This window comes from Ectothiorhodospira sp. PHS-1 (genome assembly GCF_000225005.1).
Taxonomy (GTDB): Bacteria; Pseudomonadota; Gammaproteobacteria; order Ectothiorhodospirales; family Ectothiorhodospiraceae; genus Ectothiorhodospira.
Map to the genome: position 1 here is coordinate 1 of NZ_AGBG01000016.1, position 57671 is coordinate 57671.

50 protein-coding genes (1 of these 50 running past the window's edge) are annotated in these 57671 nt (G+C 64.8%); 36 read left to right on the plus strand and 14 right to left on the minus strand.

The window, feature by feature from the left end; translation table 11 throughout:
• The 4 genes from ECTPHS_RS08165 to ECTPHS_RS08180 all read left to right on the plus strand — a co-directional run.
• A partial coding sequence (locus tag ECTPHS_RS08165) for a MucB/RseB C-terminal domain-containing protein (protein ID WP_008932251.1) occupies positions 1–383 on the plus strand: 383 nt, incomplete at its 5' end.
• Entirely contained in the window at positions 380–856 is a 477-nt protein-coding gene (locus ECTPHS_RS08170) for a SoxR reducing system RseC family protein (RefSeq protein WP_008932252.1), read from the plus strand. The genes ECTPHS_RS08165 and ECTPHS_RS08170, both read left to right, overlap by 4 nt.
• Before the next feature lie 60 nt (positions 857–916).
• On the plus strand, positions 917–2368 hold the full coding sequence (locus ECTPHS_RS08175) for a DegQ family serine endoprotease (protein ID WP_040405567.1): 1452 nt from the start codon (positions 917–919) through the stop codon (positions 2366–2368).
• Positions 2365–2607 carry a glutaredoxin family protein gene (locus ECTPHS_RS08180; RefSeq protein ID WP_008932254.1) on the plus strand — a complete coding sequence of 81 codons (243 nt, stop codon included), beginning with the start codon at positions 2365–2367 and terminating at the stop codon, positions 2605–2607. The genes ECTPHS_RS08175 and ECTPHS_RS08180 overlap by 4 nt, the downstream gene beginning before the upstream one ends.
• Before the next feature lie 4 nt (positions 2608–2611).
• Here ECTPHS_RS08180 and ECTPHS_RS08185 read toward each other — a convergent pair whose 3' ends face one another.
• Positions 2612–3118: a hypothetical protein gene (locus tag ECTPHS_RS08185; RefSeq protein WP_008932255.1), complete on the minus strand. Its 507-nt coding sequence runs from the start codon at positions 3116–3118 to the stop codon at positions 2612–2614.
• 196 nt (positions 3119–3314) lie between these two features.
• Between ECTPHS_RS08185 and lepA the strand changes: the two genes are divergently transcribed.
• The 8 genes from lepA (at position 3315) to acpS (ending at position 9917) form a co-directional block, all read left to right on the plus strand.
• Positions 3315–5138 carry a translation elongation factor 4 gene (lepA, locus tag ECTPHS_RS08190; RefSeq protein WP_008932256.1) on the plus strand — a complete coding sequence of 608 codons (1824 nt, stop codon included), beginning with the start codon at positions 3315–3317 and terminating at the stop codon, positions 5136–5138.
• A gap of 52 nt (positions 5139–5190) precedes the next feature.
• Positions 5191–5988 carry a signal peptidase I gene (lepB, locus tag ECTPHS_RS08195; protein WP_008932257.1) on the plus strand — a complete coding sequence of 266 codons (798 nt, stop codon included), beginning with the start codon at positions 5191–5193 and terminating at the stop codon, positions 5986–5988.
• A 124-nt stretch (positions 5989–6112) separates the two neighbouring features.
• Positions 6113–6484 (plus strand): DUF4845 domain-containing protein, encoded by a 372-nt coding sequence (locus tag ECTPHS_RS08200; RefSeq protein WP_008932258.1) that lies wholly within the window; start codon positions 6113–6115, stop codon positions 6482–6484.
• A 3-nt stretch (positions 6485–6487) separates the two neighbouring features.
• Positions 6488–7177 (plus strand): ribonuclease III, encoded by a 690-nt coding sequence (rnc, locus tag ECTPHS_RS08205; protein WP_008932259.1) that lies wholly within the window; start codon positions 6488–6490, stop codon positions 7175–7177.
• Between the two features lie 13 nt (positions 7178–7190).
• Positions 7191–8099: a GTPase Era gene (gene era, locus ECTPHS_RS08210; RefSeq protein WP_040405569.1), complete on the plus strand. Its 909-nt coding sequence runs from the start codon at positions 7191–7193 to the stop codon at positions 8097–8099.
• Positions 8096–8800, plus strand: coding sequence for a DNA repair protein RecO (gene recO, locus ECTPHS_RS08215; protein WP_008932261.1), 705 nt, complete (start codon positions 8096–8098; stop codon positions 8798–8800). Before era ends, recO begins: the two co-directional genes overlap by 4 nt.
• Positions 8797–9546: a pyridoxine 5'-phosphate synthase gene (gene pdxJ, locus ECTPHS_RS08220; protein WP_008932262.1), complete on the plus strand. Its 750-nt coding sequence runs from the start codon at positions 8797–8799 to the stop codon at positions 9544–9546. Before recO ends, pdxJ begins: the two co-directional genes overlap by 4 nt.
• The gene (gene acpS, locus ECTPHS_RS08225) at positions 9537–9917 is read left to right on the plus strand and encodes a holo-ACP synthase (protein WP_008932263.1); all 381 of its coding nucleotides are present in this window, start codon (positions 9537–9539) and stop codon (positions 9915–9917) included. The genes pdxJ and acpS overlap by 10 nt, the downstream gene beginning before the upstream one ends.
• Here acpS and ECTPHS_RS08230 read toward each other — a convergent pair.
• Together ECTPHS_RS08230 and ECTPHS_RS08235 are read right to left on the minus strand one after the other, a co-directional pair.
• Complete coding sequence (locus ECTPHS_RS08230; protein WP_083838810.1) at positions 9904–12654, minus strand: ATP-binding protein; 2751 nt, start codon at positions 12652–12654, stop codon at positions 9904–9906. The two genes, acpS and ECTPHS_RS08230, sit on opposite strands and share 14 nt — an antisense overlap.
• On the minus strand, positions 12651–13553 hold the full coding sequence (locus tag ECTPHS_RS08235) for an ABC transporter substrate-binding protein (RefSeq protein ID WP_141565306.1): 903 nt from the start codon (positions 13551–13553) through the stop codon (positions 12651–12653). The genes ECTPHS_RS08230 and ECTPHS_RS08235 overlap by 4 nt, the downstream gene beginning before the upstream one ends.
• A 120-nt stretch (positions 13554–13673) precedes the next feature.
• On the opposite strand from ECTPHS_RS08235, the gene cysM reads away from it, so the two are divergent.
• The 4 genes from cysM to ECTPHS_RS14785 are packed head-to-tail and all read left to right on the plus strand — an operon-like array spanning position 13674 to position 16889.
• Positions 13674–14564 carry a cysteine synthase CysM gene (gene cysM / locus ECTPHS_RS08240; protein WP_008932266.1) on the plus strand — a complete coding sequence of 297 codons (891 nt, stop codon included), beginning with the start codon at positions 13674–13676 and terminating at the stop codon, positions 14562–14564.
• Entirely contained in the window at positions 14561–15367 is an 807-nt protein-coding gene (locus tag ECTPHS_RS08245) for a 3'-5' exonuclease (RefSeq protein WP_246828344.1), read from the plus strand. Before cysM ends, ECTPHS_RS08245 begins: the two co-directional genes overlap by 4 nt.
• 17 nt (positions 15368–15384) lie before the next feature.
• The gene (gene rlmD / locus ECTPHS_RS08250; RefSeq protein ID WP_008932268.1) at positions 15385–16719 is read left to right on the plus strand and encodes a 23S rRNA (uracil(1939)-C(5))-methyltransferase RlmD; all 1335 of its coding nucleotides are present in this window, start codon (positions 15385–15387) and stop codon (positions 16717–16719) included.
• A gap of 20 nt (positions 16720–16739) precedes the next feature.
• On the plus strand, positions 16740–16889 hold the full coding sequence (locus ECTPHS_RS14785; RefSeq protein ID WP_008932269.1) for a hypothetical protein: 150 nt from the start codon (positions 16740–16742) through the stop codon (positions 16887–16889).
• A 7-nt stretch (positions 16890–16896) separates the two neighbouring features.
• On the opposite strand, the gene dapD is transcribed toward ECTPHS_RS14785, so the two are convergent.
• The 4 genes from dapD to map all read right to left on the minus strand — a co-directional run bounded on the left by dapD (position 16897) and on the right by map (position 22534).
• The gene (dapD, locus tag ECTPHS_RS08255; protein ID WP_008932270.1) at positions 16897–17718 is read right to left on the minus strand and encodes a 2,3,4,5-tetrahydropyridine-2,6-dicarboxylate N-succinyltransferase; all 822 of its coding nucleotides are present in this window, start codon (positions 17716–17718) and stop codon (positions 16897–16899) included.
• A 59-nt stretch (positions 17719–17777) separates the two neighbouring features.
• Complete coding sequence (dapC, locus tag ECTPHS_RS08260) at positions 17778–18974, minus strand: succinyldiaminopimelate transaminase (protein ID WP_008932271.1); 1197 nt, start codon at positions 18972–18974, stop codon at positions 17778–17780.
• Between the two features lie 79 nt (positions 18975–19053).
• Positions 19054–21750 carry a [protein-PII] uridylyltransferase gene (glnD, locus tag ECTPHS_RS08265; protein ID WP_008932272.1) on the minus strand — a complete coding sequence of 899 codons (2697 nt, stop codon included), beginning with the start codon at positions 21748–21750 and terminating at the stop codon, positions 19054–19056.
• A 10-nt stretch (positions 21751–21760) separates the two neighbouring features.
• Entirely contained in the window at positions 21761–22534 is a 774-nt protein-coding gene (map, locus tag ECTPHS_RS08270) for a type I methionyl aminopeptidase (protein ID WP_008932273.1), read from the minus strand.
• Positions 22535–22785: 251 nt separating this feature from the next.
• On the opposite strand from map, the gene rpsB reads away from it, so the two are divergent.
• From rpsB to lpxA, 13 genes are all read left to right on the plus strand, one after another.
• Positions 22786–23547, plus strand: coding sequence for a 30S ribosomal protein S2 (rpsB, locus tag ECTPHS_RS08275; protein WP_008932274.1), 762 nt, complete (start codon positions 22786–22788; stop codon positions 23545–23547).
• A 69-nt stretch (positions 23548–23616) separates the two neighbouring features.
• Positions 23617–24492, plus strand: coding sequence for a translation elongation factor Ts (gene tsf, locus ECTPHS_RS08280; protein WP_008932275.1), 876 nt, complete (start codon positions 23617–23619; stop codon positions 24490–24492).
• 120 nt (positions 24493–24612) lie between these two features.
• The gene (pyrH, locus tag ECTPHS_RS08285) at positions 24613–25341 is read left to right on the plus strand and encodes a UMP kinase (RefSeq protein ID WP_008932276.1); all 729 of its coding nucleotides are present in this window, start codon (positions 24613–24615) and stop codon (positions 25339–25341) included.
• A gap of 5 nt (positions 25342–25346) precedes the next feature.
• A complete protein-coding gene (gene frr / locus ECTPHS_RS08290) occupies positions 25347–25904 on the plus strand; it encodes a ribosome recycling factor (protein ID WP_008932277.1) in 558 nt (185 codons plus the stop codon).
• A gap of 22 nt (positions 25905–25926) precedes the next feature.
• Positions 25927–26679 (plus strand): isoprenyl transferase, encoded by a 753-nt coding sequence (locus tag ECTPHS_RS08295; protein WP_040405557.1) that lies wholly within the window; start codon positions 25927–25929, stop codon positions 26677–26679.
• A complete protein-coding gene (locus tag ECTPHS_RS08300; RefSeq protein WP_008932279.1) occupies positions 26672–27496 on the plus strand; it encodes a phosphatidate cytidylyltransferase in 825 nt (274 codons plus the stop codon). Before ECTPHS_RS08295 ends, ECTPHS_RS08300 begins: the two co-directional genes overlap by 8 nt.
• Positions 27497–27576: 80 nt before the next feature.
• Positions 27577–28791 carry a 1-deoxy-D-xylulose-5-phosphate reductoisomerase gene (gene ispC / locus ECTPHS_RS08305; RefSeq protein ID WP_008932280.1) on the plus strand — a complete coding sequence of 405 codons (1215 nt, stop codon included), beginning with the start codon at positions 27577–27579 and terminating at the stop codon, positions 28789–28791.
• Positions 28788–30149, plus strand: a complete 1362-nt coding sequence (gene rseP / locus ECTPHS_RS08310; RefSeq protein WP_008932281.1) for an RIP metalloprotease RseP — start codon at positions 28788–28790, stop codon at positions 30147–30149. The genes ispC and rseP overlap by 4 nt, the downstream gene beginning before the upstream one ends.
• 6 nt (positions 30150–30155) lie before the next feature.
• The gene (bamA, locus tag ECTPHS_RS08315) at positions 30156–32453 is read left to right on the plus strand and encodes an outer membrane protein assembly factor BamA (RefSeq protein ID WP_008932282.1); all 2298 of its coding nucleotides are present in this window, start codon (positions 30156–30158) and stop codon (positions 32451–32453) included.
• A gap of 80 nt (positions 32454–32533) precedes the next feature.
• Positions 32534–33067 carry an OmpH family outer membrane protein gene (locus ECTPHS_RS08320; protein ID WP_008932283.1) on the plus strand — a complete coding sequence of 178 codons (534 nt, stop codon included), beginning with the start codon at positions 32534–32536 and terminating at the stop codon, positions 33065–33067.
• A gap of 15 nt (positions 33068–33082) precedes the next feature.
• Complete coding sequence (lpxD, locus tag ECTPHS_RS08325; protein WP_008932284.1) at positions 33083–34141, plus strand: UDP-3-O-(3-hydroxymyristoyl)glucosamine N-acyltransferase; 1059 nt, start codon at positions 33083–33085, stop codon at positions 34139–34141.
• A gap of 96 nt (positions 34142–34237) precedes the next feature.
• Complete coding sequence (fabZ, locus tag ECTPHS_RS08330) at positions 34238–34684, plus strand: 3-hydroxyacyl-ACP dehydratase FabZ (RefSeq protein ID WP_371200091.1); 447 nt, start codon at positions 34238–34240, stop codon at positions 34682–34684.
• Positions 34681–35472 (plus strand): acyl-ACP--UDP-N-acetylglucosamine O-acyltransferase, encoded by a 792-nt coding sequence (gene lpxA / locus ECTPHS_RS08335; protein WP_008932286.1) that lies wholly within the window; start codon positions 34681–34683, stop codon positions 35470–35472. The genes fabZ and lpxA overlap by 4 nt, the downstream gene beginning before the upstream one ends.
• Before the next feature lie 12 nt (positions 35473–35484).
• Here the strand turns inward: lpxA and ECTPHS_RS14790 are convergent, their stop codons facing one another.
• The 7 genes from ECTPHS_RS14790 to ECTPHS_RS08365 all read right to left on the minus strand — a co-directional run bounded on the left by ECTPHS_RS14790 (position 35485) and on the right by ECTPHS_RS08365 (position 42024).
• Entirely contained in the window at positions 35485–35661 is a 177-nt protein-coding gene (locus ECTPHS_RS14790) for a hypothetical protein (protein ID WP_008932287.1), read from the minus strand.
• Positions 35662–35671: 10 nt separating this feature from the next.
• The gene (locus ECTPHS_RS14005; RefSeq protein ID WP_008932288.1) at positions 35672–36538 is read right to left on the minus strand and encodes a PH domain-containing protein; all 867 of its coding nucleotides are present in this window, start codon (positions 36536–36538) and stop codon (positions 35672–35674) included.
• 89 nt (positions 36539–36627) lie between these two features.
• Complete coding sequence (locus ECTPHS_RS08345) at positions 36628–36897, minus strand: hypothetical protein (protein WP_008932289.1); 270 nt, start codon at positions 36895–36897, stop codon at positions 36628–36630.
• A complete protein-coding gene (locus ECTPHS_RS08350) occupies positions 36872–38734 on the minus strand; it encodes a Na/Pi cotransporter family protein (RefSeq protein ID WP_008932290.1) in 1863 nt (620 codons plus the stop codon). Before ECTPHS_RS08350 ends, ECTPHS_RS08345 begins: the two co-directional genes overlap by 26 nt.
• Entirely contained in the window at positions 38731–39918 is a 1188-nt protein-coding gene (gene lpxB / locus ECTPHS_RS08355; RefSeq protein ID WP_256364682.1) for a lipid-A-disaccharide synthase, read from the minus strand. Before lpxB ends, ECTPHS_RS08350 begins: the two co-directional genes overlap by 4 nt.
• A complete protein-coding gene (locus ECTPHS_RS08360) occupies positions 39911–41005 on the minus strand; it encodes a DegT/DnrJ/EryC1/StrS aminotransferase family protein (protein ID WP_040405561.1) in 1095 nt (364 codons plus the stop codon). Before ECTPHS_RS08360 ends, lpxB begins: the two co-directional genes overlap by 8 nt.
• 56 nt (positions 41006–41061) lie before the next feature.
• Entirely contained in the window at positions 41062–42024 is a 963-nt protein-coding gene (locus ECTPHS_RS08365; protein WP_008932293.1) for a Gfo/Idh/MocA family protein, read from the minus strand.
• A gap of 115 nt (positions 42025–42139) precedes the next feature.
• Here ECTPHS_RS08365 and rnhB point away from each other — a divergent pair, with 115 nt between their 5' ends.
• From rnhB to recD, 7 genes are all read left to right on the plus strand, one after another.
• On the plus strand, positions 42140–42745 hold the full coding sequence (rnhB, locus tag ECTPHS_RS08370) for a ribonuclease HII (RefSeq protein ID WP_008932294.1): 606 nt from the start codon (positions 42140–42142) through the stop codon (positions 42743–42745).
• Positions 42746–42849: 104 nt separating this feature from the next.
• Complete coding sequence (gene dnaE / locus ECTPHS_RS08375) at positions 42850–46365, plus strand: DNA polymerase III subunit alpha (RefSeq protein WP_008932295.1); 3516 nt, start codon at positions 42850–42852, stop codon at positions 46363–46365.
• Positions 46366–46453: 88 nt separating this feature from the next.
• Positions 46454–47410 carry an acetyl-CoA carboxylase carboxyl transferase subunit alpha gene (gene accA / locus ECTPHS_RS08380; RefSeq protein WP_008932296.1) on the plus strand — a complete coding sequence of 319 codons (957 nt, stop codon included), beginning with the start codon at positions 46454–46456 and terminating at the stop codon, positions 47408–47410.
• A 25-nt stretch (positions 47411–47435) separates the two neighbouring features.
• Positions 47436–48704 (plus strand): tRNA lysidine(34) synthetase TilS, encoded by a 1269-nt coding sequence (gene tilS / locus ECTPHS_RS08385; RefSeq protein WP_008932297.1) that lies wholly within the window; start codon positions 47436–47438, stop codon positions 48702–48704.
• A 52-nt stretch (positions 48705–48756) separates the two neighbouring features.
• Positions 48757–52227, plus strand: a complete 3471-nt coding sequence (gene recC, locus ECTPHS_RS08390) for an exodeoxyribonuclease V subunit gamma (RefSeq protein WP_040405585.1) — start codon at positions 48757–48759, stop codon at positions 52225–52227.
• A 10-nt stretch (positions 52228–52237) separates the two neighbouring features.
• Positions 52238–56005 carry an exodeoxyribonuclease V subunit beta gene (recB, locus tag ECTPHS_RS08395; RefSeq protein WP_008932299.1) on the plus strand — a complete coding sequence of 1256 codons (3768 nt, stop codon included), beginning with the start codon at positions 52238–52240 and terminating at the stop codon, positions 56003–56005.
• A protein-coding gene (gene recD, locus ECTPHS_RS08400; RefSeq protein WP_008932300.1) for an exodeoxyribonuclease V subunit alpha crosses the window boundary here: on the plus strand, positions 56005–57671 show its 5' portion. 451 nt of this gene lie beyond the right edge of the window; the window shows 1667 of its 2118 coding nt (coding positions 1–1667); its start codon is at positions 56005–56007; its stop codon lies beyond the right edge, outside the window. Before recB ends, recD begins: the two co-directional genes overlap by 1 nt.

The following is a 57671-nucleotide window of genomic DNA, read 5'->3' on the forward strand; positions in this document are numbered from 1 at the left end:
GGATGCAGGGAGAGGGTATGACGGCCCGTCCCATGGAGATTCCGCCCGCGCGTGCCCATTTCATGGAGCCGGATCTCCACTGGCGGGTGAGGGAGATGCCGCCGGGGTTCCGTGTTACCGGCGTCAGCAGACGGCTCATGGCCGCCAGTCCCCATCCGGTGCAGCACATGATCCTGAGCGACGGGCTGGCCACGGTGTCCGTCTTCGTCACGCGTATGGATCGTCCGGAAGACCGTATGCGTGGTCTGACCCGCTCCGGCGGCCTGCATGCGGTGGTCCTGCCCTGGGGAGACTATCAGGTGACGGTCCTTGGGGAGGTGCCCGAGGCAGCCGTCCGGCTCATCGCTGAATCGGTGTTTCATGAAGGGGAGGGTTCGCGGTGATTGAAGAAACTGCCCGCGTGATCGCGGTGGACGAGGCCGGCTTTGCCTGGGTGGAGACCGAGCGCAAGACCACCTGCGGCACCTGTTCCGTGCAGAAGGGGTGCGGCACCAGTGTGATTGCCAAGCTGTTCGGTCAGCGCCGTACCCAGGTGCGGGTCATTGATCCCGTCGGGGTCAGCCTGGGTGATGAGGTGATCATCGGTCTGGAGGAATCTGCCCTGGTGCGCGGTTCGCTGGCCGTCTACATCCTGCCCTTGCTCTGCATGCTGGTGTTTGCCGCCCTGGGGCAATGGCTCTGGACCGGTCACGGCGAGCTGCCGGTGGTGGCGGCCGGACTGACAGGCCTGCTGGCGGGATTGGGTATTGTCGGCGGGTTCACCCGCCGCATCCGCCGGGATCCCCGTTATCAGCCGGTGGTGGTCCGTCGCCTCGGACCACCGGCGATCCGGATTCATGGTGTGCTGGCTCCCTGAGCACATCTTCATTTACCGCGACCAGCCATGGAAGCGGCCCTTTACATTCGCGAGTCCGATATGAAGACAACAAGTCAACGTCTGCATGCCTTTCTGCTGATCCTGCTTGTGTCCCTGTGCCTGGTGGTCGCAAGTCCCGTTCACGCCCGGGGGCTGCCCGAGTTCGTGCCCCTGGTGGAAGCCAATAGCGCGGCGGTGGTCAATATCAGCACTTCCCGGGCCATGGAGCTGCCCAGCGGTCATCCCCCGTTGCAGCTGCCCGAAGGTCTGCCGGAGGACGGTCCTTTCGGTGACCTGCTGCGCCGCTTCTTCGGCGAGCGGGGCGGTAGCGCACCGCCACCGAGGAGGGGCTTTGACAGTACCTCTCTGGGGTCCGGGTTCATCATCTCTTCGGACGGCTACGTGGTCACCAACCATCATGTCATTCAGGGTGCGGACGAGATCGAGGTCCGGCTTAGCGATCGACGGACCTTCATTGCCGAATTGATCGGCTCCGACCCGCGTACCGATGTGGCAGTGCTGCGTATCGAGGCCCGGGATCTGCCGACCCTGACCCTGGGAGATTCCGAAAGTCTGCGGGTGGGTGAGTGGGTGCTGGCCATCGGCTCGCCCTTCGGTTTTGATCATTCGGTGACGGCGGGGATTGTCAGTGCCAAGGGACGCAACCTGCCCAGTGAAAGCTATGTGCCCTTCATCCAGACCGACGTGGCCATCAACCCGGGTAATTCCGGGGGGCCGCTGTTCAACATGAACGGCGAGGTGGTGGGAATCAATTCCCAGATCTACAGCCGTACCGGCGGGTTCATGGGGCTGTCCTTTGCCATACCCATCGAAGTGGCCATGGACGTGGTTGGCCAGCTGCGGGACAAGGGGTATGTGAGCCGTGGCTGGCTGGGGGTGATCATCCAGGAGGTGACACGGGAGCTGGCGGATTCCTTCTCCATGGAGCGCCCCACCGGGGCACTGGTGGCGCGGGTCCTGCCCGACAGCCCGGCGCAGGCCGCCGGACTGCGTACCGGCGACGTGATCCTCAGTTTCAACGGCACCGAGGTGCCTCGGTCCTCGGCGCTGCCCCCCATCGTTGGACGGGCACCCATCGACAGACCGGCCCGGGTGGAGATCCTGCGTGACGGCAAGCCCATGACCGTTGAGGTGGTGATCGGCGAACTGCCCTCAGAAGACGAGCTGGCTCAGTCTCGTGTCCAGGATCCGACTCCGGCTCAGCCCCGCTTCAAGCCCTTCGGCATGCATCTGGAAACCGTTCCCGATGAGTTGCGGGAGCGTCTGGAGCTGGCCGCCGGGGGAGTGCTGGTCACCGAGGTGGAGTCGGGTCCGGCCCAGCGTGCCGGCATTCGTCGGGGTGACGTGATCCTGATGATCAACAGCCATGACATCCTCAGCCTGGAACAGATGCAAGAGGTGGTGGAAGCATTGCCGCCGGGACGCTCCGCCCGGGTGCTGGTGCAGCGGGGGCAGGGGCCCATCTGGATGCCGCTGGATGTGCCGGAATGAAACCGGCGGTCACCCTCTATCATCGGGATGGCTGCCACCTGTGCGAGCGCATGCTCCATGAGCTGTGCTCGCTGCGGGATGAGTTGGGTTTCGAGATCCGGGAAGTGGATATCGACGAAGACCCCGCCCTAAGGCAGCGTTTCCATGCCAAGATCCCGGTTCTCGCCGTCGGCGAGGAGATCCTTTGCTGCCATTTTCTGGATGAGCGGGGTCTGCGGCTGGAGCTGGCCGGAGACTGATGGCTCAGTAAGGCCAGTAAACCAGCTTGTAGGTGCCGATGGCGCCCACCAGGGCCAGGGCGATGAAGCCCATCACCGCGATGCGCTCGGTCCGTTCCCGATTCAGGATGCGAAAGCCCGGCTCCAGTCGATAGCGCAGGACAAAGATCCCCACATAGCCCAGGATGCCCGCCGAGGGCACGAAGAAGATCCCCATCAGGACCGACCAGGCCACGAACGGGAAGGGATACTGGGCCAGGGTGAACAAAAAACTGATCACCAGGGCGATCAGGGCCGGGAGGATGGCGCCGAGCATCGGGTTTTTCCAGGCCGGGTCAGGGCGCATGGCCTGTGCTTCCGCCTCCAGTCGGGTCGCGAACATGGCGGCGGCCTCGTCCAGATAGGCCGCCCGGGCCGCGTCCGCGTCCTGATCCGCCATCAACAGGCAGCGTTGCCAGAGGATGTCGTCCCGGTCCTGTGCAAACGCCTGTTCCGCCAGTTCCCGGGCCCGGGGGAGATGCTGTGCTGTCATCGAGTTCTCCAGTGATTCCGTGAGTGCCGGGTTTACCGCATGTGGCGCCACAAGGCAATGGCTGCCGCGCCGGGATACGGCCGTTGCTGTTACTGCCTCGGTTGAGTCTGTACAATGCGCAGTCCAATCTTGATCAACCCGGTGGGTACATGGCCGGACCATGTGCGTCAGGGTCCCCCTATCCCGAGCAGGCCCCATGAGCAGTCAATCCAGCGATTCCAAGATCAGCAGAATCAGAAACTTCTCCATCATCGCCCACATCGACCACGGCAAGTCCACCCTGGCGGACCGTTTCATTCAGGTCTGCGGCGGACTGGAAGACCGTGAGATGTCCGAGCAGGTGCTGGACTCCATGGATCTGGAGAAGGAACGCGGCATTACTATCAAGGCCCACAGCGTGTCGCTGATGTATACCGCCCGGGATGGTCAGGAGTACCAGCTCAATTTCATCGATACCCCCGGACACGTGGACTTTTCCTATGAAGTCTCCCGGTCCCTCTCCGCCTGCGAGGGTGCCCTGCTGGTAGTGGACGCCTCCCAGGGCGTGGAGGCCCAGAGCGTGGCCAACTGCTATACGGCCATCGATCAGGGTCTGGAAGTGGTGCCGGTGCTCAACAAGATCGACCTGCCGGCGGCGGAACCGGAGCGGGTGGCCCACGAGATCGAGGAGATCATCGGCATCGAGGCCCGGGATGCCGTCCATGTCAGCGCCAAGACCGGTGTCGGCGTGCCCGACCTGCTGGAGGCACTGGTAGCCCGTATCCCGCCACCCCAGGGGGATCCGGATGCCCCCCTGCAGGCCCTGATCATCGACTCCTGGTTCGACAACTATCTGGGCGTGGTAGCCCTGGTGCGGGTGATGCAAGGGACCCTGCGGCCCAAGCAGAAGATCATTGCCATGTCCACCGGGCGCGCCCATCTGGTGGACCAGGTGGGGGTGTTCACTCCCAAGCCCACCCCTCGGGAGGAGTTGGGGGTGGGGCAGGTGGGCTTCGTTATCGCCACCATCAAGGACATCACCGGCGCCAAGGTGGGCGATACCCTCACCGGTGCCGACCGTCCCGCCGCCCAACCCCTGCCGGGCTTCAAGGAAGTCCAGCCGCGGGTGTTCGCCGGCATCTTCCCAGTCAGCGCCGATGACTACAACAGCCTGCGGGAGGCCCTGGACAAGCTCAAGCTCAACGACGCCTCCCTGCAGTACGAGCCGGAAACCTCCCAGGCCCTGGGGTTCGGATTCCGTTGCGGGTTCCTGGGCATGCTGCACATGGAGATCATCCAGGAGCGTTTGGAGCGGGAATACGACCTGGACCTGATCACCACCGCGCCCACCGTGATCTACCAGGTGGAAACCACCGCCGGCGAAGTGCTGTCCATCCACAATCCGGCGGAGTTGCCGCCGGTGAACACCATTGCCGAGATTCGCGAGCCCATCATCAACGCCAGCATCCTGGTGCCCCAGGACTACGTGGGCGCGGTGATCACCCTGTGCATCGAGAAGCGTGGGGTGCAGACCCGCATGCAGTACGTGGGCAACCAGATCTCCCTGGGTTACGACATGCCCATGTCCGAAGTGGTGCTGGATTTCTTCGATCGTCTGAAATCTGTAAGCCGTGGCTATGCTTCCTTCGATTATGTACTGACCCGTTTCCAGTTGGCCCCGCTGGTGAAGCTGGACGTGCTCATCAACGGTGATCGGGTGGATGCTCTCTCCCTGATTACCCACCGGGATCAGGCCCAGTACCGGGGGCGGGATCTGACCGAGCGCATGGCGCAGCTGATACCTCGACAGATGTTCGAGGTGGCCATCCAGGCCGCCATCGGTTCCAAGATCATCGCTCGCTCCTCGGTCAAGGCGTTGCGCAAGAACGTGACCGCCAAGTGCTACGGCGGGGATGCCAGCCGCAAGCGCAAGCTGCTGGAAAAGCAGAAGGCGGGCAAGAAGCGGATGAAGCAGATCGGGCGGGTGGAAGTGCCTCAGGAGGCCTTCCTGGCGGTGCTGCAGGTGGATCAGAAGAACTGACCGGTGGGATTTGGCTTGAACAAGGGATTCGGGTGCCGACAGGGGAGGACCCATGACGTTTGATCTGGAATTGATTCTGGTGCTGGGGACACTGGTGACCGGCCTGATCTGGCTGGCGGACGTGGTGTGGTGGCGCGGGCGCCGCAGGGCGCGGGCCGACGCGGTGGGCGAGGCCATGCGCCCGGCCGAGCCCTGGTATGTGGACTATGCGCGTTCCTTCTTCCCCGTGTTGCTGATCGTGCTGGTTCTGCGCGCCTTCGTGGCCGAGCCCTTCCGTATTCCTTCCGGTTCCATGATGCCCACCCTGCTGGTGGGGGACTTCATTCTGGTGAGCAAGTACAGCTACGGCATCCGGCTGCCGGTGGTGCGGACCCGCGTCATCGATCTGGGCCAGCCGGAACGGGGGGATGTGGCGGTGTTCCGCTATCCCGCGAATCCGCGGGAGGACTATATCAAGCGCATCGTGGGTCTGCCCGGCGACAGGGTGGCATTTTACGGCAAGCAGCTCTATATCAATGATGTACCGGTGGAGCAGGTCTTCGTCGACCGTTATGAGGGCAGTGGTTCCGGTGCGGTAATGACGGGAGCCCATTTGATGGAAGAGCGGATCAACGGCGTTTCCCATCAGGTACTGCTGTGGCCGGACCGGCCCTCGGTGGAGGGTGAGATCATCGTCCCCGCCGGACATTATTTCACCCTGGGCGATAACCGGGACAACAGCAACGACAGTCGGTTCTGGGGTTTCGTGCCCGAGGCAAACCTGGTGGGCAAGGCGCTGTTCATCTGGATGCACTGGGATCATGGCGCCAGGGAAATGGATTTCAGTCGCCTGGGTACCCGCATCCGCTAGTGGTGCTCAGAGTCATTCCCGCGCAAGCGGGAGTCCAGTCGTGGACTGGGAGTTCTAGACTCCCGCTTGTGCGCGAGCGACGGAACAATGGGTATTTTCAGGTAGCTTCAAGGGGGATCTACGCATGAAACGCATCAACAGGCAGTCGGGGATCGGCCTGATCGGTTTTCTGATCATCGTCGGTCTGCTGGTGGTGATCGGCACCGTGGGCCTGAGGCTCTTTCCGGTCTACACCCAGTACATGACGGTGATTTCGGTGATGAAGGATGTCTCCGCGGAATCCGGTGCCGCCGGCAAGAACGTCCGCCAGCTCTGGGGAGAAGTGGATCGGCGCTTCCAGATCAACGGCGTGACCCATGTCACCCGCGATGATGTGACCATCGTCGAGCAGGGCGGAGCGCGCAGCCTGCGGGTCAGCTATGAGGTGCGCACCCCCATGATTGCCAACGTGGATGCCGTGGTCAGTTTTGATCGCAGCTTCACCCTGTCGGAGTAAGGCATGGCGGCAAAGGGGCTGGAGGCATTGCTGCCGGCATCACTGCAGGGATCGGATCTGCTCCGGCAGGCCCTGACCCACCGCAGCGCCAGCCAGTGTCACAACGAACGGCTGGAGTATCTGGGAGACAGCGCCCTGAACTTCATCGTGGCGGCGCATCTGTTTGCATTGCGTCCGCAGGCCCCGGAAGGGGAACTGAGCCGTTTGCGTGCCTCGCTGGTCAACCAGGACAGTCTGGCCCAGATCGCCCGCGACCAGGGCATGGGCACTCTGCTCAGCCTGGGCGACGGGGAGCGAAAGAGTGGGGGGCACCGACGGGATTCCATTCTGGCGGATGCCCTGGAGGCGGTCATCGGCGCGGTCTACCTGGCCACGGACTTTGCTACCACCCGCGACTTCGTGTTGCGTCTGTACGGGCGGCGGTTTGCCGCCCTGCCCAGTGCGGAAGACCTCAAGGACCCCAAGACCCGGCTGCAGGAGTGGCTGCAGCGCAAGAACCTGGACATTCCCAGCTACCAGGTGCTGGAAGTGACCGGCAAGCCCCATGACCAGCATTTCAAGGCGGCCTGTCACATCAAGTCCCGCAACATCTCGGTGATCGGGGAGGGCAGCAGCCGTCGCCGGGCCGAGCAGGCCGCCGCGGTCAAGGCCCTTGCGGCCCTGACCCATACCGAGGAACAGCAGTTTGGTTGAAGAATCCGAATCCATGACAGCGGAAGAGATGTCCTCCCGCTGTGGTTATGTGGCCATTGTCGGTCGTCCCAATGTGGGCAAGTCCACCCTGCTCAACCATCTGGTGGGGGAGAAGATCGCGGCCGCCAGCCGCAAGCCCCAGACTACCCGACACCGCATTCGCGGCGTGGTCACGCGCGGCGCGGATCAGCTGGTGCTGGTGGATACCCCCGGGGTAGACCCGTCCACGCCCAAGCTGTTGGGCAAGGTCCTCAACCGTACCGCCCGCGCCACCCTGGATGATGTGGACGGGGTGGTGTTCGTGGTCGAGGCCGGTCGCTGGGAGGCGGGAGACGAGCAGCTGGCCGGCTGGCTGGCCGCCGGCAGCCGCCCAGTGGTGCTGGTGATCAACAAGGTGGACAAGCTCAAGGACAAGGACATCCTGTTGCCGTTTATTGATCAGGTGCGCGGCAAGCTGGATTTCCATGACGTGGTGCCCCTGTCCGCCCTGCGCGGGGTGAACGTGGCCCCCTTGGTGACCACCCTCATCGACCTTTTGCCGGCAGGGCCGCACCTGTTCCCCGATGACGAGATCACGGACCGCAGTCAGCGGTTCCGGGTCGCGGAAGTGATCCGGGAACAGTTGCTGGAACGCCTGGGGCAGGAAGTCCCCTATGCCACCTCAGTGGACGTGGAAACCTGGGAGGACACCGGCACCGCGATCCATATCGGGGCGGTGATCTGGGTGGAGCGGGACAGTCAGAAATCCATCGTCGTCGGCAAGGGCGGTCGCATGATCAAGGCGGTGGGCACCGGCGCCCGGCATGAACTGGAGGACCTGCTCCAGCGCAAGGTGATGCTCAAGCTCTGGGTGAAGCTGCGGGAAGGCTGGCAGGGCGATATCGACGGCATCCGCCGCATGGGGATCGACGTGGAGCCGTGACGACGGTCTCCGGCACTATCGCCTTCGTACTGCATGCCCGCCCGTACCGGGAGTCCAGTCTGTTGCTGGAATTGCTGACGGCCGCGGAGGGGCGCATGGGGGCCGTCCTGCGCGGTGTGCGGGATCGGGGCCGTCGGCCACCGCTGTTCGCGTCGCTGGAAGTGACCTGGCGCGGCCGAGGTGAGTTGCGCACCCTGACGGGCTGGGAAGAGCTGGGTGGTGTGTCCCTGGGCGGCAATCGGGCCGTCTGCGGTCTGTATATCAATGAACTGGCGGTGAGGTTGCTGCCTCGGCAAATTCCGCAACCGGAATTTCTTGCCGTCTATGCCGGGACCCTGTCCGCGCTGGGCGATCCCGGCCTGGCCCTGGAGCCGGCGCTGCGGCGCTATGAACTGGCCCTGCTCAACCTGTTGGGAGAGGGTCTGGAGTTCGTGGTGGTCAAGGATCTGGAACCACGGCGACTCTACCGGGTCGACCCCCTGTCGGGGGTTCGTGAGGCCGATCCCCACGACACGCCTTCATCTCCCCGGACCATCCAGGGGGAGGCCCTGGCTGCCCTGCTCACCGACCGTCTGGATAGGCCCGCCCATCGGATCCAGGCCAAGCGGCTGCTGCGCGGGTTGCTGGATCATCATCTGGATGGCAAACCCATTCTGTCACGTCAACTCTTCGCCCGCGGGCGACCGGATGTTTCATCATGAATTCAGTTCCCTCACCCCTGCGCCTGGGTGTCAACATCGATCACATCGCCACCATCCGCCAGCAGCGCCACACCGTCTATCCGGACCTGGCCCAGGCGGTGGGCCTGATCGAGGATGCCGGCGCCGATATCATCACCCTGCACCTGCGCGAGGACCGGCGCCATATCCAGGACGCGGATGTACGCGGTCTGCGCGGCGTGATCAGGACCGCCATGAATCTGGAGATGGCCGCCACCGAGGAGATGCATGCCATCGCCCTGGAGGTGCGTCCCCGGGCCTGTTGCCTGGTGCCCGAGCGCCGGCAGGAGCTGACCACGGAGGGCGGGCTGGACGTGCTGACCCACGAGGCGCGTCTGCGGGATTACTGCGCGGGTCTGGTCGAGGCGGGCATCGAGGTGTCGCTGTTCGTGGAGCCGGAGCCGGCCCATCTGGATGCGGCCGCGCGCATCGGCGCTCCGGTGGTGGAGTTGCATACCGGCGCCTATGCGTCGGCGACGGATCCGGCCGGCCGGGCAGCACTGCTTGCGCGGATCCGCCGGGCGGCCGCCCATGGGCAGTCGATCGGTCTGACGGTCAATGCCGGTCACGGTCTTGACTACGACAATGTGGGCGCCATCGCCGCCATCCCCCAGTTGCATGAACTCAATATCGGCCATGCCATCATCGCCCGGGCCCTGTTCTGCGGCATCCGCGAGGCGGTGGTGCAGATGCGGACGGCCATGGACGTGGGGCGTGCATGCGTTTGATCGGCATCGGTACCGACATCACCAGCATCGTGCGCATGACGGCGATGCTGGAGCGCCATGGTGATCGCCTGGCCCGGCGCATCCTGCACCCCGCTGAATATGCCGGTTTCCAGGCCGCCGCCCAGCCGGCCGCCTTCCTGGCGCGGCGTTTTGCCGCCAAGGAAGCCGCCTCGAAGGCTCTGGGGGTCGGAATCGGCGCCCACATGCGCTTCAAGGACGCCCGAGTGGATCATGATGAGCGCGGGCGTCCCTTGCTGGTGCTGTCCGGCCCCGCCGCGCTCACCGCGACGGGGCTGGGAGTGAGGGATATCCAGATCAGCCTGTCCGACGAGCGGGAGTACGCCCTGGCCTTCGTGGTCATGGCGGGCTGAGGATATCCGCCTCCATCGCGAGCAAATCTTCCACTTCCTTGAGCAGCGCCAGTCGCAGTCTGGGAATGGCGGTTTCCTGCCCATCACGCAGGGCGGTTTCCAGGGCGCTGGCCGCGGTTTCCAATCTGGGGGTGGCACAGTAGCGAGAAGCGCCCTTGAGTTGGTGGGCCAGCTTGAGCAGTACCTGTAGTTTCAGACTGCCGTCGCTGAGTTGTCCTCGTGCCCGTTTAAGATCCCTGACCAGCAGGGTGATCAGTTCATGGGCCAGTTCGGCTGAACCACCGGCCATGCGCAGGGCGCGCTCCGGATCATGGAGCTTTTCTTCGTTGTCATGGGGGGACGGCGTCTGGCGTTGTTGCAGATCACGGGGGAATCGGGTCAGGCACTTGATCACGTCGTCCAGGGTGGCCGGCTTGGTCAGGATGTGGTCAAAGCCGTCGGCCATGAGGCTTTTGTGCACGGACGGTCTGGCATCGGCGGTGACGGCGATGATTCTGGCGCCGGGATCTTCCCGGCGAATTTCCTTGAGGGCCGTGACCCCATCCATGACCGGCATGTGCATGTCCATCAGGACCAGGTCATGTCGGACGGTCTGATAGCGGTACACGGCATGTTCTCCGTTTTCTGCTTCTTCCACATAGGCACCGCATTTGCTTACGAACTCACATAGCAGTCGTCGATTGGTGGCATTGTCATCGGCCACCAGGACGCGAAGCCAGGAAAGATCCCGCTGCGACTGTCCGGTGGGTGTGGTTTCCGCCGTCTCCATCTCCGTCTCCATATCCGTCTCCGGGCCGGCTCGCAGGCGCCGCTTCAGGTGGTCGTGGAGCATGTCCAGACTGAGGTAAGGCGGAATCAGCAGAACCCCCTGGCGCCTGAGTTGCTGGAGTTGAGTCTCGGGAATGGTGACGAATGCTGTCATGATCACCCGCCGCGCCAGATGTTGGTGGCGCAGCAGGGTATCGATCAGTTCCGGATAGGGCTGGCGCAGCCAGATCAGGCCGACAGTGCCCCGCGTCCCTTCCAGCCCCTTGAGAAAGGCCGAGCCACGCATCACGCTCGTGGATGCCAATCTCAGACTGTTCATGCAGCTCTGGGCAATGAAGCGCACTTCGGCGTCATCGGTGAGCAGCACGATCCGTTCCGGTGCCTCGCCGTCCATGCCTTCGATCGCCTGGGCCGTCCCGGAGAGGATCGGGAGGTGCAGATGGAAGATGCAGCCTTCACCCGGTTCGCTTTCCACCACCAGTTCCCCCTTGAGCAGGCTCACCAGGCCGCGGGCAATGCTCAGCCCCAGGCCGGAGCCGACCTGAAGGGCATTCTCTTCCCGCCGGATCTGATAGAACGGCTCGAAGATCTGGTCCAGATACTCCTTTTCGATGCCCGGTCCGAAATCCTCCACCGACAGGGATAGGATGCCCGCTTCATCCGGATGGGGGCCGACCCGCAGGATGACGTGGCTGTTGCTGGTGAACTTGACGGCATTGGTCAGGACATTGGTCAGCAGTTGCTTGATGCGCAGCGGGTCGCTGTTGATCCAGCCGGGGGTGGCCGGGTGCATCAGGAGCGTGATGTCCACATTCTGTCGACCCGAACCCTTGCGACAGAGGCTGATGACTTCCTGCACCGTTTGCCTGAGGTCGAAACGGGTATGGTGGATGGCCACGGTACCCGCCTTGATGCGGGCGATGTCCAGCAGGTCATTGACCAGTTTCAGGCTGTCCCGACTGGCATCTTCGATGATATCGATCCAGTGACGTTCCTGTTCATCCAGATTGCCGTGCTGGCAGAGCAGTTCGGAATAGCCCTTGATGGCGCTCAGGGGGGTTCGCAGTTCGTGACTGATGCTGGCCAGGAATCGGGTCTTGCGCTGGTTGATGAGTTCGGCCTGTTCCCGGGCCTGAATGAGTGCCTGGTTCTGCTCGTCGATGAGGGTCAGCTTGTCCTGCAGACTGATGGTGGCGGCATTGATGCGTTCCGTCATCAAGCGATGGGAGCGTTCGATGCTTTCCGCCATGCTGTTGATGCCCCTTTGTAGCACGCCGATTTCGCCGCCCACCCGGGCGCGACTACGGGCCGCCAGGTCCCCCTGCTGAATCCGGGCCACGGTGGCGGCTACCTTTTCCAGCGGGCGGGACAGGGACAGGCTCCAGCGGGGAATGACGATCAATATGCCGATCACCACCAGCAGGATCAGGAAGATGCTCTGCAGCATCCACTGGAACTGCTGCAGACTGGTGGGCAGGCCGCTCAGGCGGATCTCCACGCTGCCGATCAGGCGAGGATCCTGAAACTGCGGGGAGGTCTCCTCCGGCAACGGCAGATCCTGCAGTTCCAGGGCGCTCAGCAGGATGTCTTGCCGGAAATCGTGGATGCTCTCGGGAAACAGCCGTGTCGCCATGTGATATTTCCAGGGTGAGATATCGGCGGTTGTGTTGGGAGCATGATATTCATAGATCCGGTTACCCTGGTGGTCCTGGATGAAGATGCCCATGACGTCGGGTTGTATCCGGGCCTTGGCAGTAATGGCGGTGAGGTAGGCCTGGTTGCCCGAAATGATACCGTATTCCGCCGCCGGTCCGAGGAATGCCACCAGGGTTTCGCCGCGTTCCTGAATCTGACCTTCCAGCTCCAGTACCTTGACGCTACCCCAGTAGGTGGTCAGCAGCACGGCCACCAGCAGGGTGGGCAACAATGACAGGGCCAGTACGCGGTGGCGGAGGCGCCATTGCATCATGGCGTCTCCACCGTGATGCGCAGGGAGCGGGCCACCTGATGATTGATGGAGACCTGATACCGTTCGGTGAGGCGCCGCAGTGTCTGCCAGTCTTCACCGTTCCAGGTCCGCAGCAGCGTCAGTGCCTCCTCGCCGAGCATTTCAGGATCGGCATAGATGGAGATCAGGGCGCCGGCGCGGTGCAGTGCCTCGGAATGACCGATCAGGGGGGTTCCCAGTCGGTAGGTCGTCATCATGATGCTGACGATGGTTCTGGAATTGTAGATCTCACGATCCGGCAGCGTGAGTATTGCATCGGATTGCCGGGCGGCCTGAACGAAAACTTCCAAAAGATCCTGATGGGGCGCCTTGGGGAACAGGCGCAGGTTCGACGGCTGTCCTTCGCTCGGCGAGCCGGAGCGGGTTTGGCTTGTCACCATGCCGAACCGTCGGAATGCCGGGACGTGCCGGCTGGCGATGCGCATTCGGTGTTCCAGGGGAATGTCCATGAACAGGGCCGCGAATCGCGTCGGATCACTGGCGGTACGGATCAGGCGTTCATGATTTTCCATCGGAATCACGATGCTCAGGACCCGCGCCTGCCGGGTGATGTCGATCACCGTCTGCAGGGCGGAGGTGCCCGAGGTAATGATCAGGCACTGTGCACAGTCAAAATGACGCATCCATGGTTCGGCGTCCGGTGAGGAGACCGCTATGAACAGGGGGGAGGGATGGGCCAGGCCGCGCCGCAGGGGTTCGTAAGCGCGCTGGTGGATGTCGCTTTCCTGACTGGCCACGAACAGAATGCGCGGGGGGGTTGCCTGGAAGATTTCCGTGGCCTGGGTGCGAGGTGCCCACGTCAGCGACCCGATCAGCAGGGCCATCATCAGCAATGCATGGAATGGTACAGTCCTTGTCATGGGTGCGGCGGAATCAAGGCGGGTGTGGTCGCCATCGGGGCCTGAGAATCACGTTGTCGTGTTTCTAACTGCGGGGACAGCGTGTTTATAATAGGGTCCGTCTCTTGAGGTTGTGTCTGCATGAATCATCCAACCCTGGAATCCTTTGTGGGCAATACGCCCCTGATCCGTCTGCAACGTCTGCCAGGGCAGACCTCCAATACCATTCTGGCCAAGCTGGAGGGGAATAACCCCGCCGGCTCCGTCAAGGATCGCCCGGCCCTGCACATGATACAACGTGCCGAGGCCCGAGGTGATATTCGTCCCGGCGATACCCTGATCGAGGCCACCAGTGGCAATACGGGCATTGCCCTGGCCATGGCGGCCGCCATCAAGGGTTATCCCATGATCCTCATCATGCCGGCCAACATGAGTGCGGAACGGCGGGCCGCCATGAAGGCCTTCGGCGCCCGGATCGTCCTGGTCAGCAAGGAGGAGGGCATGGAAGGCGCCCGCGACCTCGCCCAGCAGATGCAGGCCGAGGGCAAGGGGCGGGTGCTGGATCAGTTTGCCAATCCGGACAATCCCCTGGCCCACTATGAAACCACCGGACCCGAGATCTGGCGCGATACCGAGGGCGGCGTCACCCACTTCGTCAGCGCCATGGGTACCACCGGCACCATCATGGGGGTTTCCCGTTACCTCAAGGAGCAGAACCCCGGAGTGAATATCGTCGGCGTGCAGCCGGCGGAGGGGGCCGCCATTCCCGGTATCCGGCGCTGGCCCGAGGCGTATCTGCCCAGGATCTATGAGCCCGAGCGGGTGGATACGGTCATGGACGTGAGTCAGGGCGAGGCGGAAGATACCATGCGTCGCCTGGCCGCGGAGGAGGGCATCTTCGCGGGCGTCTCCTCCGGGGGTGCCGTGGCCGCCGCCCTGCGCCTGTCGGCCGAACTCGAGAACGCGGTGATCGTGGCCATCATCTGCGACCGGGGGGATCGCTACATCTCCACCGGGGTCTATCCCGCATGAGCGTGGCATTGTCAGAACCGGTGATGGTCTTCGATATCGAGACCATTCCCGATGTGGCGGGTGGTCGCCGGCTCCTGGGCCTGGACGGGCTGGGAGACGCGGAGGCCGCCAAGGCCATGTTCCAGCTCCGGCTCCAGAAGACCGGCAGTGAATTCCTCGCGCATCACCTGCATCGGGTGGTGGCCATCTCGGTGGTACTGGCTACCCGGGATCAGCTCCGGGTCTGGTCCCTGGGGGGACCGGAGTCCGACGAGGCCGAGCTGGTGCGGCGCTTTTTCGAGGGTATCGAGCGCTATGCACCCACCCTGGTGACCTGGAACGGCGGTGGCTTCGATCTGCCGGTGCTTCACTACCGCAGTCTGCTGCATGGGGTGTCGGCCCCGCGCTACTGGGATACCGGCGATGACGACCGCAATTTCCGCTACAACAACTATCTCTCCCGCTACCACTGGCGTCACCTGGACCTGATGGACGTGCTGGCGGGTTTTCAGATGCGCGCCAATGCCCCTCTGGACGAGGTGGCTTCCCTGCTGGGCTTTCCCGGCAAGATGGGCATGAGCGGCGCCGATGTCTGGGATGCCTGGCTGGCCGGTAACATCCAGGGCATCCGCCATTACTGCGAAACCGACGTCCTCAATACCTATCTGGTCTATCTGCGTTTCGAGCATCTGCGCGGTCGTCTGAGTCCTGAAGGACTGGCCCGCGAACAGACCCGCCTGGCCGAGATGCTGGCCGCCGCGTCCCAGCCTCATCTGCATGAATTTCTGGCAGCCTGGCAGGGTGCCTCCGCTTCCTCCACCTGAATCGATCGATCACATCCATGAGTTCCCGACGCCGATCCCGGCTGCCCCAGGAGGCAGTCCAGACCCGTATTGACGCCATCACCCACGAAGGACGGGGCGTTGCCCGCATCGAGGGCAAGACCGTCTTCATCGATGGCGCCCTGCCCGGGGAAACCGTCACCTTCCGCTATCACAAGCAGCATCGGCGCTATGACGAGGGTCGGGTGGAGACGGTGCTGGAGGCCTCGCCGGACCGGGTCGAGCCCCGTTGCCCCCATTTCGGCCTGTGCGGCGGCTGTGCCCTGCAGCACATGGACCCGGCGGCCCAGGTGCGGGCCAAGCAGCAGGTCCTGCTGGATGATCTGCGGCACATCGGTGACGTGGCCCCGGATGAGATCCTGGCACCCATCACTGGCCCGGTCTGGGGCTATCGCCGCAAGGCCCGGCTGGGGGTGAAGCATGTGCCCAAAAAGGGGGGCGTGCTGGTGGGATTCCGGGAAAAGGGCAGCCCCTACCTGGCGGCCCTGACCACCTGCGAGGTGCTGCATCCGGCGGTGGGGCAGCGGATCATGGTGCTGCGGGAGCTGATGGGCCGGCTACGTGCCCGGGACCGTATTCCCCAGATCGAGGTGGCAGTGGATGACGCCGACCAGGTGGCCCTGGTGTTTCGCAATCTGGACCCGCTCGATGCCGCGGATCAGGCAATCCTGACCGGTTTCGGGCAGGAAACCGGGTTGCAGATCTGGCTGCAGCCCGGTGGTCCAGAGACCATCATCCCCCTGTGGCCGACCTCCCCACCGGTGCTGACCTATGGTCATCCCGGGTACGGCACCCGGGTACCGTTCGCCCCGGTGGACTTTTTCCAGGTGAACACCCCCATCAATCGGGCCATGGTGCCGCGGGCCTTGTCCCTGCTGGAGGTGGCGCCGGAACACCGGGTACTGGATCTGTTCTGCGGTCTGGGCAATTTCACCCTGCCCCTGGCGGGGATGGCGCGGGAAGTCATCGGCGTGGAAGGGGATGCGGCCATGGTGGAACGGGCGCGCCGCAATGCGGTCGAAAACAGCATCGACAATACCCGCTACCATACCGCCGATCTGGCCGCCGATCCTGGCAACGCCCCCTGGCTGTCGGGTCCGGTGGACCGGGTGCTGCTGGATCCGCCCCGTTCCGGGGCCCGGGAGGTGCTGGCGTCGCTGGCCCGTCTGGGGGCCGAGCGCATGGTCTATGTGTCCTGCAATCCGGCCACTCTGGCGCGGGATGCGGGGGAACTGGTCCACCGGCACGGGTATCGTCTGGTCGCCGCCGGTGTCATGGACATGTTTCCCCATACGGCCCACGTGGAGTCCATGGCACTGTTCGTCCGGGCCTGAACCTGCGAGGCAGTGCCGTCATGATCGACACCACCACCCTGGTCCTGGGCAAGGGACTGCTGACCGCCGCCGTGCTGCTGGGCCTGTGCGGATGGCAGATCCTGTCGGTGCGCCGCGCCCTGGCGGCGCGGCGGCGGGCGCGGGAATCCCCGCCCCCGGACCGCACCTGAAGCGGGGTCAGAGATCCCGCAACAGTTCGTTGATACCCACCTTGGAACGGGTTTTTTCATCCACCCGCTTCACGATCACGGCGCAGTAGAGGCTGTACTTGCCGTCCTTGGACGGCAGGTTGCCGGATACCACCACCGAGCCGGCGGGGATGCGGCCGTAGGTCACTTCGTCCTTCTCCCGGTCATAGATGCGGGTGCTCTGACCGATGTAGACCCCCATGGAGATCACCGAGCCTTCCTCCACGATCACCCCTTCCACCACTTCGGAGCGGGCGCCGATGAAGCAGTTGTCCTCGATGATGGTGGGAGAGGCCTGCAGGGGTTCGAGCACGCCGCCGATGCCCACGCCCCCGGAGAGGTGCACGTTCTTGCCGATCTGGGCACAGGAACCCACGGTGGCCCAGGTGTCCACCATGGTGCCGGCATCCACATAGGCGCCGATGTTCACGTAGGAGGGCATCAGCACCACGCCGGGGGCGATGTAGGCGCCGCGCCGGGCGGTGGCGGGCGGCACGATGCGCACGCCGCTCTCGCGCAGTTCCCGGGAATTGCTGTCGGCCCACTTGGCGTCCACCTTGTCGTAATAGTGGGTGAAGCCGCCCTTCATGAGCTGGTTGTCGTTGATGCGGAACGACAGCAGCACGGCCTTCTTGAGCCACTCGTTCACCACCCACTGGCCATCACGCTTTTCCGCCACCCGGGCGGTGCCCCGGTCCAGCATGTCGATGGCTTCCATCACCGCATCCTTGAGGCGGGTGTCAGCATTGCGCGGGTTGATTTCGACGCGTCTTTCAAAGGCGTCTTCGATGAGGGTCTGGATATCGGTCATGGAAATACTCCGGTGATGATGAAGGTAACAAGGAGGAGGATAGCCGGGGATCGGCTGATTCAGTGATCCGTCAGGAACGCCCGGATGCGCTGGGCGGCTTCCACGCATTCCGCCAGGGAAGCCACCAGGGCCATGCGCACCCGGTTGCGGCCGGGGTTGCCGGCGGCGGTGTCCCGGGACAGGTAGCTGCCGGGCAGGACGGTGATGTTCCAGCGGGCAAAGAGTTCGCGGGCGAAGCGCTCGTCATCCATGGGGACTTCCGGCCACAGATAGAACCCCGCGTCGGGCCGCCTCACGGGCAGGACATCACTCAGGATTTCAAGGACAGCGTCGAACTTGCGGCCGTAGAGATCCCGGTTTTCCTCCACGTGGGTTTCGTCATTCCAGGCCGCGATGCTGGCCGCCTGTACCGGGGGCGCCATGCTGCAGCCGTGGTAGGTCCGGTATTGATGGAAGGCCGTCATGACCCGTGCATCGCCGGCCACGAAGCCGGAACGCAGGCCCGGCAGGTTGGAGCGCTTGGACAGGCTGTGGAAGACCACCACCCGGTTGAAGTCGCCCTGGTGTCGGGCCGCGACCCCGAGCAGGCCCGGCGGTGGTGGCTGGTCGTTGAAATAGATCTCGGAATAGCACTCGTCCGCGGCGATGATGAAGTCATGGCGATGGGCCAGTTCCAGCACCCGCACCAGGTAATCTTCCGGCATCACGCTACCGCTGGGATTGCCCGGGCTGCACAGATACAGGAGCTGGCAGCGGTCCCACTGTGCCGGCGTGACGGCATCCAGGTCCGGGAGGAAGCCGTGCTCCGGCAACAGGTCCATGAAGCGGGGTCTGGCATCGGCCAGCAGGGCGGCCCCTTCGTAGATCTGGTAGAACGGATTGGGCATGAAGACTTCCGCCGATTGCCGGCTGCGGTCCACCACGCACTGGGCCAGGGCGAACAGGGCTTCCCGGGTGCCGCTCACGGGCAGGATATGGTGCTGGGGGTCCAACAGGCCCTCGGGCAGGCCGAAGCGTCGGCCGGCCCATCCGGCGATGGCCTCGCGCAGGGCATCCGAACCCCGGGTGAGGGGGTAGCCCGACAGGCCGTCCAGATGGGCGATGAGGGCCTCCCGGGCCACGGCGGGCGCGGCGTGTCGGGGTTCGCCGATGGACAGGGCGATGTGTCCGAGTGCGGCCGGAGGCGTCGCCCCCTGCTTGAGGGCGGCCAGCTTCTGGAAAGGATAGGGTTGCAGTCGATCCAGATCGGGATTCATCGTGCCGTGTCGTCGGTGGTCGGTTGAACGGCGCGACAGTATACGCCATAACGGCGTGTCCCGGCCGATCCGCCGGTCCTCATGGGGTCTGCGGGCTGGTGGCGGGGTCCTGCAGCGCCTCCCGCAGGCGATCCGTGATCAGCTGCCGTCGTTCCGGGTCCTGGATGGGCTGGTCATTCAGTTCGGTGACGTAGAATACGTCATCGGCCTGCTCGCCGGCGGTGGCGATCTTGGCATTGTAGACCTTGACCCCGCAGTCCATCAGCACGATGCCGATCCGTGACAGCAGTCCCGGCCGGTCAGCCGTGGAAATGGACAGTACCGTGCGGTTGTGGTGGGGCAGGGGATCGAAGCTCACCTGGGTGGCCACGTCGAAATGCTTGAGCCGGCGCGGGGTGGTGCGCCGGATGACCCCGGGGCGCTTGTCCGGATCGTTGAGTCTTTCCCGGAGCAGTCGGCCGATTTCCTGGACCCGCTCGGCACTGGCGATGGGCTGACCGGTGTCTTCCAGTACCAGGAAGGTATCCAGGGTGCGATCGGTGCGCGTGGTGATGATTCTGGCATCCACGATGTCCAGTCCCAGCTGGGTCAGGGCGGTGGCGGTCAAGGCAAAGAGATGGGGGTGATCCCGGGTGTAGAGGAAGATCTCGGTGCTGCCACGGGCGGTTTCCTGGCGCACCAGGACCAGCGGCAGGTCCGCTTCATCCACCTCATGGATGGCGCGGGTGTGCCAGGCGATCTCGTCGGCGGAATGGCGCAGGAAGTATTCCGCGTCGAAATGGCCCCAGATCCGCAGGCAGTCGGAGGCCGCCATACCCTGTGCCTGGAGCAGTTCCAGGGCATGGGTCTGTACCTCGCCCACCAGTTCGTCCTGGTCCGGCGGATTGTCCAGGCCGCGGCGCAGCATGCGCTGGGTAGAGGCATGGAGGCTGGAGATCAGCGAGCTTTTCCAGGAATTCCAGAGCTGTGGATTGGTGCCCTGGATGTCCGCCACGGTCAGCAGATAGAGATGAGTCAGGCGCATGCTGTTGCCCACCTGGGCGGCAAACTCCATGACCACCCCTGGATCGGAGATGTCGCGCCGCTGCGCAGTCAGGGACATGAGCAGATGGGCCTTCACCAGCCAGGCCACCAGATTGGCGTCATGGACCGCCAGGCCATGATGCAGGCAGAAGTTTCGCGCCTCGTCGGCGCCCAGTTCGGAATGATCACCATCGCGCCCCTTGGCGATGTCATGAAACAGCCCGGCCAGATAGAGCAGCTCCGGCTTGGGGATCTGGCGGAACAGCCGCGCACATTCGGGCAGGTCGCTCTCGTGCTCGGGCGCGGCGAAGCGCCTGAGATTGCGAATCACACCCAGGATGTGCTCATCCACGGTGTAGATGTGGAACAGATCGTACTGCATCCGGCCCACGATCATGCCGAAGGCCGGCAGATAGGCGGCCAGAACTCCGTAACGGTTCATTCGCCGTAGCTGCCGGGTGACCCCGTGGGGTTGACGCAGGATCTCCATGAACAGGGTGCGACAGGCGAGATTCTGGCGGAATTCATCATCGATCAGGTGTCGCTGGGCACGGATCTCGCGGATGGTGGAGGCCCGAATGCCTTTCAGTTCCGGATGTTGCTGCAGCAGCAGGAAGGTCTCCAGCAGGGCCGGGGGGTACTGCCGGAAGACCTGGGGATGGGTGATCTCCAGAAAACCCCGTCGGGCCTGGAAGCGGCGGTTGATGGGTACCACCTCGTCACTGTGATCTTCCAGAAGAATGGCTTCGCTGAAGTGCTGCAGCAGCATTTCATTCAGGCACTCAAGCACCATCACGGCACGGAAATACTGCTGCATGAACTGCTCCACGGCCAGATTATGATCCTGGTCGGTGAAGCCCAGCAGATTGGCAAGGCGGCGCTGATAATCGAACAACAGCCGGTCTTCCTTGCGACCGCTGAGCATGTGCAGGGCAAAACGTACCCGCCACAGATAGTTCTGTCCGGCCACCAGGTCGTGGCACTCCGCGTCGGTCAGAAAGCCGTGGGATACCAGTTCATCCAGGGCGCTGGCGCCGAAATGGCGTTGGGTCACCCAGCCGATCATCTGGATGTCCCTGAGGCCGCCGGGGCCTTCCTTGAGATTCGGCTCCAGGCGATAGGCGGTTTCACCGAAACGCTGGTGCCGGGCCTCCTGTTCCGCCAGCTTGGCGGCGAAGAATTCGCGGCTGTTCCACATGCGCTCAGGGGCGATTCGCTCCCTCAGGGCCTCGAACTGGCCGGTCGGCGTCAGCAGGGGGCGAGATTCCAGCAGGTTGGTGGCGACGGTGATGTCCCGCGCGGCCTCCCGGGTGCAGTCATCCAGGGTGCGCACACTGTGCCCGACCTCAAGGCCGATGTCCCAGAGAAAGGTGAGGAACTGCCCGATTCGTTCCTCCTGCTCCCGGTTCAGGGGGGTATCGAAGAGCACCAGGATGTCGATGTCCGAACCGGGATGCAGTTCCCCGCGGCCATAGCCGCCCACGGCCACCAGGCCCAGTCCGGCCTGGTGGTGGAGCGACAGGGCCTCCCAGGCCGCCACCAGCAGGCGATCCATGGCGGCGGCCCGGGCCTGGACAAGATCGGTGACGTCCACCCCGTCGATGAAGGCCGTTTCCAGATCCTTGCGTACCCGGGTAACGAGAGACGCATACTGCAGTCGGTCCGGCGGTTGCACGGGGCGAAGGTCCTGGTACGACGCCTCCCACTCCAGGCGGTGAGCAATGGGGTCGGGCAGCGGGGTCAGGAGACGCATGCGGGCAGGCTCAACAAGGCGGGGTCTCGTCCTTGCGCAGGGTGAGGACTTCATGGCCGTCCTCGGTGACGAGGAGGGTATGCTCCCACTGGGCGGACAGGCTGTGGTCCTTGGTGACCACGGTCCAGCCATCGGCCAGCAGGCGGGTATGACGCTTACCTGCGTTGACCATGGGCTCGATAGTGAAGGTCATGCCGGGTCTGAGTTCCACGCCTTCCCCCGGGCGTCCGAAGTGCAGGACCTGAGGGTCTTCATGAAACTCCCGGCCGATGCCGTGGCCGCAGTACTCACGCACCACGCTGAAGCGTTCTTTTTCCACGTAGGTCTGAATGGCGTGACCGATGTCGCCCAGGCGGACACCGGGGGCCACCATGTCGATGCCGCGCCACAGGGCTTCATGGGCCACGTCCACCACCCGTTGGGCCTGCACGGAGGGCTTGCCGATGATGAACATGCGGCTGGTGTCGCCGTGATAGCCGTCCCGGATCACGGTGATATCGACATTGAGGATGTCACCGTCCTTGAGGCGGCGGTCGCCGGGGATACCGTGGCAGACCTGGTGGTTGATGGATGTACAGATGGACCGGGGGAATCCTCGATAGTTCAGGGGGGCCGGTATGGCGCCCTGCACCCGGGTGATATGGTCGTGGCAGAGCCGGTCCAGTTCGTCGGTGGTGATGCCCGCCTGCACATAGGGGACGATCATTTCCAGCACCTCGGCGGCACAGCGGCCGGCCAGGCGCATTTTCTCGATTTCTTCCGGGGTCTTGATGGTGACGGGCATGCTGGGGAGGGTCCGGGGTAGGGCGCCTTGGCCGGCGCCGATGGGGTCCGGCGGACCGCGCCATGCGTTTGTTGTGAAAGACTGTTTATGGTATAAAGCGCCCGCGTTCCATGCAAACCCAACTGCGGGTGCGTACTTCATCCACTTCATTGTTCCAAATCCACACATGCGCCGGCACGTGCAGCGGGGTGCCCCGAAAGGGGTTGCTGTTCGGGGCGCATGGAGGCCCAACCCGAGGAGAACCTCTCGTCATGCCTAACGTGACCATGCGTCAAATGCTCGAAGCCGGTGTCCATTTCGGTCACCAGACCCGTTACTGGAACCCCAAGATGGACCAGTATATCTTCGGGCATCGCAACAAGATTCACATTATCAACCTTGAAAAGACCGTCCCCCTTTTCAACGATGCCATGAACTACCTGGGCAAGATGTCCGCCAATGGTGGCAAGATCATGTTCGTGGGCACCAAGCGGTCCGCCCGTGATCTGGTGGCCGAACACGCCCAGCGCTGCAAGATGCCCTACGTCAACCACCGCTGGCTCGGCGGCATGCTGACCAACTTCAAGACCGTGCGCGAATCCATCCGTCGTCTCAAGGAACTGGAGACCATGAAGGAAGACGGCACCCTGAACCGCCTGAGCAAGAAGGAAGCCCTGATGCGCACCCGCGAGATGGAAAAGCTAGAGCGCAGCCTGGGCGGCATCAAGGATATGCCCGGTCTGCCCGATGCCATGTTCGTGATCGACGTGGGCTATGAGCGCATCGCCATCAGTGAAGCCCGCAAGCTGGGTATCCCCGTAGTTGCCGTGGTGGACAGCAACAACTCCCCCGAGGGCGTCGATTACGTCATTCCCGGCAACGATGACGCCATGCGCGCCATTCAGCTCTATCTCGCCGCCGCGGCCGACGCCGTGTGCGACGGTCTCAACGTGGCCCGCACCACTGCTTCCAGCGAGTTCGTCGAGGTGGAAGAGGCGGCTGCACAGCCCGCCGCCGAAGCCGGCGACAAGTAACACGCTGCCGGGGCCGCGCCCATCTTCGGGGCGGTCCCGACGACACAGATTTGATTCAGGAGTGACCCCATGCAGATTACCGCATCCATGGTTAAGGAACTGCGCGAACGTACCGGCGCAGGCATGATGGAATGCAAAAAAGCGCTGGCCGAAGCCGGCGGCGACATGGAGGCTGCCATCGAGCAGATGCGCAAGTCCGGTGCCGCCAAGGCTGTGAAGAAGGCCGGTCGCGTGGCCGCCGAAGGTCAGGTGATGGTCGCCGCCAGCGAAGACGGTCGTCGCGCCGCCATCGTGGAAGTGAACTGCGAAACCGACTTCGTGGCCAAGGATGACAACTTCCAGGGCTTCGTCCGCCTGGTGGCCGACACCCTGGTGGCCCAGTCACCCGCCGACGTGGAGGCCCTGATGGCCCTGTCCACCGCGGAAGGCACACTGGAAGAAGTCCGTGCCGGTCTGGTGGCCAAGATCGGCGAGAACATCCAGGTGCGTCGCTTTGAAGTGATCAACAGCGACGGCCGTCTGGGTCATTATCTGCACGGTACCCGCATCGGCGTGCTGGTGGAAATGAACGGCGGCAATGATGACCTGGTGCGTGACGTGGCCATGCACATCGCAGCCAGCCGTCCGGTCTGCGTCGACGAGTCCCAGGTGCCTCAGGAACTGCTGGAGCAGGAAAAGAACATCTTCCGCGCCCAGGCCGAGGAAAGCGGTAAGCCGGCCGAAATCATCGAGAAGATGATCGTCGGTCGCATCAAGAAATATCTGGCGGAAATCACCTTGGTGGGTCAGCCCTTCGTCAAGGATCCCGATAATACCGTGGGCAAGCTGCTGCAGGACGCCGGCGCCCAGGTGAATCGCTTCGTACGTTACGAGGTGGGCGAAGGGATCGAGAAGAAGGTGGAGAATTTTGCCGAAGAAGTGATGGCCCAGGCCAAGGGCGCTTGATATCTTCTGTATCCTGATGGCGGTGGCTCCAGATGATGGGGTCACCGCCGTCCGCATGAGTGTCCCGGTTCACCGGAGGCACCCGGTTTCAGGCTCGACACAATACAAACAAGGTTTCCCATGAGCGATGACAAGCGTCCCGCCTTTAAGCGCATCCTTCTGAAGCTGAGTGGCGAGGCCCTGATGGGTGACCTGGATTTCGGTATCTGTCCGGACATCCTGGCCCGGGTCGCTCGCGAGGTGTCCGAACTCAGTCGCCTGGGCGTGGAGGTGGCCATCGTCATCGGAGGCGGCAACATCTTCCGCGGTGCCGGCATGGCCCAAGGCGGCATGGACCGGGTCACGGCCGACCATATGGGCATGTTAGCCACGGTGATGAATGCCCTGGCCATGCAGGATGCCCTGGAGCGGGAAGGGAAGTTCTGTCGCGTCATGTCCGCCCTCAAGATCAATCAGGTCTGCGAGGACTACATCCGTCGTCGTGCCGTGCGTCACCTGGAAAAGGGCCGCATCGTCGTCTTTGCCGCCGGCACCGGCAATCCCTTCTTTACTACCGATACCGCGGCCAGCCTGCGGGCCATCGAGATGAACACCGATATCATGATCAAGGCCACCAAGGTGGATGGTGTCTATGACTCGGACCCCATGACCAATCCCGATGCCAGCCGTTACGAGCGCCTCACCTACGAGGAAGTGCTCACCCGCCGCCTGGGTGTCATGGATGCCACGGCCATCGTGATGTGCCGGGATAATGACATGCCGATGCGGGTCATCAACATATTCAAGGAAGGGGACCTGCTGCGCCTGATCATGGGCGAGAATGTGGGCACCCTGGTCGAGAGAGGTTGAACAGCATGATTGAAGCTATCAAGAAGGATGCCGCGACCCGCATGGGCAAGAGCATCGATTCCCTGCGTCAGGAAATGGCCAAGATCCGCACGGGTCGCGCCCACACCAGCCTGCTGGACCACGTGATGGTGGAGTATTACGGCAGTGAGGTACCCATCAACCAGGTGGCCAACGTGGGTGTGGAAGACTCCCGCACCCTGACCGTGACCCCCTGGGAACAGCCTATGGTGGCCAAGGTGGAGAAGGCCATCATGAACTCCGACCTGGGTCTGAATCCCTCATCGATGGGTACCGTGATTCGTGTTCCCATGCCGGCCCTTACCGAGGAACGGCGCAAGGACCTGGTGAAGGTGGTGCGCCACGAGGCTGAAAACGCCCGTGTCGCCATCCGCAATATCCGTCGTGATGCCAACAATGAACTCAAGAACCTGGTCAAGGACAAGTCGATCTCCGAGGACGAGGATCGCAAGGGTCAGGAAGAAGTGCAGAAGCTGACCGATCAGTACATCGCCGAAGTCGACCGTGTGCTGGCGGAAAAGGAAAAGGAACTGATGGCCGTCTGAGCCGCGGGATGAACCACCGATAGTGACTCAAGCGCCCGCCAGTGCACCGGGTATCCCGCGTCATGTGGCCGTTATCATGGATGGTAACGGTCGCTGGGCCCGTGCCCGTCATCTTCCCCGCACCGAAGGTCATCGCCAGGGCGTCAATGCCGTCCGGATGGTGGTGCGTACCTGCGCTTCCCGCGGGGTCAAGGTGCTCACCCTGTTCGCCTTCAGCAGCGAGAACTGGCGTCGGCCCCGGCAGGAAGTCGGGACCCTGATGGAGCTGTTCGTGGGCTCTATCCGCCGCGAACTGCCGGAGCTGGAGGAAAAGGGCATCCGATTGCGTTTCATCGGCGATCGCAGCGCCTTTTCCTCGCGGCTTCAGGATCGCATGGCGGAGGCGGAGCAGCGCACCCGTGACAATACCCTGATGGAGCTGGTGGTGGCGGTGAGCTACGGCGGGCGTTGGGACATCACCCATGCTGCCGCCGTACTGGCCGAAAAGGTCCGCGCCGGTGTGCTGACGCCCGAGCAGATCACGCCGGAGATTCTGGATGCCCATCTCTCTACCGCCGGTCTTCCCGACCCGGATCTGTTCATTCGCACTGGCGGGGAAAAACGGGTGAGCAATTTTCTGCTTTGGCAGCTGGCCTATACGGAGCTTTTCTTTACCGACGTGCTCTGGCCGGATTTCAGCGAGGACGACCTGAACCAGGCCTTTGCCTGTTTTTCCGGTCGTCAGCGCCGTTTCGGGTATATCGAAGAACAACTGGCCGGAGGCAGTGGTGCTTAAACAGCGAGTCATAACCGGTCTTCTGCTGGCCGTGGTGGTGTTTTCGGCGATCCTGTTGTTGCCGTCCTTCTGGTTTGGGCTGGCGGTATTGGCCGTGTGCCTGGGTGGGGCCTGGGAATGGGCCCGGCTCTGCGGCCTGGAGTCCGGCGGGCAGCGAGGCCTGTACGTGACCGGGGTCGCCGCCCTGGCCGGACTGGGTGCCTTCACGGCCTTCGCCCTGGACCAGATCTGGCCGGTGGTGCTGGGCGTCCTGTGGTGGGGCGGGGTTCTCGTGGTGCTGGCCTTCTACCAGCCGGCGGCCCGGGACAACCGGGTCCTTTGGCGACGCTATGGCCTGGGCAGTGCGGGCGTGCTGACCCTGGTACCCGCCTTCATCGCCCTGGTCTGGCTGCATCAGGTACAGCCCGCCCTGGTGCTCTATCTCATTCTGCTGACGGCGACGGCGGACAGCGCCGCCTATTTCGCCGGGCGTCGTTTCGGTCGTCATAAGCTGGCGCCACGCATCAGCCCCGGCAAGACCCGCGAAGGTCTGCTGGGTGCCCTGATTGCCATCGTCCCCTTCGGCCTGCTGGGCGCCTGGTATTTCGGCGTGATCCCCGCCCTGTGGTTCTTCTTTGTCTGCCTGTGTCTGGTCACGGCCCTGGTGTCCGTGGCCGGAGACCTGTTTGAAAGCGTGCTCAAGCGGGAGGCCGGTGCCAAGGATAGCGGTGCCTTGCTGCCCGGACACGGCGGTATTCTGGATCGCATCGACAGCCTCACCGCGGCAGCTCCCGTCTTCCTGATGGGCCTCCTGTGGGGCGTAATTATGGCAAGATAGTCCCTTGATGGCGAAAGCGGCCTTTGCCGGGGCCCGGCTTGCCGTTTCACCCCAAGGTCAGTTTACCGGGAGACTTCTTGATGAGTGCTTCACCAAAGGGCGTCACCGTCCTTGGCGCGACTGGAACCATCGGCGTCAACACCCTGGACGTCATCGCTCGCCATCCGGACCGCTATCGCGCCGTGGCCCTCACCGCCAATGGCAATGTGGAGCGTCTGCTGGAGCAGTGCAGGACCCATCGGCCCGACTATGCGGTGGTGGCCGATCCGGCCCATGCGGGGGCACTGGAAGCCGGTATTCGTGCCGCCGACCTGTCCACCCGGGTCATGGCCGGTCCCGAAGCCCTGGCCGAAGTGGCCGCCCTACCGGAAACCGATTACGTCATGGCTGCGATCGTCGGCGGGGCGGGGCTGTTGCCTTCCCTGGCCGCTGCCCGGGCGGGCAAGCGGGTGCTGCTGGCCAACAAGGAAGCCCTGGTGATGTCCGGACGCCTGTTCATGGATCAGGTCCGGGCCTCGGGCGCGGAACTGCTGCCCATCGACAGCGAGCACAACGCCATCTTCCAGTGCATGCCGTCTGATTTTTCCCGCGGTCTGCCCAAGGTGGGGGTGGAAAGAATCCTGCTGACTGCATCCGGCGGACCCTTCCGGCGCCTGCCTGCCCAGGATCTGGAGGCGGTCACGCCGGATCAGGCCTGTGCCCACCCCAACTGGGTCATGGGCCGCAAGATCTCGGTGGATTCCGCCTCCATGATGAACAAGGGCCTGGAACTGATCGAGGCCTGCTGGCTGTTCGATACCACGCCGGAGTGTATCGAGGTGGTACTGCATCCCCAGAGCGTGATTCACTCCATGGTGGCCTATACCGATGGCTCGGTGCTGGCCCAGTTGGGCAATCCGGACATGCGTACCCCCATCGCCCACGCCATGGCCTGGCCGGAGCGCATCACCTCGGGCGTGGCGCCGCTGGACATCATGGAGATTGCCCGCCTGGATTTCGAGCGTCCCGACATGGACCGTTTCCCCTGCCTGCGACTGGCCTACGAGGCCTTCAGTGCCGGCGGTACCGCCACCGCCATCCTCAACGCGGCCAACGAAGTGGCCGTGGATGCCTTCCTGTCGGCGCGCATCCGTTTCACCGACATCCCCCGGCTGATCTCCCATGCCCTGGAGACCCTGCCCCATCAGGAAGCCGATTCCCTGGAGCGGATCCTGGCGGTGGATCGGGAAGCCCGGGAAGTGGCGGCCGCGGCGGTGCGCGAAGGCCGGCTGCTTGAGCGTTCCCTGCATTCATGAGCATCCTGATCAGCATCCTCGCCTTCATCGTTGCCATCGGGCTGCTGGTGACGGTGCACGAGTTCGGCCACTATTGGGTGGCCCGGCGTTGCGGCGTGAAGGTCCAGCGCTTCTCCATCGGCTTCGGTCGTCCCCTGTGGACACGGGTGGCAGGCCGGGATCGCACCGAATATGTCATCGCCGCCATCCCCTTGGGCGGCTATGTGAAGATGCTCGATGAGCGCGAGGAGCCGGTGCCGGAGGCGGAGCGTCATCGCGCCTTCAACCGCCAGACCGTGGGCCGGCGCATGGCCATCGTCGCCGCCGGTCCGGCGGCAAATTTCCTCTTTGCTATCCTCGCCTACACCTTGATGTTCATGGTCGGGGTCGGCGGCATCAAGCCCGTGGTGGGGCATGTGGAGCCCGGTTCCCTGGCCGCCGAGGGCGGTTTCGAGGCCCGGGATCTGATCCTGCGGGTGAACGAGACCGAAACGGCCACCTGGGAACTTGCCGCCCTCAATCTGCTCGAACAGGGCCTGGATGGTCGCCGGGTGGAGGTACTGGTACGCGATGCCGAGGGCAGGGAAGTGGTTCGTTCACTGGACCTGAGCGACCGGCGCCGACTGCTGGACGAAGGTCCCCTGTTGGACAAGCTGGGTATCGTTGCCTGGCATGCCTGGTCGGAGCCGGTACTGGGGGAACTGATCCCGGAGGGTGCCGCGGCCCGTGCCGGGCTACGCTCGGGAGACCGGATCCTGCAGGCGGACGGCATCCGCATCGACAGCTGGCAGTCCTGGGTGGCCCATGTTCAGGCCCGCCCCGAACAGCCCATCGAGCTGTGGATCGAGCGGGACGGTCGCCGTGAATTCATGGTGATCCGGACCGACAGCCGGGAGGTCAACGGCGAGCGGGTGGGGCTGATCGGCGCCTATCCCCATGTGGACGAGGCCACCGCCGAGGCCATGCGGGCCCAGGTCCGTCACGGCCCCTGGATCTCGTTCGTCCATGGCGTGGAACGAACCTGGGCCATGAGCGTCATGACCCTGCGGGTGATGTGGCGCCTGCTCACCGGCGAGGCGGCGGTGAGCAATATCGCCGGCCCCATCAGCATTGCCGAGTATGCGGGCGTCACCGCCGTGATCGGGCTCTCGGCATTTCTGGGTTTTCTCGCCATCGTCAGTATCAGTCTCGGGATCATCAATCTGCTGCCGATTCCCATACTTGACGGTGGTCATCTGCTGTACTACTGCGTGGAGCTCATCAAGGGCAGTCCCGTGTCGCCGACGGTGGAAGCCATCGGCCAGCGGGTCGGGATCGTGATGATCGGACTTTTGATGACGCTCGCGTTCTATAACGATTTCATGCGAATCCTGGGTTGATACCGAATGTCTCGTGAGTCACGACGTCTGCTTGCCGGTCTGGGCCTTGCCGCCATGCTGGGCTGGTCAACATCGGCACTGGCCGGCAACGGTTTTGTGATCCGGGACATCGAGGTCGAGGGTCTGCAGCGCATTGCCGCCGGCACGGTGTTCACCTACCTGCCCGTGGCGGTGGGGGATGCCTTCGATGACGGCCAGGCACCGGAGGTGATCCGGGCCCTGTTCCGTACCGGCTTCTTCTCCGACATCTCCCTGAGTCAACGTGGTGACGTGCTGGTGGTGGAGGTGGAGGAGCGGCCCGCCATCAACGAGATCCGCATCAGCGGCAATCGGGACATCAAGACCGACCAGCTCCTGGATGCCTTGCGGCAGGTGGGCATGGCCCGTGGTCGGGTCTTCAATCGCACCGTGCTCGAGCGCATGGAGAATGAACTGCTGCAGCAGTATTTCGCCCGCGGCAAGTACAACGTGCAGGTGGATGTGGAGGTGGAGTCGCTGCCCCGCAACCGGGTTGACGTGGTCATCGAGATCGCCGAGGGTCGGGTGGCCCGGATCCAGCAGGTGAGGGTGGTGGGTAACGAAGCCTATTCCGAGCGGGAGCTGATTCGTCGTTTCGATTCCGGCGTGCCCCGCTGGTATGCCCTGTTCAGCCGCCGTGATCATTATTCCAAGCAGCGCCTGGCGGGGGATCTGGAAAAACTGCGTACCCGCTACCTGGATTCCGGCTTCATCAACTTCAACGTGGATTCCACCCAGGTCACCCTGACCCCGGATCGTCGGGACATCTATGTCACCATCAATATCGATGAAGGCGAGCAGTATCGGGTGAGCGAGGTCAGTCTGGCGGGCAATCTCATCGTGGACGAGCAGGAACTGCGGGATCTGCTGGCCATTGCCCCGGGGGATACCTTCTCCCGCAGCCTGATCACCGAGACCTCCAATCGCATCTCCCGCCGTCTGGGGGATGAGGGTTACGCCTTTGCCAACGTCAATCCGATTCCCCAGCTTGACGAGGAGAATCAGGAGGTTGCCCTGACCTTCTTTGTCGATCCCGGTCAGCGGGTCTATGTGCGCCGGATCAACTTTACCGGTAACTCCCGCACCCAGGACGAGGTCTTTCGCCGTGAAATGCGGCAGATGGAAGGCGGTTGGTATTCCACCTCGAACGTGGATCGCTCCCGGGTCCGCCTGCAGCGCCTCTCCTATGTGGAGGATGTGAACATCGAGACCCGCCGGGTGGCCGGGACCGAGGATCAGGTGGACCTGGACATCGCGGTGTCCGAGCGCCTGTCCGGCAGTTTCATGATCGGTGCCGGGTATTCCCAGAGCCAGGGCGTGCTGTTCAATACCAGCCTGTCCCAGGACAATTTCTTTGGTACCGGCAACCGGGTCTCCCTGGCCCTGAACAACAGCCGGGTGAGCACTCTCTACAGCCTGTCCTTTACCAACCCCTATTACACCCTGGACGGGGTCAGTCGGGGCTTCAATATCTTCTATCGGGAGACGGATGCCTTCCGGGCGGATATTTCCCGCTATTCCTCCAACCGGCTGGGGGCCAATATCACCTACGGCATTCCCCTCACCGAGTACAACACCTTCCGCATCACCCCCGGCTATGAGCGGGTGGAGATCCTCACTTCCGACAATACTCCCGATGAGATCTTCAACTACCTGGATGAAAATGGTGACCGGTATGATCTCTATACCCTGACTACCAGCTTCATCCATGATACCCGCAACCGGACCGTGTTCGCGGATCGCGGCAACCTGCAGCGGATCAGTCTGGAGGCCTCCCTGCCCGGCAGCGACCTGGAATACTATAAGGTGGATTATCGCAACCAGCTCTTCATCCCCCTGCGGCCGGGGCTGACCTTCGCCCTGTCCGGGGAAGTGGCTTACGGGGATGCCTACGGGGATACCTCCGATCTGCCGTTCTTCGAGAAGTTCTTCGCCGGCGGCACCCGCTCGGTACGGGGTTACCGGGATCTGAGCCTGGGACCCCGGGACAGCCGAAATGACCCTTATGGCGGGAACTTCCGGGTGCTGGGCAGTGCCGAACTCATCTTCCCGCCGCCGTTCATGGATCAGGCCCCCAATGTGCGCATGAGCCTGTTCCTGGATGCCGGCCAGGTATTCGAGACCTATGATGATTTCGAGACCGGCGAGATCCGCGCCTCGATCGGTGCCGGCATGACCTGGCTGTCCCCGGTGGGCGCGTTGACATTCAGTCTGGCGCAGGCGTTAAATGACAAGCCCGAAGATCGCCTGCAGTCGTTCCAGTTCAGTATCGGCGCCTCCTTCTGACGGCGTCTTGTCGAGTATGAAAAAGGGTTGTTGAACGGGCTGAGTCAGCCTTTTGTCTGCCCAAGTTTTGGAGAAACGGTTTGAAGCGCAATGTTCTGAGAATCACCACCGGCCTGTTGCTGGTGTGTTTGCTTGCGATCTCCGGTGCCGCCGCGGCCAACGCCAAGGTGGCCTTCGTCAACATCAATCGTGTCATGGAACAGTCTCCCCAGGCGGAGGCCTCCCTGCGGGCGCTGGAAGAAGAGTTCTCCCCCCGGGACTCGGAGCTGGTGGCGGAACGGGACGCCCTGCGCCGCATGCAGGAGCGTCTGCAGCGGGATGCCGAGGTGATGGGTGCGGATCGCCGTGCCGAACTTGAGCGTGAATTCCGCACCCGTTCCCGGGAGTTCACCCGCGCCCAGGACATGTTCCAGGAAGATCTGAATGTGCGGCGCAACGATGAACTGGCCCGGCTCCAGCGCCTGGTGCACAACGTGATCATGGAGATTGCCCGTGCCGAAAACGTGGACCTGGTGGTCACCGAGCGCACGGTCCTGTACGCCAGCGACCGTATCGATATCACCGGCAAGGTTCTGGAAGAGCTCCGCCGCCAGCATCAAAGAGCCCGCCGCTGATCCGGGGCGGAAGTGATGTCGGTTTCACTGAAAACACTGGCGCGGGCCATCGGCGCCGATCTGCACGGAGCCGGCATTGATGCCGGTGAACGTGTCCTGGACAGCGTGGCCCCGCTGGGCGATGCCGGTCCCGGTCAGCTGTGCTTCATGACCCATGATCGCTACCTGCCCGAGCTCCGTCGGACCCGGGCGGGAGCGGTCATCCTCAAGCCCGCGCATCTACCCGAGTGCCCGGTGCCGGCCCTGGTCTGCGCCAATCCGCACCTGGGATTCGCCCGGGCGGCGGCCCTGTTGCATCCCGAGCCTGTACCCGAACCCGGCATTCATGCCAGTGCCGTGGTCAGTCCTCGGGCCAGGATTCATCCCTCGGTCAGTGTGGGGCCGCAGTGTGTCGTGGCGGCGGGCGTGCAGCTGGATGCCGACGTGGTGCTGGGCCCCGGCTGTATCATCGGCGAGAATGCCCATGTGGGCGAAGGGACCCGGATGCTGGCCCGGGTGACGGTGGGTGCCCGTGTCAGGATCGGTCGGCGAGGATTGCTGCACCCTGGGGCAGTGGTGGGTTCGGAGGGGTTCGGCTTTGCGAAGGACGGCGAGGCGTGGATCCGGGTGCCGCAGGTGGGTACGGTGATCATCGGTGACGATGTGGAGGTGGGGGCCAACACGACCATCGATCGCGGTGCGCTGGAAGATACCGTGATCGAGGACGGGGTGAAACTGGACAACCTGATCCAGGTGGCCCACAACGTGCATATCGGTGCCCACACGGCCATGGCCGGGTGTGTGGGGATCGCCGGTAGTGCCCGCATCGGCAGGCGTTGCTCCATTGGCGGGGGGGTCGGCATTGCGGGCCATCTGGAAATCGCAGACGGAGTGACGGTCACGGGCATGACCCTGGTGAGCCGTTCCATCCCCGAGCCTGGTGTCTATTCCTCGGGTGTGCCGTTCTCACCGGCACGGGAATGGAATCGCAGCCTGGCGCATTTGCGGCGACTCGACACCCTGTCGCGGCGCGTCAGATCCCTGGAAGAGCAGGCATCACGTCAGGGCACCAAGGCTGACTCTGACAACGAATAATCGGTGGTTTGCAGGCAACGCGCAGGGTGGATCCGCCGGCGGCCTGCGAACGCATGACCCTATAAAGTACAAATAAGGAATGACAACTTGGATTCCATGAGCATACATGAGGTGCTGCGCTACCTCCCCCATCGTTTTCCGTTTCTGATGGTGGATCGGGTCACCGACCTCAAACCCGGTGAATATCTGGAGGGTATCAAGAATGTCTCCATCAATGAACCCTATTTCCCGGGTCATTTCCCCATCCGCCCGGTCATGCCGGGTGTCCTGATCCTGGAAGCCCTGGCTCAGGCCACGGGTCTGCTGGCCTTCAAGACCCAGGAACACCGGGGCGAGACCGACAAGCAGCAGCTGTATCTTTTCGTGGGCATCGACGAGGCCCGTTTCCGTCGCCAGGTGGAACCGGGTGATCAGCTCCATCTGCGGGTGGAACTGCTGCGCGTGGTGAGGGGTATCTGGCGCTTCAATGCCGAGGCCAGGGTGGACGGTGAAGTGGTGGCCACCGCGACGCTCATGTGCGCCGGGAAGGATCTGGAGTCATGATCGATGCCCGTGCCGTTGTAGAACCGGGGGCACGCATCGAGGAAGGAGTGCAGATCGGGGCCTTTTCGATCATTGGCCCCGAGGTGAGTATCGGCAAGGGAACCTGGATCGGACCCCATGTGGTGATCACCGGCAAGACCCGTATCGGCGAGGACTGCAAGATTTATCAGTTCGCGTCCCTGGGGGAGGCGCCCCAGGATCTGGGCTACCGGGATGAGGCCACCGCCCTGGAAATCGGTGATCGCACCGTGATCCGGGAGTACGTCACCATCAGTCGCGGCACCCCCAAGGGCGGTGGCGTGACCCGGGTGGGTTCCGACAATCTGATCATGGCCTATGTCCATATCGCCCATGACTGCCACGTGGGCGATCATGTCGTCTTTTCCAACGCGGCCTCCCTGGCCGGGCATTGTCAGGTGGGGGACCGGGCCGTACTGGGGGGATTCACCCTGGTCCATCAGTTCTGTCGGGTGGGGTCTCATGCCTTCACCAGCATGGGCGCGGCCCTGAACCGGGATCTGCCGCCCTATTGCATGGCTTCCGGCAATTACGCCCGTGCCGTCGGCATCAACAAGATCGGGCTCCGGCGTCGCGGTTATTCCGGGGAGACCATCCGTGCGCTGCAACGGGCATTCCGGCATCTGGTGGACGGTCGGGACCGGCAGCAGGGCCTGGAGGCCGTGGCGCCACTGGCGGAGGCGCACCCGGAAGTGGCGGATTTCGTGGCATTTGTGCGGGAAAGTTCCCGCGGCATTCTGCGCACCGATCGGCGCAGTTCCACGGACTGATCGGCACCGCCTTCAGAACCGGGAGTCTTCGGATCCGGACTCCCGTTTCAACGTCACATCCACGATCCGCACCTGCCTGATCGCCTCGATCTCATGGTCGGCGAACCACTGCTCCGCCAGCTTGCGAATGTCACCCAGACCGACCTTGGACAGGGCGATGTCCAGTTCCACGGTCACTTCCACTTTCACGGCGCACCCCTCAGAACGAATTGGTGACCACCCGACCGGACGGGTCCAGCATGTCACGCAAGGTTTCCGGATCTGCAATGCCGGGCAGCTTCAGACTCTGGCCGCCATGGCAGATGATGCCCACCGTGCCGTAGCCGAGCAGACGACCCAGCCAGCTTCGATAGATCCCCGCCGCCTTGATCTCGTCCAGTTCCATGACCCGGGTGCGGCGCAGCAGCGTGCCGGTCACGGTGACCATGCGCCGATCAGTGATGGAGACCTCCGTGTTGAGAAAAATGGCCAGTGCCCGGGCCATCATGCCCGGCAGTACCGCCAGGTAGATGATGGCGGCAATGACCTCACCCCCCAGGCCGAAGGGACCCAGTACCAGCAGCAGGCACAAGGTCACGAGCTGGATCGGGGGCAGGAAGATGGCCCAGTGGGTGTCGGCCCGGAATACCAGGTGTTCTTCCTCGTCCAGCACGGCCTGGGTCACGTCCGCGCGCCCCAGGGAAAAGGACAGGATGGCCATGATGATGGCCGGCGGCAGCAGCAGGGTGCCGGCTACCAGCAGGGTGGTCCCGAGCGGGGTGCCAAAGAAATTCACCCCGGCGAACAGGTTGATTCCGGCCGCCACCAGCACCCCGGCCGCGGTGAAATTCAGGCGGCGTTTCCAGCGCCTTTCGTTGCGCATGCGTTCGCAGCGATGTCGCGGCCACCAGCGCACCAGCAGGTTGATGAGTGTGATGGGGAACAGGATGATGAACAGGGTCAGGGAGATCAGCGCTCCCTGACCCAGCAGGACCATGGATCCCATGAGACTGCCCAGGGAAGTCAGGGCCAGGGTGATGGGAATCCAGCGGGGAGATCGGGTGGTGTCCTTCGTTGTCGTACTCAAGTTGAGGCTCCAGTTAGGCACGATGGGACCCCGGACCGGGTCGAGCCTTCATTTTGCCTGATATTCGGCCCCGATGCCCATGCCGGGGATCAGGAGGGAGATGGATTCTGCGTGCGCCCCTTGAGTTCCCGCACCCGCTCCACGCCCTTGCGGCGCTGGGCGTAGATCACCTGCAGTTTCTGCGCAATCTCCTCGTGCTCATCGCCCGGCGGTGTCTGTTCCAGCCTGGCGGTGAGATCCCGTTCCTTGGTCTTGAGTTTCTTCAACACCTTGCGGATGGATTTGAGTTCCTTGCGCTGGGCGGCCTGATCCGCGCTGAGAAAACCGGCCAGCCTAGCCAGCAGTTTTTTCGTTTTCATCAGTGTGCGTCCGAGTCCTGGGATTGGAATTGCCCCCGGCCATCCGCGCAATATCCTGTTCATCGAGTGCCAGCTGACCTTCGGCGGACTGTTCCGCCCGCGTGGGAGGAAGCAGCAGTGCATGGCTGGCCTCGATCAGGTTCGAGCAGATCTCGAAGGCGTAGTTCTCGTCGTTCATCATCGACGTGGCGATGGAGGAGGACAGGCGTCTGCCACGGATCAGCTCATTGAGGGCCGCCGTGAAGCTGCGGCCGGATTTCTGCACCGACAGCTTAATGGCATCCAGTGACAGTCTGGTGACAGTCTCCGGGTCCTGGGTCCGGAGCTGGCGGATTTCCCGCAGTACCCTGGCAATCTGCAGTCGGATCACGTCATAGCGCTCCCGGATCAGCGGATTGGCGGAGAGACCGTGGCGGGAGAGGTTCTTTTGCAGGTGCTTGGTGGCCTTCACCGCCTCGACGATGTCACGACTGGCCTGCTGCAGGTCGTAGAGCTGTTCCACCGACTGTTGGGACAGCTCCCGGCCCTGGATTTCGCTGATGAAGGCGATGATGTCGCTGTGCAGGCTCTTGATCCTTGCCTCGTACAGATCATCCACGTCCAGGGGGATAATGCGACGGGTATTTTTCACCGCATCCACCAGTGACTGATCCGAGTCGATCACGGCACGGCGCAGGCTGACCCCGTGGGCAATGAGATCATGGGCATTGTCATAGAGATGACCCACCTCCTTGCGCAGGGCGCTGATGGCCGTGGCCGGTGTTTCCAGGGCGCCGGGATAGAGATACAGGGGTTTCTCCTTGGATTTCGGGGCCGGATTCACATATTTGATCAAGGCCCGCTCCAACACCCCGGTGAAGGGGGCCAGCAGGATCACCCCCAGCAGGTTGAACAGGGTGTGGAACAGGGCCAGTTTGAGCAGGTATTCATCATCGGCCAGCCCCAACAGAGCACCCAAATGGTCCACTGCCCAGGCCATCTGCTCGATGAAGGTAATGGCCACAGCCGCCGTCATCACATTGAACAGCACATGGGCAATGGCCAATCGCTTGCCGCCCAGGTTGGCGGTCATGCCGCCGATGGCGGTGGTCACGGCACTGCCCAGGTTGGCACCGATGGCCAGGGCCAGGGCGCTGTCATAGCTGATCTGGCCGGTGGCCAGGGCCGCGATGATCACCAGCAGGGTGGCGTGGCTGGACTGCATGATCACCGTGATCAGCATGCCGATGCCGGTATAGAGCAGCACCCCCAGAATGCCGGGGATCACGTAGCCGGAAAGATCGAAGGCCCCTTGGAATGCCTCGAAGCCTTCCTTCATGTAATGGATGCCCAGGAACAGAAAGCCCACGCCCAGAGTCACATAGCCGATGCCCTGGAGGATCTTCGAGCGCTGCAGTAGCAGGATGACACCGACGACCAGGGCGGGCATGGCATAGCCGGCGATATCCACCCGCAGGCCCAGACCGGCAATCAGCCAGGCCCCGGTGGTGGTGCCCAGGTTGGCCCCCATGATGACACCGATGCCGGCCGCCAGGGTGATCATCTCGGCACTGACGAAGGAAATGGTGACCAGCGACACCAGGGTACTGGACTGCATCAGGGTGGTGCTGGTGATGCCGAAGGCGATGCTTTTCCAGAGCCGGTTGGTGGACGCCCGCAGCACCTGTTCCAGGGTGCCGCCGGTAAAGGCCTTGAAGCCCTTTTCCAGGGACAGCATGCCGAACAGGAACAGCGCCACCCCGGCGGCGATTTCCTTGAAGTCAGGACTGACCCAGAAGCTGTAACCCAGGATCAGCAGAACCAGAGGCAACGGGGCATGGCGCCAGAATCGGATCAAGGGTGTCGCACCTCCCCGTCAACGGTGTCCAACAGGCATCCATGCTCGATCAGTTCCAGGGCCATCCGCGCCACCTTTTCGGAGCCGCCGCCGTCTCCCAGGCGTTGCCGCACCTCGCCCAGGGCATTCACCACCGAGCGGTGATAGTCCTCGTCCATCAGCAGTCGCTCCACTTCCGCGCCGATGTGCTCCGCCGTGGCGGCATCCTGCACGAATTCACGCACCACCTCCCGGCCGGCGACGATATTGGCCAGGCCGATATGGGGAATCAGGATCAGACGGCTCAGAATGGCGTGGGTGATGGGGGAGACCCGGTAGATGATGGCCATGGGGGTCTTGAGCAGGGCCGCTTCCAGGGTGGCCGTGCCGGAGGCGATGATGAGGGCGCGACTGACCGCCATGACATCATAGGTTTGCCCGCTCACCAGCCGGATGTCCAGGGCAGGGTCCAGATGGGGTTCCACATCGCCGGCCACGTCCACGCCGGGGGCCAGGGGCATCACGAATCGGATATCGGGATGCCGTTGGCGCAGCCACCGGCAGGTTTCCATCATGATGGGCAGGTGGCGTCGCAGCTCCCCGCCACGGCTGCCGGGCAGCAACGCCAAGGGGGGATGGTCCAGACCCAGGTCTGCCAGGATCTTGTCCGGGGCGGCGGAGGGGTGGACCACGTCCACCAGGGGATTGCCCACATAGCGGACCGGGATGCCGTAACGCCGGTAGACATCCACCTCGAAGGGAAACAGCACGGCCATGGCATCGATCACCCGGCCGATGCGTTTCACCCGATGGGGGCGCCAGGCCCAGATCTGGGGGCTGACGTAAAACAGCACCCGGATGCCCAGGGCCTTGGCGGCCCTGGCCAGACGCAGGTTGAATTCCACGTAGTCCACCAGCACCAGCAGGTCCGGCGGGTCCGACCGCAGATGTTGCTTGAGGGTTTCCAGGGCCCGGCGGATATCCCGGTACTGGGCGATCACCTCCCACAGGCCCACCACCGCCAGACGTCCGGCATCCACGATCAGTTCCACCCCGGCCTCGCGCATGGCGCCGCAGCCCATGCCGGTATAGCGATTGCCGGGACGCAGGCCTTCCATGGCCCGGACCATGTTGGCGGCATGCAGGTCGCCGGAGACTTCGCCGGCGACAACCATCACATGCAGCGGTGTGTTCGAATCAGTCAAGGGCCCCCCGGATGATATCGGTGATCCGCACCAGATCCTCGTCACGGATCTCGGGATAGATGGGCAGGGACAGGCAGCGCTCGGTGACGGATTCGGTCACCGGCAGGTGGATCCGGGCGCAGCTATCGCCGAAGGCCTTCTGGCGATGCAGGGGGATGGGGTAGTACACGGCGCAGGCGATCCCGGCCTGCTGCAGGGCCTGCATGACGGCGTCCCGGCGGTCCGTCAGCAGGGTGTATTGATGAAACACGTGCACACCCAGGCCGTCCTCGAAGGGCGTGGTCACCGGTGCATCGGCCAGCAGTGCGTTGTAGCGGTGGGCGGCCCGGCGCCGTTCCTGGTTGAAGCGGTCGATGTGCTTGAGCTTGACCCGCAGGATGGCCGCCTGGATCTCGTCCAGGCGGCTGTTGTAGCCGATGATGTCATGGTGATAGCGCACCCGGCTGCCGTGGTTTCTCAGGGTCCGTAACTGGTCGGCGTGCGCATCGGAACCGGTGGTGATCAGGCCGCCGTCACCGTAGCAACCCAGGTTCTTGCTGGGGAAGAAGCTGAAACAGCCAAAAGCGCCGGTGGTGCCGGTCTGGGCGCTGTTCACGGTGGCGCCGAAGGACTGGGCGCAGTCCTCCACCAGGATCAGGTCATGGGCCTTGCACAGGGCCTGGAGCCGGGGCAGGTCCGCCGGCTGTCCGAACAGGTGAACCGGCATGATGGCCCGGGTGCGTTCGTTGATGGCCGCCTCCACCTGGGCCACGTCGATATTGAAGGTGCGCGGATCGATGTCCACGAACACCGGCACGGCCCCCACATAGCGGATGGCCTCGGCGGTGGCGATGAAGGTGAAGGCGGTGGTGATGACCTCATCCCCCTCGCCGATACCGGCGGCGGCCAGGGCCAGATGCAGGGCATCGGTGCCGGAGGCACAGGTGATGGCATGGGGTGTGCCCAGGTAGTCGGCCAGTTCCTGTTCCAGGGCCTGCACGTTGGGGCCCAGGATGAACTGGGTGTTTTCCAGGACCTGGGCGATTCCCGAGTCGATCTCGTCCTTCAACTGGTGGTACTGGGTCTTCAGGTCGACCATTGGGATCATGGTGTGATGTTTCCTTGCTTGAATGAATACGGTCTGTGCGGGAGGGGGTGAGGGCGTCAATCGCGCCGGTCGCGCATGGGTGACCCCTGTCGGACCAGTTCGCTGATGCGGATGGCCGTTTCCAGGGCGCGCTGGCCGTCCTCGCCGGAGACCACCACCGGGGTGCCCTGCTGGATCGCGTCCAGGAAGGCGATGATCTCCGCCTTGAGGGCGTCGCCTTCCTCGAAGAAGCTTTCCTCGCTGATGACCTCGGGGATGCCCGGGAACATCTCCTTGTCGCCCAGCCGATGCACCGACAACCCCCGGTTCTGGAAATCCACCGAGACATAGGCATTTTTCTGGAAGATGCGCATCTTGCGCTCTGTCTTGAGGCTGACCCGGCTGGAGGTGACATTGGCCACGCAGCCGCTTTCGAACTCGATGCGGGCGTTGGCGATGTCGATGGCGTCGGACAGGACCCGGGCGCCGCTGGCGGCGAGGGATTTCACCGGCGAGCGTACCATGTCCAGGATGATGTCGATGTCATGGATCATCAGGTCCAGCACCACGTTCACATCCGTGGCCCGGGGCTTGAAGGGGGCCAGGCGGTGGGATTCGATGAACAGGGGTTCGCCGCGCCGGTCCGCCAGATCCATCAGGGCGGCGTTGAAGCGCTCCATGTGTCCCACCTGCAGGATCACGCCCCGTTCCCGGGCCAGCCGGTTGAGGGCGGCGGCTTCCTCCACGGTGGAGGTGATGGGCTTTTCCACCAGCACGTGGGTACCGTGTTCGAGGAAATCCCGGGCCACGGGAAAGTGCAGGGTGGTGGGCACGGCAATGCTGACGGCATCCACCTGGCCAAGCAGTTCGCGGTAGTCGGTGACGGCGCGACATCCGCATTGTTCGGCCACGGCGGCGGCGGTCTCGGCACTGGCGTCGGCCACCGCCAACAGCTCTGCATTGGGAAGGGCGGCGTATTTCTGGGCGTGGAACTTGCCAAGATAGCCGACGCCGATCACGGCGCATCGTGTGGAGGTCATGGGCGGTCCCGGTGGCTTGGTGAGCGGCGCGGCACGGGCCGGTGGCCCTGATGAGGTGCGCCTTGATAGCATGTCGTGCCTTCATTTTACTCCATGCATGGTGGGAACGACATCAATGACGCTTGATCCGGTGAACCTGGCCCAGGGGCCTGACGTGGCGGGTGTGGACGAAGTGGGCCGTGGTCCGCTGGCCGGCCCGGTGGTGGCGGCGGCGGTGATCCTGGATCCCGCCCGTCCCATCGAAGGATTGAAGGATTCCAAGGCCCTGAGTCCGGCCCGGCGCGAGGCCCTGGATGCACTGATCCGGGAACGGGCCTTGGCCTGGTCCATTGCGGTCTGCAGCCCGGCGGAGATTGATGCGCTGAACATCCTCCAGGCCAGCCTGCTGGCCATGCGTCGGGCGGTGGAGACCCTTTCCGTCGCGCCGGCCCTGGCTTTGGTGGACGGCAATCGCTGTCCGGAAGCGATGCCCTGTCCGGCCCGGGCGGTGGTCGGGGGGGACAGGACCGTGGCGGCCATCAGCGCGGCATCCATCATCGCCAAGGTCCATCGGGATGCCCTGATGGTGGCCCTAGATGCCGAGCATCCCGGCTACGGGCTGGCGGGTCACAAGGGTTATCCCACTCCCGTGCATCTGGAAGCCCTGACCCGCCTGGGGCCGAGCCCCTGTCACCGGATGAGCTTTGCTCCGGTACGGCGGGCGGCCTGCCAGGCGTCCTGAATCCGTCATTCCCGCGCAAGCGGGAGTCCATCGGCCGGTCACGGAGTGAAGCATCTGCTATCTTGTCCCCCCATACCTGCTTCAAGCCTTCAGATATCACTGCGATGACTCAGCCTTTCGTTCACCTCCACCTGCATTCCGAGTTTTCCCTCGTGGACGGACTGGTCCGGGTGGGTCCGCTGGTCGCCGCCGCCAGGGGCGCGGGGATGCCCGCCTGCGCGGTGACCGACCAGAACAACCTGTTCGCCATGGTCAAGTTCTACAAGGCGGCCCTCAAGTCCGGTGTCAAGCCGATCATCGGCGCCGACCTGTGGGTGACCGCCGGCGAACCCGGTGAGCCGCCCACCCGGCTGGTGCTGCTGTGCCAGAACGATCCGGGTTACAAGCGCCTCACCCGCCTCATCAGCCGGGGTTATCAGGAGGGCCAGCAGAGCGGCACGCCGATCCTGGAACGCGAGTGGTTCACCCGCGAGGCCTGCGAGGGTCTGATCGCCCTGTCCGGCGGCCGGGAAGGGGAGGTGGGCAGGGCCCTGCTGTCCAGAGACCCCGATACGGCCGGGCCGGCCTGCGATTTCTGGTGTGATGTCTTCCCCGGTCGCTTCTACCTGGAACTGATCCGCACCGGCCGGGAGGGGGAGGAGGATTACCTGCACGCCGCCGTGGCCCTGGCGGCCGAACGGAACCTGCCGGTGGTGGCCACCAACGATGTGCGTTTCATCAGCCCCGACGATTACGATGCCCATGAGGCCCGGGTCTGCATCCACGAGGGCCGGGTTCTGGACGACCCCCGACGGCCCAGGCGCTACAGCCCCCAGCAATACCTCAAGACCCCGGAGGAAATGGCGGAACTCTTCGCCGACATCCCCGAGGCCCTGGCCAACACGGTGGAAATCGCCCGTCGCTGCAATCTCGTCCTGACCCTGGGGGAGAACTATCTGCCGGAATACCCCATCCCCGCGGGCATGACCACGGACGAGTATTTCCGCCAGCTCTCCCATCGCGGACTGGACGAGCGCCTGGTGCGCCTGTTCCCGCCGGACACCCCGGACCGGGAGGAAAAGGAGAAGACCTACCGGGCCCGTCTGGACGTGGAACTGGACGTGATCTGCCAGATGGGATTCCCCGGCTACTTCCTCATCGTGGCGGACTTCATCCAGTGGGCCAAGGACAACGCCGTGCCGGTGGGACCGGGGCGAGGTTCCGGGGCCGGTTCCCTGGTGGCCTATGCGCTGAAAATCACCGATCTGGACCCGATCCGCTATGAACTGCTGTTCGAGCGATTCCTCAATCCGGAGCGTGTGTCCATGCCCGACTTCGATATCGACTTCTGCATGGAGAAGCGGGACAGCGTGATCGAATACGTGGCCCGGCGCTATGGCCGCGACAAGGTTTCCCAGATCATCACCTACGGCACCATGGCCGCCAAGGCGGTGGTGCGTGACGCCGGTCGCGTGCTGGGTCATGCCTATGGCTTCGTCGATCGCATCGCCAAGCAGATCCCGTTCGAGATCGGCATGACCCTGGACAAGGCCCTGGAGCAGGAGGAGGACCTGCGCCGCAGTTACGAGGAGGACGAAGAAGTCCGCGGCCTCATCGACCTGGCCCGCAAGCTGGAGGGGGTGGCCAGAAACGCCGGCAAGCATGCCGGGGGCGTGGTCATCGCCCCCACCACCCTGACGGATTTTTCCCCCCTGTTCTGCGAACCGGGCGGGCAGGGGGTGGTGACCCACTTCGACAAGGACGACGTGGAGGCCATCGGCCTGGTGAAGTTCGACTTCCTGGGCCTGCGCACCCTCACCATCATCGACTGGGCGGTGCAGACCATCAATGCCCGCCGGGCAAAGGCCGGCGAACCGCCCCTGGACGTCAACGACGTGCCCCTGGACGAGGACGGCACCTTCGGTCTGCTCAAGCGTCAGGAAACCACGGCGGTGTTCCAGCTGGAATCCCGCGGCATGAAGGACCTGATCAAGCGCCTGCAGCCGGACAACTTTGAGGACATCGTCGCCCTCGTGGCCCTCTACCGGCCCGGTCCCCTGCAGTCGGGGATGGTGGACGACTTCATCAACCGCAAGCATGGCCGCGCCAGGGTGGAATACCCCCACCCGGCCCTGGAGCCCATCCTGCGCCCCACCTACGGGGTCATCCTCTATCAGGAACAGGTGATGCAGATCGCCCAGGTACTGGCCGGCTACAGCCTGGGCGGCGCCGACCTGCTGCGCCGCGCCATGGGCAAGAAGAAGCCCGAGGAGATGGCCAAGCAGCGGGAGATCTTCCTGACCGGTGCCGTGGCGCAGGGGGTGGAGGAGGCCACCGCCAGCTACATCTTCGACCTGATGGAGAAATTCGCGGGTTACGGCTTCAACAAGTCCCACTCCGCCGCCTACGCCCTGCTGTCCTACCAGACCGCCTGGCTCAAGCACCACTACCCGGCCGCCTTCATGGCGGCGGTGCTCTCCGCCGACATGGACCACACCGACAAGGTGGTGAACCTGATCGAGGAATGCCGCTGCATGGACCTGGCGGTGATCCCGCCGGACGTGAACACGTCAAGCCATGAGTTCACGGTGCGGGATGACCGGACCATCGTCTATGGCCTGGGGGCCATCAAGGGGGTGGGGGAGTCGGCCATCCAGGTGCTCATCGACAGCCGTCGGACCGATGGCCCCTTCGCCTCGCTGGACGATCTGTGCGTGCGGGCGGATTCCCAGAAGATCAACCGTCGCACCCTGGAGGCCCTGATCCGGGCCGGTGCCCTGGATTCCATCGGCCCCAATCGGGCGACCCTGATGCACAACCTGCCCCTGGCCATGTCCCGGGCCGAGCAGCACCGCCGGGACCAGAGCATGGGGCAGGGGGATCTGTTCGGCATGGCACCGCCGCCGGAAGTGGAGGCAGTGGCTGCCCCCGTGCTGCCGGAGTGGGAGGAAGACATCCGGCTGCTGGCGGAGAAGGAAACCCTGGGGCTTTATCTCACCGGTCATCCCATTACCCGCTACGAGGCGGAGCTGCGGCGCATCACCGGCAAGCGCATCGCCGATCTGCTCTCGGATCTGGCGGACAGCGCCCCCGGGCAGGGGACCGGCGAAACCCAGGGTCGGGGTCGACAGCGGGAGCAGAATGCCCTGATCGCCGGCCTGGTGGTGGGCATCCGCCTGCGCAACGCCCCGTCCGGACGTATGGCCTTCCTGACCCTGGATGACCGCAGTGGTCGTATCGAAGTGGGGCTGTTTGGCGATGATTACCGCCGCTTCCAGAGCCTGCTGGTGAAGGATCGGCTGCTGGTGGTGGAAGGCGGCGTAGGCATCGACGAGTTCAGTGGCGGCGTGCGCATGCGCGGCCGTCAGGTGATGGACCTGGATCAGGCCCGGGAGCAGTTTGCCAAGCGGGTGGACCTGACCCTCAACGGCGGTACGGACCCGGCGCTGGTGGAGGTACTGGAGGAAAGCCTGACGCCGTTCCGGGACGGTCCCTGTCCGGTCTTCGTCAACTACAGCAACGGCCGTGCCCGCGCCCGTTTCCGGCTGGGTGATGCCTGGCAACTGCGCCCCACCGAGGAACTGGTACAGCGACTCCGGGGCCTGCTGGGGGAGGAGGCCGTGCAGATTCACTATCGTTAGCCTCGCGGGGCTGCCTGCACAGGGCTGTCCCCAAACCGCCGGCCGTGTAGAATGGCCCCTTTCCCAAAACCGACCCAGACCCGCGCCGATGAATCCGGATTTCCTTGAATTTGAGCAACCGATCGCCGAACTGGAAGCCAAGATCGAAGAGCTTCGTTATGTCAGTGATGATGCCGAGGTCAACATCCAGGACGAGATCACCCGTCTCGAATCCAAGTGCAAGAGTCTGACCGAGTCCATCTTCGCCAAGCTCAACCCCTGGCAGATTTCCCAGCTGGCCCGGCATCCCCGACGCCCCTATACCCTGGACTATGTTGCCCACCTGTTCACGGACTTCGAGGAACTGCACGGGGATCGGGCGTTCGCGGATGATCCGGCCATCGTCGGCGGCGTGGCCCGGTTCGAGGGGCGGCCGGTGATGGTCATCGGCCATCAGAAGGGTCGCGACACCAAGGAAAAGATCCATCGCAACTTCGGCATGCCCCGGCCGGAAGGCTATCGCAAGGCCCTGCGACTGATGCAGATGGCGGAACGCTTCTCCCTGCCCATCTTCACCTTCATCGACACCCCCGGTGCCTATCCCGGCGTGGGCGCGGAAGAGCGTGGCCAGAGCGAGGCCATCGCCCGCAACCTGCTGGAGATGTCCAGATTGCGTACCCCCATCATCTGCACCGTGATCGGCGAGGGGGGGTCCGGCGGCGCCCTCGCCATCGGCGTGGGCGACAAGGTGCAGATGCTCCAGTACAGCACCTATTCGGTCATCTCTCCGGAGGGGTGTGCCTCCATTCTCTGGAAGAGCGCGGAGAAGGCCGCCGATGCCGCCGAGGCCATGGGCATCACCTCCGCCCGCCTCAAGGAACTGGGCCTGATCGATGCCATCCTGCCCGAACCCCTGGGCGGCGCCCACCGCGATACCGCGGCCATGGCCGACACCTTCCGCGCCAGCCTGCTGGAAGGCCTGGATGAGCTGCAGTGCATGGACATCGATGCCCTGGTGGCCCGTCGCCACGGGCGGATCATGCAATACGGCCAGGTGAAGGAATAATCCCTGCCCGATCCTTCATCCCGCCGTGCTGGACACCCTTGCCGCCGCTCTCGAACGCCTGCCGCCGGCCCCCTGCTGGCTGATCGGCCTGAGCGGCGGCCTGGATTCCCATGTCCTGCTTCACGGCCTTCATGTCCTTTCCGGGGCGCGTACCTTGCCTCCTCTGGCCGCCGTGCATGTCCACCACGGCCTGAGTCCCCACGCCGACCGTTGGCAGACCCACTGCGAATCCCTCTGCCGTGACCTGAGCATCCCCCTGCGGGTCCTGGTGGTGGATGCCCGGCCCGCCACCGGCGAGAGTCCCGAAGCCGCGGCCCGCGCCGCTCGCTACCGGGCCATCGCCGAGGCCATGGAACCCGGTGCGATCCTGCTCACCGCCCATCATCGCCGTGATCAGGCCGAGACCCTGCTCCTGCAGCTTCTGCGCGGCGCCGGTCCCGCCGGGCTGGCCGCCATGCCCCGGCTCAAGCCCTTTGGCCCCGGCTGGCAGGCCCGGCCGTTGTTGGATCTGGACCGGGACACCCTGGCCGATCATGCCCGCAAGGCCGCCCTGACCTGGGTGGAAGACGACAGCAACGCGGACCCGCGCTTTGACCGCAACCTACTTCGGCAATCGGTCATGCCCCGGCTACGGGCACGTTGGCCGTCCCTGGATGCCACCTTGTCCCGGGCCGCCCTGTTGCAGGCGGAGGCACAGGATTTGCTGGCCGAGCGGGCCAGGCAAGACCTGGAGTTGGTGCGGGGGAGCGTGCCGGGCACGCTTTCGGTGGCCGGTCTGGCCGGGCTGCGTCGTCCCCGGCTGCGCAACGCCCTGCGGGGGTGGTTGCAGGACAAGGGTCTGCCCATGCCCGGTCGTGCTCGGCTGGAGAGCCTGATCGAACAGATGCTCAAGGCCGCTTCCGACGCCGGTCCCCGGGTGGCCTGGGAGGGAGCCGAGGTCCGCCGCTACCGGGATGATCTGTATGCCATGCGGCCGCTGGTGCCGGTGGATGCGGGGCGGGTGTGGCAGTGGACGCCCACCGCGCCCCTGCGGTTGCCCGAGTTGGGCATCACCCTGGATCCCGCCATTCTGCGGTCGCACTGGGCACTGGATCCGTCCACCCTGACGGCGCCGTTGACGGTGCGTCTCCGGCGGGGCGGGGAGGTGATTCGCTGGCGCGGCCAGACCCGTTCATTGAAAAAACTGCTCCAGGAAGCGGGGGTTCCGCCCTGGGAGCGTGATCGGTTGCCGCTGATTCATGTCGATGAGCAACTGGTGGCGGTCTGGGGTATGCTGCCGGGATCCCAGGACTGAACCACGGCAACGGAGTCTCGCCTTGACCGCAGCCCCCATCAACCCCGGTTTCATGGTGGTCCACGGCAACCGCCTGGAAGACCTGCGCGCCCTGGTCGTGGAATGGATGCGTCGCCACCCCCTGGCGCCGCTGGAAAACGAGACCATCCTGGTCCAGAGTAACGGCATCGCCCAGTGGCTCAAGCTGGCCCTGGCGATGGACCCGGACGGCCCGGAAGCCGGCATGGGCATCGCCGCCGCCCTGGATATCCAGCTGCCCGCCCGCTTCCTCTGGAACGCCTATCGGGCCGTCCTCGGCGCCGAGGACGTGCCCACCGAATCCCCCTTCGCCAAGGACCCGCTCACCTGGCGCCTCATGCGCCTGTTGCCCGAATGCCTGGAACAGCCGGCCTTCGCCCCCCTGCGCCGATTCCTGACCGATGATACGGACCTGCGCAAGCGCCACCAGCTGGCCCTGCGCCTGGCGGACCTGCTGGACCAGTATCAGGTCTATCGGGCCGACTGGCTGGACGACTGGGCCGCGGGCAGGGACCAGACGCGGGATCCTCGGGGCGTGCTGCGTCCCCTGGACGGGGAGGACAGCCGCTGGCAGCCGGCCCTGTGGCGCGCCCTGATCGAGGATATGCCCCCCGATGCCCGCAGCCTGAGCCGTGCCGGAGTGCATGTCCGGTTCATGGACCGGGTCCGTGCCCTGGAGGCCCGTCCCCCCGGTTTGCCGCGGCGGGTGATCGTGTTCGGCATCTCCTCGTTGCCGGCCCAGACCCTGGAGGCCCTGGAGGGATTGGCCCGCTTCAGCCAGGTGCTGCTGTGCGTGCACAATCCCTGTCGCCATTACTGGGCCGACATCATCAGCGACAAGGACCTGCTGCGTGCCCGACGTCGCCGTCAGTCCCCCAAGGCCGGCATGCCCGAGGTGATCGCCGAGGAGGACCTGCACAACCATGCCCATCCCCTGCTGGCGGCCTGGGGCAAGCAGGGGCGTGACTACATCCGTCTGCTGGACGAGCACGACGACCCCGCTCACTACCGGGGCCTGCTGGAGTCACTGCCCTGGCAGCGCATCGACCTGTTCGAACCCCGGGGAGGCGAAACCCTGTTGCAGCAACTGCAGGATGACATCCTCGATCTGTGCCCTCTGGCGGAGACTCGCGACCATTGGCCCCCGGTGGATCCGACGGAAGATGATTCCATCCGCTTCCATGTGGCCCACAGTCCCCAGCGGGAAGTGGAGATCCTCCATGACCAGCTGCTGGCGCGGTTTTCCCGGGACCCGAGCCTGCGGCCCCGGGACATCATCGTCATGGTCCCCGACGTGGACCGCTATGCACCCCACGTCCAGGCGGTGTTCGGCCAGACCCGCCCGGATGATCCCCGTCACATCCCGTTCTGTTTCTCCGACCAGGCCCGGCGGGGGCGGGACCCCTTCCTGATGGTGCTGGAACAGCTCCTGCGCCTGCCCGAGTCCCGACTGTCGGTGAGCGAATTGCTGGACCTGCTGGACCTGCCGGCCCTGCGCGACCGCTTCGGCATCGGGCAGGGGGATCTGCCGCGCCTGCGGGCCTGGATCGAAGGGGCGGGCATCCGCTGGGGTCTGGATGCCCGACAGCGCTCCGCCCTGTCCCTGCCGGAAGGACTGGAGCAGAACACCTGGCGCTTCGGCCTGCGGCGCATGTTGCTGGGCTATGCCGCGGGCAGTCCAGGCCCCTGGCGGGAGATCGAGCCCTATGACGAGATCAGCGGCCTGGATGCCGCCCTCATCGGTCCTCTCCATGCCTTGCTGGAGGCCCTGGACCAGGCCTGGCGGCGTCTTGCCGAACCGGCCACGCCGTCGGTCTGGGGGACACGCCTGCGCACCCTGATGCAGAATTTCTTCGCCCCCGCGCAGGAGCGTGAGCAGCTCATGCTGCGGCGCATGGACGAGGCCTTGGAGCACTGGGAAACCCTGTGCGAAACGGCGGGCATGGTGGAGGCCCTGCCGCTCACCGTGGTGCGGGAGCACTGGCTCGGTACCCTGGACGAGTCCCACCTGTCCCAGCGCTTCCTGTCCGGGGCGGTGACCCTATGTACCCTCATGCCCATGCGCGCCATCCCGTACCGGGTGGTCTGTCTGCTGGGCATGAACGACGGCGACTATCCCCGTGCCCATGTCCCCATGGATTTCGATCTCATGGCCGGAGAGCACCGGCCCGGCGACCGCTCGCGCCGGGAGGATGACCGCTACCTGTTCCTGGAGGCCCTGCTGTCGGCCCGGGATCACCTTTACATCAGTTGGGTGGGACGGGGTATCCGCGACAATGCCTTGCAGCCACCGTCGGTATTGGTGAGCCAGTTGCGGGATCACCTGGCCGCCGGCTGGTGCCTGCAGGGCGAGGGCAATAGTAACGGGGAAGCCCTGCTCAAGGCCCTGACCACCGACTACCCGTTGCAGCCCTTTGGCCGGGCCTATTTCCAGGGCGATGACGACGGACGCTTCACCTATGCCCGGGAGTGGGAAGCCCTGCATGTCGGCGTGGGGGCGGGCCTTGCCCGCGAACGGCAATTTCCCCGCCAAGAGGAAGCACTGCCCCCACCGATACTGGAAGAGGCACTGCCCGCCGAAGACCTCGCCGCCTTTCTCAAGAACCCGGTGCGCAGCTTTTTCCGCCACCGCCTCAAGGTCCACTTCGACGAGGCACCGAGCGCCGGCGAAGACCAGGAGCCTTTCGTTCTGGATGGCCTGGACCATTGGCAGGCCCTGGATCATCTGCTGGGGGCAGCCCTGGCGGACGATGCCGATCCGGAGCAGGCCGCCGAGCGTCTGGAGACGGCCTTGATCGGCTGGCAGCGCAGCGGCCGGCTGGCCCTGGGAGAGATCGGGCGCCAGCAGGCCGACCATCTGCGGGCCGAGGCGATGAACCTGGTCGTCACCTGGCAGGCAGCGGTCCGGGCCTGCCCCCGGCGGTTGCCGCGCCCGGAACTGCTGCGTTTCGAGCACGAGGGTCGGGTGGTGGAAGGCTGGTTGCCCCGGCTGCGTCTGGACGACGCCGGGGAGAGGGTGCATCTGTTGTACCGGGCCGGCGTCCTGCGGGCAAAGATCAACCCCTTCAAGCGCCTGGACCAGGCCTGCCTGGCCTGGGTACAGCACCTGATGGCCCATGCCAGGGGGCTTTACCTGCGCACGATGCTGATGGGGCTGGACGACACCCTGTGCCTGGATCCGCTGCCGGCACAGGAGGCCCGGGACCATCTGCACACCCTGCTGCGGGCCTGGGAAACGGGAATGACCCGCCCCCTCCCGGCCTACTGCCGGGGCAGCAGTGCCTGGCTGGATGCACTGGAGCGGGACGGCAAGGACCCGGAAGAGATCCTGACCCGGGTCCATGAAGGGGACGGGTTCAGGGGGGGCGCGGTGGACCAGGACCCCTGGCTGGCCCGGGCCTGGCCGGATACCCGATCCCTGCTGGCCCAGCCGGATTTCCCGGCCTGGGCCAGCGACCTCTACGGCCCCCTGAGCCGGGCCGCCTATCTGCTGGGCAAGGATTGAGGCCTATCCCATGTCCCATGTCCAGGTTCTGGATCCCCTGCATTTTCCCCTTCACGGCAGCCGCCTGATCGAGGCCAGCGCCGGCACCGGCAAGACTTTCACCATTGCCGCCCTCTATGTGCGGCTGGTGCTGGGCCATGGCGGGGCGAACGCCTTTCCCGAGCCTTTGCTGCCGCCCCGGATTCTGGTGGTCACTTTCACCGAGGCGGCCACCCGGGAGTTGAGGGAACGGATCCATGCCCGGCTGATGGAAGCGGCCCGGGTGTTTCGTGACCCTCTCGGACAGTCGCCGGATGCGTTCCTGTCGGCCCTGCTGGCGGATCATCCCGACGCGGCTGAACGCGCCCAGGCGGCCCGCCGTCTGGAGCAGGCGGCCCAGTGGATGGACGAGGCGGCGGTGTCCACCATCCATAGCTGGTGTTATCGGGCCCTGCGGGAACACGCCTTCGACAGCGGCAGTCTGTTTACCCAGAACCTGGCGACGGATCAGTCCGAACTGCTGGCCGAGGCGGTGCGGGATTACTGGCGCACCGTGGTCTATCCCCGCGGCGCGGCCGATTTCGGCCTGCTTCGGCAGGTGCTGGGTGAGGGACCGGAGGATCTGCTGCCCATCCTCTCACGGTTGCTGGCGGGAGATCCGCCCCAGGATGAGCCGGGTTGCCTGGACGGGATCCTGGCGGCGCGGGTGTCCCTGCTGGAACGCCTCAAGGCACCCTGGCGGGATGAGTTCGATGCCCTGGCGGATCAGTTCCGCCATGGCCTGTTGCCCGTGCTCAACGGCAACAAGTATCGCAATTCCGATCGCCTGCTGGCGTGCATGCGCCAATGGGCCCAGGAACCGTCCCGGTTGCGCCCCGAACCCCCGGGCAGTCAGGACCCGCTGGAACAGCTCAGCCGGTCCGGCATGAATGCCCGGCTCAAGAAGGGGGGCAGCCTGCCTGCTGATCTCCACCCGGCCTTTGAGCTGCTGGAGCAGGCGGATGAACTGGACCGGGATCTGGCCGCCGAGGTGCTGGGTCACGCGGCGGCCTGGGTGCAGCGGCGTTTTCGCCAGGCCCAGCGCCGCCGGGCCCAGCTGGGCTTTGATGATCTGCTGACCTGTCTGCGGGATGCCCTGGACGGCCCCAACGGTGATCGTCTGGCCGTCACCCTGCGCCGTCAGTTTCCGGTGGCCCTGATCGACGAGTTTCAGGATACGGACCCGGTGCAGTACCGCATCTTCGAGCGGGTCTACGACCTGGCGGCGGGCACGCCGGATGCCGGGCTGTTCCTGATCGGTGATCCCAAGCAGTCCATCTATGCCTTTCGCGGCGCCGACATCCATACCTACCTCAAGGCTCGCCTGGCCACCCGGGGGCGTCATTACACCCTGGGTGTCAATTATCGTTCCACCGAGGCGGCGGTGGCCGGTTTCAACCGGCTGTTTGCCCTGGGAGAACGGGAGCATCCCCGGGGGGCGTTCCTGTTCCGGCCCGACCGGACCGCGGACAATCCGGTGCCCTTCCTGCCGGTCCGGGCCCGTGGTCGCGACACGCGCCTGCAGGTGCAGGGCCAACTCCAGCCGGCCCTGACCCTGTGGCATCTGGAGGGCGATGACACCCTGGGCAGGCAGGCCTACATGGAGACCATGGCGGTACGCTGTGCCGGGGCGATGGCGGACCTGCTGGCGGCCGGTCGCACCGGGCGGGCGGGTTTCTCCCGCCCCGACGACCCGGACAATCCCGGTTTCACCCCCCTCAAACCCCGGGACATGGCGGTGCTGGTTCGGGACCGGGGCGAGGCCAACCTGATCCAGGCGGCCCTGCGTGCCCATCAGATCCGCAGTGTCTATCTCTCCGACCGGGAGTCGGTCTATCTCAGCCCGGAGGCGGGCGACCTGCTGCGCTGGCTGCGGGCCTGCGCGGAGCCGGAATCCGACCGTCTGCTGCGGGCGGCCCTGGCCACCCCGCTGCTGGATCTGTCCCTGACGGAACTGGATGCCCTCAACCAGGATGAACTGCATTGGGAACGCCGGGTGGAACAGTTCCGCGGCTACCGCCGGTACTGGCGCAGCCAGGGCGTGCTGCCCATGCTGCGGCACCTGATGCATGACTTCGAGCTGCCCCGGCGCCTGTTCAGTCAGCCCTTCGGCGAACGCCGGCTCACCAACCTGCTGCACCTGAGCGAGCTGCTGCAAGCGGCCGCCACGGAGCTGGAGGGAGAGCATGCCCTGATCCGCCATCTGGTGGAGCACCGGCAGGCGGACCGGCAGGCCGCTGACGAGCAGATCCTGCGCCTGGAAAGTGACGAGGATCTGGTGAAGGTGGTCACCATCCACAAGTCCAAGGGGTTGCAGTATCCCCTGGTGTTCCTGCCCTTCATTGCCGGTTACCGGCCCGGCAACGGCGGCAAGCCGCCCCTGATCTACCGGGACGGTTCAGGGCGACGTGTGGTCAGTTTCACGCCCTCCCCGGAGGACCTTGAGCGGGCCGACGAGGCCCGTCTGGCGGAGGATGTGCGCCTGCTCTATGTGGCGGTGACCCGGGCCTGTCATGCCTGTTGGCTGGGGGTGGCGCCGGTCAAGGATCGCAGCCGGGACGGTGGTTTTCATCGCAGCGCCCTGGGCAGCCTGCTCGGGGGCGGCAAGCCCGTCGCGCCGGCCGAACTGCGTGCCCGGCTGGAAGCCCTGCGGGCCGATGATCTGCTGCCCACGGATATGTCATCGGTACAGGCGCCGCCCATTGATGAGGTGATCCGAATCATGCCCGCCCCACCGGTGCCGGTGATTGCACCGGGCCTTCCGGAGCGGGCGCCGGTCACGGCGGGCACTCGCCCGGCCCGGCGGCCCCTGCGCCCGGCCCGGGAGCATTGGTGGATCGCCAGCTACAGTGCATTAAGGCTCGTCGGCCAGGACCATCCGGTGCCGCGCCCCGATCCGGAGTCAGCCCAGGAGGAGCGTCTGCGGGAGGCCGTCGACGAGGCCGGATCCCCCCCTGTCGCGCCACCGGCCCGGAATGGCGCGGATACCCCGACCATGACGCAATCCCCATCCCCGGTGGTCGCACCACCGGCGGATTTCCCCCGTGGTCCCGAGCCCGGCACCTTCCTCCACGGCCTCCTGGAGTGGATGGCCCGCACCGGATTCGAGACCCTGGCCCGGGACCCGGCACCGCTGCGGGAACTGGTGGCCCGGCGCTGTCATCACCGGGGCTGGGAGCACTGGATCGATCCGATAAACCAGTGGTTGCGGGATCTGCTGCGGCTCCCTCTGCAATGGGAGCCGGGCCGTGCACCCCTGGTACTGGGGCAACTGGCCCACTGTCAGGCGGAAATGGATTTCTGGTTCCAGGCCGGGCAGGTGGACACCCGGAGCCTGGACCGGCTGGTGACCCGTCATACCCTGGACGGCCGCCCTCGGCCGGCCCTGCTGCCGGATACCCTTAACGGCATGATGAAGGGTTTCATCGACCTGGTGTTCGAACACCAGGGGCGCTATTACGTGGCGGACTACAAGTCCAATTGGCTGGGGGATACGGCCGGCGCCTATGGCCCCGAAGCCCTGGCCGGCGCGGTGGCCGCCCGACGTTACGATCTCCAGTACAGCCTTTATTGTCTGGCGCTGCACCGGCTGCTGCGGGCGCGGTTGCCGGACTATGCGTACGCGCGGCACATGGGGGGCGCCCTGATCTTCTTCCTGCGCGGGCTGGACGCCGACGGCGGCGGGATTCACTTCGAGCGTCCGGACGCCGACTTCATGGACGCCCTGGACGGACTCTTTGCCCGGCGGGAGCAGCCCTGATGTCCATGACACCGCAGACATTGCTGACTCACTGGCCATCGTTGCGAACCCTGCTCGATCAGTGGACCGAACGGGGTTGGCTGCGTCCCCTGGACCGGGCCCTGGCGGTCTTTCTGCACGAACAGGCGCCGGATACCCCGCCGCTGGTGTTGTTGCTGGCGGCCCTGGCCAGCCACCAGCTGGGGCGAGGGCATGTCTGTCTGGACCTGGCGGCCCTGCTGGCGGACCCGGACCTGAGTCTGTCCCTGCCGCCGGAATCGGACGACGGGGTGTTGCCGCCCCCCCGTCCTTCCTGGTGTCTGGCGGGACTGGTGCTGCCGACCCTGTATCAGGCCCTGGCGCAGGTCCCGTCACTGGTGGCGGCGGGCGCGGGCACCACGCCCCTGGTGCTGGACGGGCAGCGTCTGTATCTGCGGCGCTACTGGCAGTACGAGCAGGGCATCGGGCAAGCCATCGGTGAACGGCTGGCAATGGGGGAAGGGCTGCGCCAGGCCCTGTCCGGCGAGCGCATGCGTCACTGGCTGGATCGGCTGTTCGGCCCGGTGCGGTCCGATGCCCCCGACTGGCAGCGTATCGCCTGTGCCCTGGCCGCCGGTGGCGCCTTTGCGGTCATCACCGGCGGGCCGGGTACGGGCAAGACCACCACGGTGGTGCGTCTGCTGGCCCTGCTGCAGGCCCTGCATCTGTCGGGGCAGACGGAGGGCCAGCCCCTGCGCATCCGCATGGCCGCCCCCACGGGCAAGGCGGCGGCCCGGCTCAACAGTTCCGTGGCCGGCCGGGTGGGGGCGCTGCCCTTGCCGGATGATGACCTGGGTCGGCGTATCCGCGCCGCCATTCCCACCCAGGTCACCACGGTGCACCGGTTGCTGGGTAGCCGGCCCAATAGTCGCCATTTCCGCCATCATGCCCGCAACCCCCTGCCGGTGGATCTGGTGGTGGTGGACGAGGCCTCCATGATCGATCTGGAACTGATGAGCCAGCTGGTACAGGCGCTGCCGCCGGAGGCCCGCCTGATCCTGCTGGGGGACAAGGACCAGCTGGCCTCGGTGGAGGCGGGCGCGGTGCTGGGTGAACTCTGCGACCGGGCCGACGGCGGTCACTACTCATCCAGGATCCGGGACTGGTTGCACGGGGTCAGCGGTGAAGCATTGCCCCCCGCCATGGTGGATAGCACGGGCCGGCCCCTGGATCAGCACATCATCATGCTCAGACAAAGCCACCGCTTCGGCGCCGACAGTGGCATCGGGCGTCTGGCCAGGGCGGTCAACGGGGGGGATCCGGCCCAGGTGGCGGCGGTGTGGGGCGGTGGGGACCGGCTGCCGGACCTGGCCCGGGTGCCGTTGCGCGGTGACGGTGACAAGGCCCTGGAGCAGGTGTTGATCCAGGGCGGCGGGGATCTGTTCCAGGATGATGGGGCAGGGCAGGGGGAGCGGCCCCGAGGCCATGCCCACTATCTGACCGTGATGCGCGACACCGATCCCGGTGACGGTGCCTGTCGCGAAGCGGTGGATGACTGGGCCGGACGCATCCTGGGCGCTCAGGCCGAATTTCAGTGCCTGTGCGTAATCCGTGGCGGACCCTGGGGCGTGGAACAGATGAATCATCGCATCGCCCAGGCCCTGGGCAGGGTGGGTCTGCTGGCGCCGGAAGGGGTCTGGTATCCCGG

Coding starts and splice junctions, on each gene's coding strand:
- dapC (WP_008932271.1), bottom strand. CDS start 18,974: ATGAATCCCGATCTGGATCGACTGCAACCCTATCCTTTCCAGAAGCTG.
- era (WP_040405569.1), top strand. CDS start 7,191: ATGACAGCGGAAGAGATGTCCTCCCGCTGTGGTTATGTGGCCATTGTC.
- rlmD (WP_008932268.1), top strand. CDS start 15,385: ATGAGTTCCCGACGCCGATCCCGGCTGCCCCAGGAGGCAGTCCAGACC.
- recB (WP_008932299.1), top strand. CDS start 52,238: ATGTCCCATGTCCAGGTTCTGGATCCCCTGCATTTTCCCCTTCACGGC.
- lepA (WP_008932256.1), top strand. CDS start 3,315: ATGAGCAGTCAATCCAGCGATTCCAAGATCAGCAGAATCAGAAACTTC.
- lpxA (WP_008932286.1), top strand. CDS start 34,681: ATGATCGATGCCCGTGCCGTTGTAGAACCGGGGGCACGCATCGAGGAA.
- ECTPHS_RS08180 (WP_008932254.1), top strand. CDS start 2,365: ATGAAACCGGCGGTCACCCTCTATCATCGGGATGGCTGCCACCTGTGC.
- glnD (WP_008932272.1), bottom strand. CDS start 21,750: ATGCGTCTCCTGACCCCGCTGCCCGACCCCATTGCTCACCGCCTGGAG.
- rseP (WP_008932281.1), top strand. CDS start 28,788: ATGAGCATCCTGATCAGCATCCTCGCCTTCATCGTTGCCATCGGGCTG.
- cysM (WP_008932266.1), top strand. CDS start 13,674: ATGAATCATCCAACCCTGGAATCCTTTGTGGGCAATACGCCCCTGATC.
- frr (WP_008932277.1), top strand. CDS start 25,347: ATGATTGAAGCTATCAAGAAGGATGCCGCGACCCGCATGGGCAAGAGC.
- acpS (WP_008932263.1), top strand. CDS start 9,537: ATGCGTTTGATCGGCATCGGTACCGACATCACCAGCATCGTGCGCATG.
- pyrH (WP_008932276.1), top strand. CDS start 24,613: ATGAGCGATGACAAGCGTCCCGCCTTTAAGCGCATCCTTCTGAAGCTG.
- fabZ (WP_371200091.1), top strand. CDS start 34,238: ATGAGCATACATGAGGTGCTGCGCTACCTCCCCCATCGTTTTCCGTTT.
- dapD (WP_008932270.1), bottom strand. CDS start 17,718: ATGACCGATATCCAGACCCTCATCGAAGACGCCTTTGAAAGACGCGTC.
- ECTPHS_RS08360 (WP_040405561.1), bottom strand. CDS start 41,005: ATGATCCCAATGGTCGACCTGAAGACCCAGTACCACCAGTTGAAGGAC.
- ECTPHS_RS08230 (WP_083838810.1), bottom strand. CDS start 12,654: ATGATGCAATGGCGCCTCCGCCACCGCGTACTGGCCCTGTCATTGTTG.
- ECTPHS_RS08365 (WP_008932293.1), bottom strand. CDS start 42,024: ATGACCTCCACACGATGCGCCGTGATCGGCGTCGGCTATCTTGGCAAG.
- map (WP_008932273.1), bottom strand. CDS start 22,534: ATGCCCGTCACCATCAAGACCCCGGAAGAAATCGAGAAAATGCGCCTG.
- recC (WP_040405585.1), top strand. CDS start 48,757: ATGGTGGTCCACGGCAACCGCCTGGAAGACCTGCGCGCCCTGGTCGTG.
- ECTPHS_RS08345 (WP_008932289.1), bottom strand. CDS start 36,897: ATGAAAACGAAAAAACTGCTGGCTAGGCTGGCCGGTTTTCTCAGCGCG.
- pdxJ (WP_008932262.1), top strand. CDS start 8,797: ATGAATTCAGTTCCCTCACCCCTGCGCCTGGGTGTCAACATCGATCAC.
- ECTPHS_RS14785 (WP_008932269.1), top strand. CDS start 16,740: ATGATCGACACCACCACCCTGGTCCTGGGCAAGGGACTGCTGACCGCC.
- bamA (WP_008932282.1), top strand. CDS start 30,156: ATGTCTCGTGAGTCACGACGTCTGCTTGCCGGTCTGGGCCTTGCCGCC.
- ispC (WP_008932280.1), top strand. CDS start 27,577: ATGAGTGCTTCACCAAAGGGCGTCACCGTCCTTGGCGCGACTGGAACC.
- dnaE (WP_008932295.1), top strand. CDS start 42,850: ATGACTCAGCCTTTCGTTCACCTCCACCTGCATTCCGAGTTTTCCCTC.
- accA (WP_008932296.1), top strand. CDS start 46,454: ATGAATCCGGATTTCCTTGAATTTGAGCAACCGATCGCCGAACTGGAA.
- lpxD (WP_008932284.1), top strand. CDS start 33,083: ATGTCGGTTTCACTGAAAACACTGGCGCGGGCCATCGGCGCCGATCTG.
- ECTPHS_RS08200 (WP_008932258.1), top strand. CDS start 6,113: ATGAAACGCATCAACAGGCAGTCGGGGATCGGCCTGATCGGTTTTCTG.
- rnc (WP_008932259.1), top strand. CDS start 6,488: ATGGCGGCAAAGGGGCTGGAGGCATTGCTGCCGGCATCACTGCAGGGA.
- tsf (WP_008932275.1), top strand. CDS start 23,617: ATGCAGATTACCGCATCCATGGTTAAGGAACTGCGCGAACGTACCGGC.
- rnhB (WP_008932294.1), top strand. CDS start 42,140: ATGACGCTTGATCCGGTGAACCTGGCCCAGGGGCCTGACGTGGCGGGT.
- lepB (WP_008932257.1), top strand. CDS start 5,191: ATGACGTTTGATCTGGAATTGATTCTGGTGCTGGGGACACTGGTGACC.
- ECTPHS_RS08175 (WP_040405567.1), top strand. CDS start 917: ATGAAGACAACAAGTCAACGTCTGCATGCCTTTCTGCTGATCCTGCTT.
- rpsB (WP_008932274.1), top strand. CDS start 22,786: ATGCCTAACGTGACCATGCGTCAAATGCTCGAAGCCGGTGTCCATTTC.
- ECTPHS_RS08245 (WP_246828344.1), top strand. CDS start 14,561: ATGAGCGTGGCATTGTCAGAACCGGTGATGGTCTTCGATATCGAGACC.
- ECTPHS_RS08235 (WP_141565306.1), bottom strand. CDS start 13,553: ATGACAAGGACTGTACCATTCCATGCATTGCTGATGATGGCCCTGCTG.
- ECTPHS_RS08185 (WP_008932255.1), bottom strand. CDS start 3,118: ATGACAGCACAGCATCTCCCCCGGGCCCGGGAACTGGCGGAACAGGCG.